The 55318-nt window shown below is 64.2% G+C and carries 59 protein-coding genes and 3 pseudogenes (2 of these 62 running past the window's edge); 38 read left to right on the plus strand and 24 right to left on the minus strand.

The annotated features are described in order from the left end of the window. Positions 1-32 carry the beginning of a sugar porter family MFS transporter gene (locus AC5Y5C_RS07305; RefSeq protein ID WP_499970463.1) on the minus strand. The gene continues 1372 nt to the left of window position 1, outside the view, so only the first 32 of its 1404 coding nucleotides appear in the window; the start codon lies at positions 30-32; its stop codon lies off the left edge, out of view. Between the two features lie 67 nt (positions 33-99). Between AC5Y5C_RS07305 and AC5Y5C_RS07310 the strand changes: the two genes are divergently transcribed. From AC5Y5C_RS07310 to AC5Y5C_RS07325, 4 genes are all read left to right on the plus strand, one after another. Next, positions 100-600: a glutathione peroxidase gene (locus AC5Y5C_RS07310; RefSeq protein WP_499970465.1), complete on the plus strand. Its 501-nt coding sequence runs from the start codon at positions 100-102 to the stop codon at positions 598-600. A gap of 72 nt (positions 601-672) precedes the next feature. Next, complete coding sequence (locus AC5Y5C_RS07315; protein ID WP_499970467.1) at positions 673-1377, plus strand: DUF2334 domain-containing protein; 705 nt, start codon at positions 673-675, stop codon at positions 1375-1377. A 17-nt stretch (positions 1378-1394) separates the two neighbouring features. Next, positions 1395-1979 carry a hypothetical protein gene (locus AC5Y5C_RS07320; RefSeq protein ID WP_499970469.1) on the plus strand — a complete coding sequence of 195 codons (585 nt, stop codon included), beginning with the start codon at positions 1395-1397 and terminating at the stop codon, positions 1977-1979. A gap of 29 nt (positions 1980-2008) precedes the next feature. Further along, the gene (locus tag AC5Y5C_RS07325) at positions 2009-3667 is read left to right on the plus strand and encodes an FAD-binding dehydrogenase (RefSeq protein WP_499970470.1); all 1659 of its coding nucleotides are present in this window, start codon (positions 2009-2011) and stop codon (positions 3665-3667) included. A gap of 90 nt (positions 3668-3757) precedes the next feature. Here AC5Y5C_RS07325 and AC5Y5C_RS07330 read toward each other — a convergent pair whose 3' ends face one another. Next, on the minus strand, positions 3758-4396 hold the full coding sequence (locus AC5Y5C_RS07330; protein ID WP_499970471.1) for an MBL fold metallo-hydrolase: 639 nt from the start codon (positions 4394-4396) through the stop codon (positions 3758-3760). 50 nt (positions 4397-4446) lie between these two features. On the opposite strand from AC5Y5C_RS07330, the gene purS reads away from it, so the two are divergent. The 3 genes from purS to AC5Y5C_RS07345 all read left to right on the plus strand — a co-directional run bounded on the left by purS (position 4447) and on the right by AC5Y5C_RS07345 (position 6215). Beyond that, positions 4447-4686 carry a phosphoribosylformylglycinamidine synthase subunit PurS gene (gene purS / locus AC5Y5C_RS07335; RefSeq protein WP_070936719.1) on the plus strand — a complete coding sequence of 80 codons (240 nt, stop codon included), beginning with the start codon at positions 4447-4449 and terminating at the stop codon, positions 4684-4686. Further along, positions 4683-5357: a phosphoribosylformylglycinamidine synthase subunit PurQ gene (gene purQ, locus AC5Y5C_RS07340; protein WP_499970473.1), complete on the plus strand. Its 675-nt coding sequence runs from the start codon at positions 4683-4685 to the stop codon at positions 5355-5357. The genes purS and purQ overlap by 4 nt, the downstream gene beginning before the upstream one ends. Before the next feature lie 255 nt (positions 5358-5612). Next, positions 5613-6215: a hypothetical protein gene (locus tag AC5Y5C_RS07345; RefSeq protein ID WP_499970475.1), complete on the plus strand. Its 603-nt coding sequence runs from the start codon at positions 5613-5615 to the stop codon at positions 6213-6215. Between the two features lie 15 nt (positions 6216-6230). On the opposite strand, the gene AC5Y5C_RS07350 is transcribed toward AC5Y5C_RS07345, so the two are convergent. After that, positions 6231-7028, minus strand: coding sequence for a family 1 encapsulin nanocompartment shell protein (locus tag AC5Y5C_RS07350; protein ID WP_499970477.1), 798 nt, complete (start codon positions 7026-7028; stop codon positions 6231-6233). Then, entirely contained in the window at positions 7025-8032 is a 1008-nt protein-coding gene (locus tag AC5Y5C_RS07355) for a Dyp-type peroxidase (protein WP_499970479.1), read from the minus strand. The genes AC5Y5C_RS07350 and AC5Y5C_RS07355 overlap by 4 nt, the downstream gene beginning before the upstream one ends. 42 nt (positions 8033-8074) lie before the next feature. Here AC5Y5C_RS07355 and AC5Y5C_RS07360 point away from each other — a divergent pair, with 42 nt between their 5' ends. Continuing rightward, positions 8075-9343 carry a M18 family aminopeptidase gene (locus AC5Y5C_RS07360; protein ID WP_499970481.1) on the plus strand — a complete coding sequence of 423 codons (1269 nt, stop codon included), beginning with the start codon at positions 8075-8077 and terminating at the stop codon, positions 9341-9343. Here AC5Y5C_RS07360 and AC5Y5C_RS07365 read toward each other — a convergent pair. Next, entirely contained in the window at positions 9333-10151 is an 819-nt protein-coding gene (locus tag AC5Y5C_RS07365; protein ID WP_499970483.1) for a maleylpyruvate isomerase family mycothiol-dependent enzyme, read from the minus strand. The genes AC5Y5C_RS07360 and AC5Y5C_RS07365 overlap by 11 nt on opposite strands. A gap of 108 nt (positions 10152-10259) precedes the next feature. Between AC5Y5C_RS07365 and AC5Y5C_RS07370 the strand changes: the two genes are divergently transcribed. Beyond that, positions 10260-10661 (plus strand): DoxX family protein, encoded by a 402-nt coding sequence (locus tag AC5Y5C_RS07370; protein WP_499970485.1) that lies wholly within the window; start codon positions 10260-10262, stop codon positions 10659-10661. Here the strand turns inward: AC5Y5C_RS07370 and AC5Y5C_RS07375 are convergent. Continuing rightward, positions 10658-11678, minus strand: a pseudogene (locus tag AC5Y5C_RS07375) (hypothetical protein); the annotation flags it as partial. The gene AC5Y5C_RS07370 and the pseudogene AC5Y5C_RS07375 overlap by 4 nt on opposite strands. An 8-nt stretch (positions 11679-11686) precedes the next feature. Here AC5Y5C_RS07375 and AC5Y5C_RS07380 point away from each other — a divergent pair. The 6 genes from AC5Y5C_RS07380 (at position 11687) to AC5Y5C_RS07405 (ending at position 17652) form a co-directional block, all read left to right on the plus strand. Next, on the plus strand, positions 11687-11818 hold the full coding sequence (locus AC5Y5C_RS07380; protein ID WP_499970487.1) for a hypothetical protein: 132 nt from the start codon (positions 11687-11689) through the stop codon (positions 11816-11818). 35 nt (positions 11819-11853) lie between these two features. Further along, positions 11854-14139 (plus strand): phosphoribosylformylglycinamidine synthase subunit PurL, encoded by a 2286-nt coding sequence (purL, locus tag AC5Y5C_RS07385; protein WP_499970490.1) that lies wholly within the window; start codon positions 11854-11856, stop codon positions 14137-14139. After that, entirely contained in the window at positions 14136-15938 is a 1803-nt protein-coding gene (locus AC5Y5C_RS07390) for an alpha/beta hydrolase (RefSeq protein ID WP_499970491.1), read from the plus strand. The genes purL and AC5Y5C_RS07390 overlap by 4 nt, the downstream gene beginning before the upstream one ends. After that, positions 15938-16561 carry an Rv0804 family intramembrane glutamic endopeptidase gene (locus AC5Y5C_RS07395; RefSeq protein WP_499970686.1) on the plus strand — a complete coding sequence of 208 codons (624 nt, stop codon included), beginning with the start codon at positions 15938-15940 and terminating at the stop codon, positions 16559-16561. The genes AC5Y5C_RS07390 and AC5Y5C_RS07395 overlap by 1 nt, the downstream gene beginning before the upstream one ends. 67 nt (positions 16562-16628) lie before the next feature. Next, a complete protein-coding gene (locus AC5Y5C_RS07400) occupies positions 16629-17231 on the plus strand; it encodes a hypothetical protein (protein WP_499970492.1) in 603 nt (200 codons plus the stop codon). Positions 17232-17265: 34 nt separating this feature from the next. After that, a complete protein-coding gene (locus tag AC5Y5C_RS07405) occupies positions 17266-17652 on the plus strand; it encodes a sterol carrier family protein (RefSeq protein WP_499970493.1) in 387 nt (128 codons plus the stop codon). On the opposite strand, the gene AC5Y5C_RS07410 is transcribed toward AC5Y5C_RS07405, so the two are convergent. Beyond that, the gene (locus AC5Y5C_RS07410; protein WP_499970495.1) at positions 17649-18974 is read right to left on the minus strand and encodes a DoxX family protein; all 1326 of its coding nucleotides are present in this window, start codon (positions 18972-18974) and stop codon (positions 17649-17651) included. The two genes, AC5Y5C_RS07405 and AC5Y5C_RS07410, sit on opposite strands and share 4 nt — an antisense overlap. Before the next feature lie 122 nt (positions 18975-19096). Here AC5Y5C_RS07410 and purF point away from each other — a divergent pair, with 122 nt between their 5' ends. Continuing rightward, a complete protein-coding gene (gene purF / locus AC5Y5C_RS07415) occupies positions 19097-20611 on the plus strand; it encodes an amidophosphoribosyltransferase (protein ID WP_499970497.1) in 1515 nt (504 codons plus the stop codon). Here the strand turns inward: purF and AC5Y5C_RS07420 are convergent. From AC5Y5C_RS07420 to AC5Y5C_RS07430, 3 genes and pseudogenes are all read right to left on the minus strand, one after another. Beyond that, positions 20608-21135 carry a hypothetical protein gene (locus AC5Y5C_RS07420; protein WP_499970499.1) on the minus strand — a complete coding sequence of 176 codons (528 nt, stop codon included), beginning with the start codon at positions 21133-21135 and terminating at the stop codon, positions 20608-20610. The genes purF and AC5Y5C_RS07420 overlap by 4 nt on opposite strands. A gap of 74 nt (positions 21136-21209) precedes the next feature. Continuing rightward, the gene (locus tag AC5Y5C_RS07425; RefSeq protein ID WP_499970501.1) at positions 21210-22223 is read right to left on the minus strand and encodes an AraC family transcriptional regulator; all 1014 of its coding nucleotides are present in this window, start codon (positions 22221-22223) and stop codon (positions 21210-21212) included. A gap of 55 nt (positions 22224-22278) precedes the next feature. Next, positions 22279-22502: pseudogene (locus AC5Y5C_RS07430) on the minus strand (winged helix DNA-binding protein); the annotation flags it as partial. A 25-nt stretch (positions 22503-22527) separates the two neighbouring features. Between AC5Y5C_RS07430 and AC5Y5C_RS07435 the strand changes: the two are divergent. Continuing rightward, a pseudogene (locus tag AC5Y5C_RS07435) lies at positions 22528-22932 on the plus strand (dehydrogenase); the annotation flags it as partial. Here AC5Y5C_RS07435 and AC5Y5C_RS07440 read toward each other — a convergent pair. Continuing rightward, the gene (locus AC5Y5C_RS07440; RefSeq protein WP_499970503.1) at positions 22918-23898 is read right to left on the minus strand and encodes an NAD-dependent epimerase/dehydratase family protein; all 981 of its coding nucleotides are present in this window, start codon (positions 23896-23898) and stop codon (positions 22918-22920) included. The pseudogene AC5Y5C_RS07435 and the gene AC5Y5C_RS07440 sit on opposite strands and share 15 nt — an antisense overlap. 206 nt (positions 23899-24104) lie before the next feature. Between AC5Y5C_RS07440 and AC5Y5C_RS07445 the strand changes: the two genes are divergently transcribed. The 4 genes from AC5Y5C_RS07445 to AC5Y5C_RS07460 are packed head-to-tail and all read left to right on the plus strand — an operon-like array spanning position 24105 to position 29249. Beyond that, positions 24105-25631 carry an ABC transporter substrate-binding protein gene (locus tag AC5Y5C_RS07445; RefSeq protein ID WP_499970688.1) on the plus strand — a complete coding sequence of 509 codons (1527 nt, stop codon included), beginning with the start codon at positions 24105-24107 and terminating at the stop codon, positions 25629-25631. Then, the gene (locus AC5Y5C_RS07450; protein WP_499970505.1) at positions 25628-26653 is read left to right on the plus strand and encodes an ABC transporter permease; all 1026 of its coding nucleotides are present in this window, start codon (positions 25628-25630) and stop codon (positions 26651-26653) included. Before AC5Y5C_RS07445 ends, AC5Y5C_RS07450 begins: the two co-directional genes overlap by 4 nt. Continuing rightward, complete coding sequence (locus AC5Y5C_RS07455) at positions 26653-27594, plus strand: ABC transporter permease (protein WP_499970507.1); 942 nt, start codon at positions 26653-26655, stop codon at positions 27592-27594. Before AC5Y5C_RS07450 ends, AC5Y5C_RS07455 begins: the two co-directional genes overlap by 1 nt. Next, positions 27591-29249, plus strand: coding sequence for an ABC transporter ATP-binding protein (locus tag AC5Y5C_RS07460; protein WP_499970509.1), 1659 nt, complete (start codon positions 27591-27593; stop codon positions 29247-29249). The genes AC5Y5C_RS07455 and AC5Y5C_RS07460 overlap by 4 nt, the downstream gene beginning before the upstream one ends. Here AC5Y5C_RS07460 and AC5Y5C_RS07465 read toward each other — a convergent pair. The 3 genes from AC5Y5C_RS07465 to AC5Y5C_RS07475 form a co-directional block, all read right to left on the minus strand. Continuing rightward, positions 29246-31207 (minus strand): esterase/lipase family protein, encoded by a 1962-nt coding sequence (locus tag AC5Y5C_RS07465; RefSeq protein WP_499970511.1) that lies wholly within the window; start codon positions 31205-31207, stop codon positions 29246-29248. The genes AC5Y5C_RS07460 and AC5Y5C_RS07465 overlap by 4 nt on opposite strands. Before the next feature lie 117 nt (positions 31208-31324). Next, positions 31325-32749, minus strand: coding sequence for an amidase (locus tag AC5Y5C_RS07470; RefSeq protein ID WP_499970512.1), 1425 nt, complete (start codon positions 32747-32749; stop codon positions 31325-31327). After that, positions 32750-33307: a TetR/AcrR family transcriptional regulator gene (locus AC5Y5C_RS07475; protein WP_499970690.1), complete on the minus strand. Its 558-nt coding sequence runs from the start codon at positions 33305-33307 to the stop codon at positions 32750-32752. A 154-nt stretch (positions 33308-33461) separates the two neighbouring features. On the opposite strand from AC5Y5C_RS07475, the gene AC5Y5C_RS07480 reads away from it, so the two are divergent. From AC5Y5C_RS07480 to purM, 3 genes are read left to right on the plus strand one after another with little or no spacing between them, the layout of a single operon-like run. Further along, positions 33462-34469 (plus strand): 3-ketosteroid-9-alpha-monooxygenase, oxygenase component, encoded by a 1008-nt coding sequence (locus AC5Y5C_RS07480; RefSeq protein WP_499970513.1) that lies wholly within the window; start codon positions 33462-33464, stop codon positions 34467-34469. Positions 34470-34477: 8 nt separating this feature from the next. Beyond that, complete coding sequence (locus AC5Y5C_RS07485) at positions 34478-35551, plus strand: NAD(P)H-dependent amine dehydrogenase family protein (RefSeq protein ID WP_499970514.1); 1074 nt, start codon at positions 34478-34480, stop codon at positions 35549-35551. A 49-nt stretch (positions 35552-35600) separates the two neighbouring features. Beyond that, positions 35601-36680, plus strand: coding sequence for a phosphoribosylformylglycinamidine cyclo-ligase (gene purM, locus AC5Y5C_RS07490; protein ID WP_078291721.1), 1080 nt, complete (start codon positions 35601-35603; stop codon positions 36678-36680). Positions 36681-36705: 25 nt separating this feature from the next. Here purM and AC5Y5C_RS07495 read toward each other — a convergent pair whose 3' ends face one another. Continuing rightward, entirely contained in the window at positions 36706-36885 is a 180-nt protein-coding gene (locus tag AC5Y5C_RS07495; protein WP_078291719.1) for a DUF3073 domain-containing protein, read from the minus strand. A gap of 115 nt (positions 36886-37000) precedes the next feature. After that, positions 37001-38095: a CAF17-like 4Fe-4S cluster assembly/insertion protein YgfZ gene (gene ygfZ, locus AC5Y5C_RS07500; RefSeq protein ID WP_499970516.1), complete on the minus strand. Its 1095-nt coding sequence runs from the start codon at positions 38093-38095 to the stop codon at positions 37001-37003. 70 nt (positions 38096-38165) lie between these two features. On the opposite strand from ygfZ, the gene AC5Y5C_RS07505 reads away from it, so the two are divergent. Then, entirely contained in the window at positions 38166-39020 is an 855-nt protein-coding gene (locus tag AC5Y5C_RS07505) for an aminodeoxychorismate lyase (protein WP_499970518.1), read from the plus strand. Positions 39021-39321: 301 nt separating this feature from the next. Here AC5Y5C_RS07505 and AC5Y5C_RS07510 read toward each other — a convergent pair whose 3' ends face one another. Next, the gene (locus AC5Y5C_RS07510) at positions 39322-39939 is read right to left on the minus strand and encodes a heme-binding beta-barrel domain-containing protein (RefSeq protein ID WP_499970520.1); all 618 of its coding nucleotides are present in this window, start codon (positions 39937-39939) and stop codon (positions 39322-39324) included. A 347-nt stretch (positions 39940-40286) separates the two neighbouring features. Between AC5Y5C_RS07510 and AC5Y5C_RS07515 the strand changes: the two genes are divergently transcribed. Both AC5Y5C_RS07515 and AC5Y5C_RS07520 read left to right on the plus strand, forming a co-directional pair. Then, the gene (locus AC5Y5C_RS07515; RefSeq protein ID WP_499970692.1) at positions 40287-40673 is read left to right on the plus strand and encodes a hypothetical protein; all 387 of its coding nucleotides are present in this window, start codon (positions 40287-40289) and stop codon (positions 40671-40673) included. 155 nt (positions 40674-40828) lie between these two features. Next, positions 40829-41176, plus strand: coding sequence for a hypothetical protein (locus tag AC5Y5C_RS07520; RefSeq protein ID WP_499970522.1), 348 nt, complete (start codon positions 40829-40831; stop codon positions 41174-41176). A gap of 23 nt (positions 41177-41199) precedes the next feature. On the opposite strand, the gene AC5Y5C_RS07525 is transcribed toward AC5Y5C_RS07520, so the two are convergent. Beyond that, a complete protein-coding gene (locus AC5Y5C_RS07525; RefSeq protein WP_499970524.1) occupies positions 41200-41853 on the minus strand; it encodes a response regulator in 654 nt (217 codons plus the stop codon). Positions 41854-41982: 129 nt separating this feature from the next. Here AC5Y5C_RS07525 and AC5Y5C_RS07530 point away from each other — a divergent pair, with 129 nt between their 5' ends. The 4 genes from AC5Y5C_RS07530 (at position 41983) to AC5Y5C_RS07545 (ending at position 45651) form a co-directional block, all read left to right on the plus strand. Then, complete coding sequence (locus tag AC5Y5C_RS07530) at positions 41983-43443, plus strand: ATP-binding protein (protein ID WP_499970694.1); 1461 nt, start codon at positions 41983-41985, stop codon at positions 43441-43443. Positions 43444-43813: 370 nt separating this feature from the next. After that, positions 43814-44470 carry an MspA family porin gene (locus AC5Y5C_RS07535; protein WP_499970526.1) on the plus strand — a complete coding sequence of 219 codons (657 nt, stop codon included), beginning with the start codon at positions 43814-43816 and terminating at the stop codon, positions 44468-44470. 15 nt (positions 44471-44485) lie between these two features. Then, entirely contained in the window at positions 44486-45049 is a 564-nt protein-coding gene (locus tag AC5Y5C_RS07540; protein WP_499970528.1) for a hypothetical protein, read from the plus strand. A 32-nt stretch (positions 45050-45081) separates the two neighbouring features. Next, complete coding sequence (locus AC5Y5C_RS07545; protein ID WP_499970530.1) at positions 45082-45651, plus strand: hypothetical protein; 570 nt, start codon at positions 45082-45084, stop codon at positions 45649-45651. A gap of 106 nt (positions 45652-45757) precedes the next feature. Here AC5Y5C_RS07545 and AC5Y5C_RS07550 read toward each other — a convergent pair whose 3' ends face one another. From AC5Y5C_RS07550 to lmeA, 6 genes are all read right to left on the minus strand, one after another. Beyond that, complete coding sequence (locus tag AC5Y5C_RS07550; protein ID WP_005064245.1) at positions 45758-46063, minus strand: DUF1416 domain-containing protein; 306 nt, start codon at positions 46061-46063, stop codon at positions 45758-45760. Between the two features lie 2 nt (positions 46064-46065). Beyond that, positions 46066-46899, minus strand: coding sequence for a sulfurtransferase (locus AC5Y5C_RS07555; protein ID WP_499970533.1), 834 nt, complete (start codon positions 46897-46899; stop codon positions 46066-46068). A 53-nt stretch (positions 46900-46952) separates the two neighbouring features. Next, positions 46953-47426, minus strand: a complete 474-nt coding sequence (locus tag AC5Y5C_RS07560) for a DUF4395 domain-containing protein (RefSeq protein WP_499970535.1) — start codon at positions 47424-47426, stop codon at positions 46953-46955. Positions 47427-47505: 79 nt separating this feature from the next. Then, a complete protein-coding gene (locus tag AC5Y5C_RS07565) occupies positions 47506-47694 on the minus strand; it encodes an Ms5788A family Cys-rich leader peptide (protein ID WP_499970536.1) in 189 nt (62 codons plus the stop codon). Continuing rightward, entirely contained in the window at positions 47603-48022 is a 420-nt protein-coding gene (locus tag AC5Y5C_RS07570) for a thioredoxin family protein (protein ID WP_499970696.1), read from the minus strand. The genes AC5Y5C_RS07565 and AC5Y5C_RS07570 overlap by 92 nt, the downstream gene beginning before the upstream one ends. A gap of 44 nt (positions 48023-48066) precedes the next feature. Next, a complete protein-coding gene (lmeA, locus tag AC5Y5C_RS07575) occupies positions 48067-48864 on the minus strand; it encodes a mannan chain length control protein LmeA (RefSeq protein WP_499970538.1) in 798 nt (265 codons plus the stop codon). 116 nt (positions 48865-48980) lie between these two features. Here lmeA and AC5Y5C_RS07580 point away from each other — a divergent pair, with 116 nt between their 5' ends. From AC5Y5C_RS07580 to AC5Y5C_RS07610, 7 genes are all read left to right on the plus strand, one after another. Beyond that, positions 48981-49805 (plus strand): winged helix-turn-helix transcriptional regulator, encoded by an 825-nt coding sequence (locus AC5Y5C_RS07580; RefSeq protein ID WP_499970541.1) that lies wholly within the window; start codon positions 48981-48983, stop codon positions 49803-49805. 20 nt (positions 49806-49825) lie between these two features. Continuing rightward, positions 49826-50731 (plus strand): mycothiol synthase, encoded by a 906-nt coding sequence (mshD, locus tag AC5Y5C_RS07585; protein WP_499970543.1) that lies wholly within the window; start codon positions 49826-49828, stop codon positions 50729-50731. Positions 50732-50898: 167 nt separating this feature from the next. After that, complete coding sequence (gene pstS / locus AC5Y5C_RS07590; protein WP_499970545.1) at positions 50899-52038, plus strand: phosphate ABC transporter substrate-binding protein PstS; 1140 nt, start codon at positions 50899-50901, stop codon at positions 52036-52038. Between the two features lie 78 nt (positions 52039-52116). After that, a complete protein-coding gene (gene pstC / locus AC5Y5C_RS07595; RefSeq protein WP_499970547.1) occupies positions 52117-53181 on the plus strand; it encodes a phosphate ABC transporter permease subunit PstC in 1065 nt (354 codons plus the stop codon). Continuing rightward, entirely contained in the window at positions 53178-54086 is a 909-nt protein-coding gene (gene pstA, locus AC5Y5C_RS07600; RefSeq protein ID WP_499970549.1) for a phosphate ABC transporter permease PstA, read from the plus strand. Before pstC ends, pstA begins: the two co-directional genes overlap by 4 nt. A 10-nt stretch (positions 54087-54096) precedes the next feature. Continuing rightward, entirely contained in the window at positions 54097-54873 is a 777-nt protein-coding gene (gene pstB / locus AC5Y5C_RS07605; RefSeq protein ID WP_078324788.1) for a phosphate ABC transporter ATP-binding protein PstB, read from the plus strand. Between the two features lie 114 nt (positions 54874-54987). Continuing rightward, on the plus strand, positions 54988-55318 hold the 5' end (the start) of the coding sequence (locus AC5Y5C_RS07610; RefSeq protein WP_499970553.1) for an NADP-dependent oxidoreductase. It continues 596 nt past the right edge of the window; 331 of the gene's 927 nt are visible here — the first part of the coding sequence; the start codon lies at positions 54988-54990; its stop codon lies off the right edge, out of view.

Here is a 55318-nt window from a genome sequence, read left to right on the forward strand (position 1 = left end):
CGGCCAGAGGAGAATTCGTTCTCCTCGCTCATATGTCCTCCCGCAACGTTGCGTAATGTGCGAACAGTCAACCATCGCGACACCGGTAACGTGGTGAGCATGACCGATCTCGCCGCTATCCCGTTGACCGCACTCGACGGCTCCGCGCTGTCATTCGCCGATTTCGGTGATAACGCCGTGCTGGTCGTCAACGTCGCGTCCAAATGTGGTCTCACCCCGCAGTACGCGGTGCTGGAGAAGTTGGCCACCGACTACGCCGACCGTGGCCTGACGGTGCTCGGTGTGCCCTGTAACCAGTTCATGGGACAGGAGCCCGGGACGGCGGAGGAGATCCAGACGTTCTGCTCCACCACGTACGGAGTGACCTTTCCGCTGCTGGAGAAGGTCGATGTCAACGGTGAGAACCGGCATCCGCTGTACGTCGAGCTCACCAAGACCGTGGACTCCGAAGGCGCGGCCGGGGACGTGCAGTGGAACTTCGAGAAGTTTCTGATCGCACGCGACGGTTCGGGATCTCTCCGGCCGGTCGGCCGGTTTCGGCCGACGACGGTGCCGGATGCTCCCGAGGTGATTGCGGCCATCGAAAAGGAGCTGGGGTAGCGCGCCGGAGCGTTCTTTTCGATGCGGGGTGTCTGACACCTTGCGTACATCTGAAGTTGCCACACTGGCGGCATGGCAGGACAGCTGCTGGTATCGGTATCGGGAATCTGCGACCGCACTCTCGACGAGATCGCTGTATTCACTGAGGAAATGGATAAGCGGTCGATTCCGCTGTCGTTCCTGGTGTCTCCCCGCTTGAAGGCCAAGTACCGCCTGGTGGAGGATCAGCCGACCGTCGACTGGTTGGCCGCGCGCCGGTCACGGGGTGATGCCATCGTGCTGCATGGGTACGACCAGGCCGCGACCAAGAAGCGTCGCGAGGAGTTTGCCGCGTTGCCAGCGCACGAGGCTAACCTGCGTCTGATGGCCGCTGACCGCGTGATGGAGCAGACCGGGTTGCGTACGCGTCTCTTCGCGGCACCGGGTTGGATGGCCTCGGCGGGAGCAATAGAGATGTTGCCGCGCAACGGTTTCCGTCTGAATATCGGACTTTCCGAGATTACTGACCTGGTCCGCGGCACCTCCGTGCGCGCACGGGTGCTGGGCATCGGTGAGGGATTCCTTTCGGAGCCGTGGTGGTGCCGGATGTTGGTGCTGTCAGCGGCGCGCACTGCCCGTCGGGACGGGGTGGTGCGGGTCGCCATCTCAGCCAAGCACCTTCGGAAGCCGGGTCCGCGACAGGCCATGATCGACGCCATCGATCTGTCGCTGTTGCACGGTTCGGTGCCAGGCGTCTACGAATGGTTGCCCAAGCAGGTCTTGCACAGCGTGGCCTAGTCGGTACAGTTTGCTCCATGCTTCGAGCATGGCTCTGTGTGATAGCCGGTTCGCTGACCCTGCTGTCGTGTGGGAATGGTTCCGGCTCTTTGTCGCAGACCACCTCACATTCGGCTGTGGTTTCGTCTGCGTCGTCGTCCGTGCCGCCTCGCTACGTGGATCTGACGGGGTACCGCGAGGTTGGGATGAAGGCCGATACCAACGGTTATCACGAGGGCGAGGTCAAGTCCTACTCCGGTGGCTTCAGCACGCCCGACGGATTGAGCTGCCGTTTCGCGGCCTGGAACAGCGGTAAGGGCGGGCCGCCCGGATTCGCGCGATGTTGGGGACGCTTGCCGGGTGCACCCGCGTGGGCTCGGGCCGTGAGTGCCACCAATCGCGACGTCGGGCAGTTCCTGCGCGAGGCGCCAGAGCCGGAGGACCGCGAACTCCTGCCGCTACCGCCAAAGTCGATGATTACCGTGCTGGCATTCGAGGGAGACAAAGTGTCGTGCGCCGTCGGTGATGCGGGACTGACCGCATGTCGTCTCCACATCGGAACCACTGACGGCCAATACGATCATGGCTTTGTGCTTTCACCACAAGGTAGTTGGACCTTTTAATCGTCAATCGTCCCCGCTACGGTGAACCGGTGAGTGACGCGAGTACCGATGTCATTGTCGTGGGCGCAGGTCTTGCAGGGTTGGTGGCTACCTGTGAATTGGTGGACCGCGGCAAGAGTGTCGTCGTCATCGAGCAGGAGAATGCCGCCAATCTGGGCGGGCAGGCCTATTGGTCATTCGGTGGGCTGCTCTTCGTCAACAGTCCCGAACAGCGCCGCCTGGGAATCAGGGACTCCCACGAGCTGGCCCTGCAGGACTGGCTCGGTACCGCCGGATTCGACCGTCCGGAGGACCATTGGCCCCGTCAATGGGCACACGCGTACGTTGACTTCGCGGCGGGAGAGAAGCGAAGCTGGTTGCGAGCGAGAGGTTTACAGATATTTCCGGTGGTAGCGTGGGCCGAGCGCGGCGGCAAGGATGCGCTCGGGCCCGGTAACTCGGTACCGCGATTTCACATCACCTGGGGTACTGGCCCAGGTCTGGTGGAGATCTTCGCCCGGCGCGTGCTCGCCGCTGTGGACCGCGGTCAGGTACGCATCGCCTACCGGCACCAGGTCGACGATCTGATCCTTGAACAGGGCGCCGCCGTGGGTGTTCGCGGCACTGTGCTGGAGCCGTCGACCGCGGCGCGCGGTATCCCGTCTTCGCGAACAGCTTTGGGAGAGTTCGAATTCCGTGCGCAAGCCGTCATCGTGACCAGCGGCGGTATCGGAGGTAACCACGATCTGGTCCGGGAGAACTGGCCCGAACGCATGGGGCGTGTTCCGTCCCAGCTGTTGACCGGGGTGCCCGCTCACGTCGACGGTCGCATGCTCGGGATCTCGGTGGATGCCGGCGCCCACCTGATCAATCGCGACCGCATGTGGCATTACACCGAGGGCATTACCAACCACGGCCCGATCTGGCCCGGCCACGGGATCCGCATCCTCCCCGGGCCGTCATCACTCTGGCTGGACGCCAATGGATCTCGAATACCGGCACCGCTGTTCCCAGGATTCGACACCCTGGGCACGCTGGAACATATCTGCCGCAGCGGGCACGACTACTCCTGGTTCATCCTCAATGCGCGGATCATCGCCAAGGAGTTCGCACTCTCGGGACAGGAGCAGAACCCCGACCTCACGGGCAAGGATGTGCGCGGGGTGCTGCGGCGCGGCAAGGCAGGTGCACCGGCGCCGGTACAGGCGTTCATCGACAAGGGCGTCGACTTCGTCAGTGCATCGAACCTGCCCGACCTGGTCGCGAAGATGAATGCGCTGCCGGACGTCACACCGCTGGACTACGCGACCATCGCCCAACAGGTAACGGCACGCGATCGCGAGGTGGCCAACCCCTTCGGCAAGGATCCGCAGATCGCCGCGATCCGTGCCGCACGTGCTTACCTGGCGGATCGGTTCACTCGGGTGGTGGCGCCGCACCGGCTCACCGATCCGAAGGCGGGGCCGCTGATCGCGGTGAAGCTGCATATCTTGACGCGAAAGACGTTGGGCGGTTTGGAGACCGACCTCGACTCGCGGGTGTTGCGCGCCGACGGAAGCTGCTTCGAAGGCCTCTACGCCGCCGGCGAGGTTGCCGGGTTCGGTGGCGGTGGCGTGCACGGGTATCGCGCATTGGAGGGCACGTTCCTGGGTGGCTGCATCTTCAGCGGACGGGCCGCGGGCCGGGGCGCTGCCGAGGACATTGGCTGACGACCCACTCGTCGAAACCGAGGTTGTGGCGAGAATGAGCGAGACGATCCCGCCACAACCTCGGTCTCGGCGTCAAGGGCGCTGGAGCGCTTAGAACAACACCGCGTCCTCGTGGGGTAACACCTGGAAGTCGGCGTCGGACATCTCGCGAAATCGCGTGTAGAAGAACGGGTATGCGGCCTCTTGCAGGATGCCCTGGTGAATGGGCACCGCCCGGGCCGGGTTCACCGCACGCAGGTACTCGATTGCCTCGGACACCTTCATCCACGGCGCCGCCGCCGGTAGGGCCAGCACGTCGACCTCCTCACCGGGCGCGAAGAGCGCGTCGCCGGGATGCATGAGCCGTGCGGGATGGTCGCCGTCGCCGATCAGATACGAGGTGTTGTCGATGAGCGGGATCTCCGGGTGGATGACCGCATGCTGGCCTCCCACCCCGCGCACACTCAGTTCCGCAACGGTGAAGCGGTCGCCGGCGTGCACCGCCTGCCATGGCTCGCCCAGCTGCGCCGCGGTCATCGGATCGGCGTACAGCGCGGCCCCGGGGTTGGCGTCGACCAGCGCGGGTAGCCGCTCCAGATCCACGTGGTCGGGATGCTGATGGGTGATCAGGATGGCCGACAGGCCGGTGATGCCCTCGAATCCGTGCGAGAAGTTGCCGGGATCGAACAGCAGAGTGGTGCCGCCAAAATCAGCCAGTAGGCACGAATGCCCGAAGTGGGTCAAGCGCATGAGGGGAGTCTAGGCGGGATGTGTTCCGGCCCACACGGTAAAGTCAGCGCGTGGCCCGAGTCGTCGTAAACGTCATGCCGAAACCCGAGATCCTGGACCCGCAGGGACAAGCCATTGTGGGCGCTCTCGCGCGCCTTGGCTATGCCGGCGTGGCAGACGTGCGGCAGGGCAAGCGCTTTGAGTTGGAGTTTGACGGAGAGATAGGTGACTCCGATCTCGAATCGATCGCCGAGGCGTTGCTCGCCAACACCGTCATCGAGGACTGGGAAATCGTGCGGGAGTCCGAATGACCCCACGCATCGGCGTCATCACCTTCCCCGGCACCCTCGATGATGTCGACGCCGCGCGGGCGGCCCGGCTCTCCGGTGCCGAGGCGGTCTCGCTGTGGCACGACGATGCCGACCTGAAGTCCGTCGACGCGGTGATCGTGCCCGGCGGTTTCTCCTACGGTGACTACCTGCGTGCCGGGGCCATTGCACGCTTTGCCCCCGTGATGCGCTCGGTGGTCGATGCCGCCGCACACGGCCTGCCAATCCTGGGCATTTGCAATGGTTTCCAGGTGCTGTGCGAAGCCGGGCTGCTGCCCGGAGCCTTGACCCGCAATGCCGGTCTGCACTTTGTATGCCGCGATGTCTGGCTGGGCGTCGACGCCAACAACACGGCGTGGTCCTCTCGGTACGAGCAGGGAGCCGACATCCTGGTGCCGCTCAAATCCGGCGAAGGCCGCTACGTGGCTTCCGGCGAGGTGCTCGACGAGCTGGAGGGCGAGGGCCGGGTGGTCTTCCGCTACCGCGACAACCCCAACGGCTCGATGCGCGATATCGCCGGAATCTCCTCGCCCAACGGCCGCGTGGTGGGGCTCATGCCGCACCCGGAGCACGCGACTGAGCCGCTGACCGGACCCAGCGATGATGGCCTCGGCATTTTCTACTCGGCGCTCGACGCCGTGCTTACCGCTTGAGCTGCGCCTCCAGTAGGCATTTGCTGGCGATTCGGCATATCTGCCGCATGCGCTAGCCCTGCCCGGCGGTGGGACCTATCACCAACTACAGCAGTGTTGGCTGGCTCTTCGATAGTGGAAAGCAAAGCCGAATTCAGCTGGTATGAGCATCAAGGCCTCAGCTGTTATGCAGTTTGCTGATCTCCCAGCTATGCTCCCACCAACTTAGGGAGGAGCATGTTCATGGGGTGGTCAACCAGGCGTAAAAGGCGAGGTATGGCAGCGGCCATATCGCTTGTGATCGCGGTTATCGGGTTCGCGAGCCCGGCGAGGGCAGACGGGAGTCTGGCGGACAGGCCCAGCTCACAATTGATGTTGCTGCTTCCTGACGACGCCCTTCCGGCAGACTGGAAGGTGGAGAAGGACGATCTCGCCGGCGCAACCAGCAGTGGTGACCAGTTGTGTCACCAGGCTGGCGACGCGAATGGGGCCAAGGTTAACTTTCTGGTTCGTTTGCAAGCGTTGTCGCGCTGTACGGAATTTGTCGATGTTCTTTACGGCAAAGAGAACCCCGGGGCCGATATGATCGCCTGGGCCAAGTCCATCGCGCCCGCGCAGGGGTTCAACACCCTGGAGACGGGCACCGCGTCGGTCCAGGTTTCGTCCGCGCCCGGCCCGGGCACCGCGCCGTATCCGTCGGTCACGGCGCTGATGCGGCCGGCCGACATGGACCAGGAGATTCCGGGGCAGCTGGTGACGTGGGTCCGGGTCCGTGGGCTGCTCGTTGTCGTGCGATCGTTCGCGTGGGATGCGGGTGAGGGGCGGGCGAGGCTCGACCAGGTGGTGCACTCGGCGATCGGGAAACTCCAGGGCGCCTGAGCGCGCCCGGATTACCTAGGGCAGCAGCGCGACCGACGCCTCGGCGGTGTAGCTCAGGAACGTCAGGGTCTCCTGCAGGTACAGCTGCACACTCTCGGCGTCATGGGACAGGTAGCCGATGGTGACGTCGGTGCCCAGCTGCAGATCGAAGTCGCCGCCGCGGCAGCTCAGCACGAACGCACCGTCGATCGCCGGCGCCCAGAGGATCTCCCCGGTGACCAACCGGCGGAGGTGCTCGCGGATCGGGTATCCGCGATCGGAGGCCTCGCTGACCTTCGTGTACTCCTCAGCCGACAACAGCACCGAGTACGGGCCGTCGACACCGGCCAGCCGCAGTTCCGAGAGTGCCTGCGCGACGATGTCGGGGTACTGGCGGACATCATCGGGCAACGTGAGTTCGGGATTGGAGCTGGATTCGCGGATCCCGACGATCGAGGCGGCGGGATAGCCCTCGAAGATCGCGCGGTCCTCGGCGAACGCCAGCTTTTTGGCGGCCTCCTTGACCGGGTCCCAGTCGGAGTCCTGGGAGCCGCGCTCCACGTCATCGATGGCCGATCGGGTAATGGTGAATGGGACTCGCAGCCGCACAAGAGGTTTGCTTTCCCGTAGGTGGGCTTGCACGCCGTCTGCGGGTGCCGCCACGTCGAGTAGATGTCCGGTGCTCACGGCCGCGCTGGAGGGGCCGCCCGGCTCGCTGACGTCAACCACCCGGCGTCCGGCGATATGGCGTTTGAAGGTGCGGCTGGCCTCCGTTTCGATCTCCGCCCACGCCTCGTTCGTGATGGGAGCGAGTTCGCGATACAGATTGTTCATGCCGACGTTCCTTTCAGGCTGCCGATGGATAAGGACCCTTGGTAATCAACAGATTTCGTGGCTGCCTGGATGGGCAGCGGCGGAGGAGCGTCGAGGAAGCCGGCGGATGGTGCGAAGAACAGCCCGCCGGTGACTGCGGTAGAGAAGTCCAGAATGCGGTCGGTGTTCCCCGGTGGATCCCCGACAAACATGTTGTGCAACATGCGTTCGGTGACATCCGGGGTACGTGAGTAGGCGATGTAGTACGTCCCGAACTCGGCCTTTCCGAGCTCCCCGAAGGGCATGTTGCGCCGCAGGATCTGCAGCTCGTTACCCTCGTGGTCTTCGATGACATTCAGGGCCACATGTGAATTCGACGGTTTCACGGCATCGTCGAACTCGATGTCATCGAGTTTGGTGCGTCCGATCACCTTCTCCTGCTCGTCGACGGGCAGCGCGCTCCAGGAGGCCATATCGTGCAGGTACTTCTGGATGTGCACGTAGCTGCCGGCGGCAAACTCGGCGTCCTCGGCGCCCACGAGAGCGGCCGAGGCGGCTTCGTCCCCATCGGGATTCTCGGTGCCGTCCACAAATCCCAGCAGGTCCCGGTTGTCGAAGTACTGAAATCCGTGTGTCTCGTCCACCACGGTGACGGCGCCCGCCAGGGTGGTGGTGATACGCGCGGCCAGTTCAAAGCAGCGGTCCATGGTGCTCGCGCGAATGTGGAACAGCAGGTCCCCGGGTGTGGACGGGGCGGTGTGCCGCTCACCGCGCACCTCCTGGAACGGCCACAGCTGAGCGGGCCGCGGACCGGAAAAGAGCCGGTCCCAGGCATCCGACCCGATCGCGGTGACCAGAGATAGTCGCCGCGCCGGGTCGCGGAACCCGATAGCTCTGGCTAGGCCGGACACGTCGGGCAACGCGTCGCGAACTGCTTGTTCGGCACCCTCATCGATGGTCACCACCAGGAAAATGGCCGACGAGGACAGCGGTTCCAGAACAGGCTGTGGCACGGGATCGGTCACGCCTCGACCCTAGACCCAATCCAGTCAGCCATCATGGGAAGCGTGACCGCGACCGCAACAGGACTGTGCCAATTCATCGACGCCTCGCCGTCGCCGTTTCACGCCGTGGACACGGTGGCGCAGCGCCTCCGTCAGGAAGGCTTCACCGAGCTGTTCGAGGCGCAGCGTTGGCCGGGGCACTCGGGTGACTACTTCACGGTGCGCTCGGGATCTATCGTGGCTTGGCGCGGTGTCGACATGGGAGATGAGAGTGCCTCCTTCCGGGTAATCGGTGCTCACACCGACAGCCCGAACCTGCGGGTGAAGGCCAATGCTGATCGCGTGCAAGCGGGTTGGCCCATGGTCGCTCTGGAGCCCTACGGCGGCGCATGGGTGCAGACCTGGCTGGACCGCGATCTGGGGCTGTCCGGGCGGGTGCTGGTGCGCGATGGGGATACGGTGCGGTCCACGCTGATTCGCATCCAGCAGCCAATCTTGCGGGTGCCCAATCTGGCGATCCACATGGTCAGCGCCGAGGAGCGCAAAAAATGGGTGATCGACCCGCAATGGCATGTGAACTCCGTGTGGAGCGGTGAGCGCAGCTTCGACGAGTTCATCGCCCAACAGCTGGGGGTCGCCCCGGCCGATATTTTAGGGCGCGACCTGATGGCACATGACCTGACCGCGGCCGCACTCGTCGGCCCCGATGAGAGCCTGGTCAGCGCGTCCCGTTTGGACAACCAGGCCAGCTGTTACGCCGGGCTGGAGGCATTCCTGGCTGCCGAATCGAGCTCGACGCTCGTGCTCGCGCTCTTCGACCACGAGGAGGTTGGTTCGGTCTCTGATCACGGCGCCCACTCGGACCTGTTGTCGACGGTTCTGGAACGGATCGTGCTGTCCAGCAACGGCATTCGAGAGGACTTCCTGCGACGTGCGGCTTCATCGTTGATGGTGTCGGCCGACATGGCCCATGCCACGCATCCCAACTATCCGGATCGGCATGAACCTGGCCATCAGATTGCCGTCAATGCCGGACCGGTGATCAAGATTCATCCGAATGTCCGCTATGCCACCGATGGTCGGGGTGCTGCGGCCTTTTCCCTGGCCTGCGAGCGGGCCGGGGTTCCGTTCCAGCGCTACGAGCATCGCGCGGATATGCAATGCGGTTCGACCATCGGTCCGTTCGCGGCATCACACACCGGCATGGTCACCGTGGACGTGGGGGCCGCGACGCTGGCCATGCATTCGGTGCGTGAGCTGATGGGCGCACACGACGTGCCGATGTACTCCGATGCCCTGCAGGCATTTCTGGAGCTGCCCGCTACATCGTGAAGCGCAGGTTGGTGATGATCTTCCAACCCAGGTCGGGATCGCCGTCGAGCGTGAAGCCATTGCGGTTCGCGCTGGCCCGGCCACCCAGATGCCGGGCGAACTCGCAGGTGTCTGCGGTGAGCGTCACGTGGGGGGCGCCGGAGAGTGCCGACACGATGCGCGCCCGATCGGGAATTTCGATGTCGACCTTCTGTGCACCAATCCCGTTGAGTACAAAGCGGACCCGGCTGCCATGGGGTGCGCCCGCCCGCTTCCCGATGAGGAATGGCAGCGCATTGATCAGCTCGGTGAGCGCGGGCGTCGCCGCTACCGGGTCGGCCGGTGCGGGCAATCCGAGGCTGTCGCGTACGTCTAATTCGTGCATCCAGCAGTCGAAATCACGGATCTGCATGAACCGGCCATAGCTTTCCGGTCCCACCGGGGTCACCGTCTCGGCGTTGAACTGCTCCTGGGACAGACCCTCAAGGATGGCCAGGCGCGCGCTGGTCACGGTGCGCAAGTCGTTCAACACCGCCGCAGGCGGCAGCTTGCGGTAGTAGGTCAGCCACCGTTCGTTGAGGACACCGACGGGATTGTGCACGTGCGAAAGACCGGCGACGGCCTCATCGGTGCTGGGGATCGGATCCCCCGACAGTAGACGTTCGGTGCTCACCACGTGCGCGATGACGTCCTTGACGGTCCACCCCGGCAGGACGGATGGCGCGGCCCATTGGTCGTCGCTGAGGGTGGCGCCCAACTCGTCCAGCGCGGTCCACTCGGCACCCAGCGCGGCGACGACGGGATCTTTGGCGACGATCGTGACGGTCATGGCCCTGAGACTACGAGAGCCGGCGAAGGCCTGAGCGATGAATTTGGTCGATTGTGTCGGTCCGTCTCTCTAGAGTTGTTTCATCGGGGATTTCGAGAAAGGAATCTCATGCCCGTCACATCCACATTCAGTGAGAAAACGACGCCGGAGAAGATCGGTATCGCGCTGAGCGGCATCATCCTGCTGTTCCTCTTGGGTGACGCCATACCCAAGATCTTTGGCGCAGAGTTCGCCCAGAAGGCCACCGAGCAGCTGGGTTTCCCGCCGTATCAGACCGCCCTCATCGGGTGGGTGCTGTTGGCGTGCACCATCGTGTGGGCCATTCCGCGTACCTCCGTGCTCGGCGCGGTGGGGTTGACGGCCTACTTGGGCGGTGCGGTCACGATCGATATGCACGAGGAAGTGTGGTTTGCGGTGGTCTTCGCGGTCGGCTTCGGACTGCTGATCTGGGCCGCCATGATCCTGCGCAGGCGTGACCTGCTGACTGTCCTGATCGGTGCAGATCGCTAGGAGCAGGTCTCGAACCACTGGCGAAGCTCGTTCTGCAACGTGGACCCGGTATCGAACTCCGGTGAGCAGCCGCCGACAATGACCGTTAGCGTCTCCTTGCCATATGTCGCCTCGTATTTGACTCGATGCTGGTACGCCTTGAGTAGCATCAGCTGACTCAGTGCCGCGCGTCGCCAGGCGTTCTCGCCGGCACCCGGGAGCGTGACGGTAACCAATGACTTCTCGTCGCTAGTTCCTGAGTCCCTGACGAGGCTCATCTTCACCGGGGTAATGGCGGAGAGCGCTTCCCAGAGACCGAACTCGGCGTCGGTGGGTAATCCCCGCGAGGTACCGAGTTCCAGATTGTTCACGTTTGCCGGTATCTGTCTACCGGTGGCGGTCGCGGTCCACGCTGCCTCGCGCAGGCCCGGGAAGTCGGTGGCGAGGCGACGGAAGAGAGACGAGAAGTCCTGTGTGTGGGCTTCTCTCGGCTTCCCATCGGCCGATGGGGCTAACGTCACCGTGATCTGTTTGTGGGACCGACCCTTCACGTGACTGGTATTCACGCGGATGTCGCTTCCGTAGTGCCCCCGGGTGAGCGCCCGCCACTCTTGCCAGTCGGGCACGGGTTCGGCACTTTCCATGTCGGTAGTCGCGGAGATCCCACCGCAGTAGCGATCCGGCTGAGCGACGGTGGACGGGCAGTCGCTGACGGTCAGCCGGACATTGAAATGTGCGTGGCCGGCCCCGGCTTTCGTCACCTGTTGAGTGAAGGCCTCCCAGATTGCGGTGAGCTGTTCTGGCGTGATGTCAGGCCGGACGTTGGCGTCCAGATACACCGTGAATGTGTCGTACCAGTCAATTGAGAAATTGTGAGTGGTGCTCTCGACACCGGGCAGGCCGTTGATCGCCTGTGCGATCGAACGGGACGGACTGACCTCCCGCACATCCGCCCGCGGCCAGCAAGGATGAACCCGTCAGGATCCCCACCGCGACCAGCAAAACTGCACGGAGCACGTTCCGAGTATGACGGACATGCTCGGAACGTGCGGTCCGACTGGCGCGGACAGGTCTCGAACCCGGCGGGACACACCCCTGCGGCGAGCATGATCGCGAACACGACCAGCATGATCCCGCCGACCGATATGGCCGCCCGATACGGCCAGCATGGCGCGTAGCGAGGGCAAGGCGGGTTCGACGTTAGAATCTGTTCGTGACTTCACGGGTTGATACGGTCGATAACGCAACAGCCACCCCCGATCACCCGCAGCCATTCGCTGAGCTAGGGCTCAAGGACGACGAGTACGCGCGTATCCGCGAGATCCTCGGTCGCCGCCCCACCGATGCCGAGCTGGCGATGTACTCGGTGATGTGGAGCGAACACTGCTCGTACAAGTCTTCCAAGGTGCACCTGCGTTACTTCGGAGAGACCACCACCGAGGAGATGCGTTCGGCGATGCTCGCCGGAATCGGTGAGAACGCCGGAGTGGTGGACATCGGTGACGGGTGGGCGGTCACCTTCAAGGTCGAGTCGCATAACCACCCGTCGTACGTCGAGCCCTACCAGGGTGCCGCCACGGGTGTGGGCGGCATTGTTCGCGACATCATGGCCATGGGTGCGCGGCCGATCGCCGTCATGGATCAGCTGCGTTTCGGTGCTGCCGACGCCCCCGATACCCGTCGCGTCTTCGACGGCGTGGTGCGGGGTGTCGGCGGCTACGGCAACTCGCTGGGCCTACCGAATATCGGCGGTGAGACGGTGTTCGACGCCTCGTACGCGGGCAACCCGTTGGTGAACGCGCTGTGCGCGGGGGTGCTGCGCAAGGAAGACCTCCATCTGGCCTTCGCTTCCGGCACCGGCAACAAGATCATCCTGTTCGGTGCGCGCACCGGGCTCGACGGCATCGGTGGCGTGTCGGTGCTGGCTTCCGAGACGTTCGGCGGCGACGAGTCCGAAGGAGCCTCGCGTAAGAAGCTGCCCAGTGTTCAGGTCGGCGACCCATTCACCGAGAAGGTGCTCATCGAATGCTGCCTGGAGCTGTACGCGGCGCATTTGGTGGTCGGCATCCAGGATCTTGGTGGTGCTGGATTATCGTGCGCCACATCGGAACTGGCTTCGGCCGGGGACGGCGGCATGCACATCGACCTGGACAAGGTGCCGCTGCGCGCGACCGGAATGACTCCGGCGGAGGTGCTCTCCAGCGAGTCCCAGGAGCGCATGTGCGCCGTGGTGACCCCGGAGAACGTCGACGCCTTCATGGCGGTGTGCCGTAAATGGGACGTGTTGGCCACTGTCATCGGTGAGGTCACCGAAGGCGACCGGCTGCGAATCACCTGGCATGGCGACACCGTCGTGGATGTGCCGCCGCGGACCGTCGCGCATGAGGGCCCTGTCTATCAGCGCCCGGTGGCGCGGCCCGACACCCAGGATGCATTGATCGCCGACAGCGCAGCGAGTTTGGCGCGTCCGGCCACCGGTGACGAGCTACGGCAGACGCTTCTGGATATGATCGGCAGCCCGCACCTGTGCAGCCGTGCTTTCATCACCGAGCAGTACGACCGGTACGTCCGCGGCAACACCGTGCTCGCCGAACATGCCGACTCCGGTGTGATTCGGGTGGACGAGCAGACGGGGCGCGGAATCGCCTTGGCCACCGATGCTTCGGGTCGATACACGGTCCTTGATCCTTATAACGGCGCCCGGCTGGCGCTCGCCGAGGCGTACCGCAATGTGGCGTCTTCCGGTGCCACCCCCGTCGCGGTAACCAACTGCCTGAACTTCGGCTCGCCGGAGGACCCGGGTGTCATGTGGCAGTTCTCCGAGGCTGTCCGCGGGCTCGCCGATGGCTGCGTGGAGCTGGGCATCCCGGTCACCGGGGGCAACGTCAGCTTTTACAACCAGACCGGAACCACCCCCATCCTGCCCACTCCGGTGGTTGGGGTGCTGGGTGTCATCGACGACGTGAACCGTCGCATCCCCACGGGATTCGGCACCGAGCCCGGCGAAACATTGATCCTGCTGGGTGACACCGCCGATGAGTTCGACGGTTCCATTTGGGCGCAGGTGGCACACGATCACCTGGGTGGCACCCCGCCGAAGGTCGACCTTGCCCGTGAGCAGCTGATCGCGCAGGTTCTCACCGCCGCGTCGCGAGACGGGCTGGTGTCCGCCGCTCACGACCTGTCCGAGGGTGGGCTCATCCAGGCGGTCATCGAGTCGGCGCTGGCCGGTGAAACAGGTTGTCGCATACTGCTTCCCGAAGGAGCTGACCCCTTTGTGGCGTTGTTCTCCGAGTCTGCCGGGCGGGTGCTGGTCGCCGTCCCGCGCACCGAGGAGAGCAGATTCATCGCGATGTGCGAGGCGCGGCAGCTGCCCGCGGTTCGCATCGGTGTTGTCGACCAGGGCTCGGATTCCGTTGAGGTGCAGGGGCAATTCACGGTCACCTTGGCCGAGCTGCGCGAGATCCACGAAGGTGTGCTGCCCGGATTGTTCGGATGAGCGAGACTCCTGGAGTCCCCGTCACGACAAGCACCGTCGATCCCGATGACTGGATCGGCCGCAGCTGGCTGGCGTTCCAGGAGCTCGAGGAGCAGCTAGAGAACCGGCACCCCTTGGTGGCCTGGGCATGGAATCTGCTGCGGCTGGATTTCTGCGGAATAGCGTTCGGTGCTTTGTTCTTCTGCCTGTCGTTGACCCCCTCGCTGATGCCGCGCACCTGGCTGTTCCAGGGGCTGATCGGCGGTGCCACCGCGACTATCGGCTACGGGATCGGTGTCGCTGTCTCCAAACTGGTACTGCGCTTTTGGCTCCGGCATCAGAAATGGTGGCCGCTACGTGACCGGGTGATGGTGACCGCCAAACTCGGGGTGGTAGTGCTCTCGGCGGTGTGCTCGCTGGCGATGATCGTGCCCGCTGCCCGCTGGCAACGGCAGATCGCGACCCTCATGGATACACAGGGGCCATCCACCCTCGAGTACTCCAAGTCCTTTGTTGTTTCGATTGCTTTTGGGGCACTGCTGATCTCGGTGGCGCGAGTACTGCGAGATCTGGTTCGGCTGCTGGCCCGCTTCTTCATTCGCCGCATGCATCTCAGCCGCGAAGTGTCGCTGCTCATCGGTACCGCCATCGTGGCGGTGTTGACCATCATGCTGTTCAACGGTGTGCTGGTGCGCGGCTTCTTCTCTGCCGCCAACGCGTCGTTCGGCCCGCATAACGACACCACCCGCGCCGGGGTGGAACAACCCGCCCAGCCGGAGCGTTCCGGAAGCCCGGCATCACTGGCCTCCTGGGAGAGCCTCGGCTACGAGGGACGCAACTTCGTCTCCGGCGGTTTGCATGCCGACGAACTGACCAAGGTGAACCATCGCCAGGCCAAGGAACCCATCCGGGTATACGCCGGACTCGAGACCGCCGACACCGCGGAGGAACGCGCCGACATCCTGGTACGGGAACTGGAGCGCACCAAGGCCTTCGAGCGCAAGGTGCTGATCATCGTCCCGACCACCGGCACCGGATGGGTGACGCCCGCGGCCGCGCGCGGCATCGAGCTCATGTACAACGGCGATACCGCGATCGTCGCCACCCAGTACTCGTTCCTGCCCAGCTGGATCTCTTTCCTGGCCGACAAGAAGAAGGCACTGGCCTCGGGCAGGCTATTGGTCGGCACCGTTCAGAAGCGGTGGGCGCAGCAGCCCGAAGGGCATCGGCCGAAGCTGCTCATTTATGGGGAGAGCTTGGGATCGTTTGCGGGACAAGGTGCATTCGATGGCCTTGGCGATATCCGTGCAGCGGGCGTCGACGGTGTGTTGTGGACCGGTCCGCCGAACTTCAGCCAGATCTGGAACGAACTGGTGTCCAAGCGAGACCGGGGAACGCTGGAAGCAATCCCGGTGTATGACAGTGGGTTCACCGCGCGTTTCGCGATGGGTCCCGATATCGACGCCCTTGCCAGACCGCCCTGGCAGAACCCACGGGTGCTTTTTGTGCAACATCCGTCCGATCCGGTGACGTGGTGGTCCACGGATCTCTTGTTCGGTGAACCGGATTGGCTCAAGGAGGCGCCAGTGGGCGATCGGTCTGCCGCCATGCGCTGGTATCCCATCGTCACCTTCTGGCAGGTGGCGGCCGACCTGGCCAACGCTGTCGGCGTGCCCGACGGGCATGGCCACAACTACGGCATCTCGTCGGTCAACGGCTGGGCCGCCATCGCTCCGCCGGAGGGCTGGACCGCGCAGGACACCGAACGCATCCGGAAGGCTCTCGTCGACACCGCGTCGCTCGACGGCCCCGACACGTGATCTCTCGCGCCCTAACCTGGGTCCTGGCTGGTGCGCTCGTAGCCTGGCCGGCGCTGTTGGCACGGTTCCCGCAACACTGGCGCCCACTGATCGGGGCGGGCGCCAGCACCGCCCTCGCGGTCATGGCGGGGACACCGCTCGGGCTGCAGCACCCCCAGCGGGGGGCGGGCCTGCGTCTGGGTGGAGTCGCCGCATCGGCCGTCGCGGTCGCCGTCGGTGTTTCACCGGCGCTGAGGCCGGTGCGCGCGTCGATGCGGGCGCGCGCTATCGGTCTTCATCCGGCGGCCTGGCTGGGGTTGCACATCCCGGTGGGCACGGTGTTGCCGGAGGAGCTCGCGTTCCGCGGGGTGTTGCAGCCGCTGGCAGCCGAGGCATGCGGCCCGCGAACGGGTGGTGTGGTTCAGGCCGTGGTGTTCGGGCTCGCTCATATTGGACCGGCCCGCGCCGCGGGAGATTCCGTGCCGGCGACGGTGCTGGTCACCGGCTTGTTCGGCTGGCTGTTGGGCTGGCTGCGCGAGCGATCGGGCAGCGTGGCCGCACCAATGCTGGCCCACCTGGCCCTCAACGAGGCCGGTGCGCTGGCCGCAATGGCCGTGCAACGGACAAAACGCGGACCGCTGTGACCATGGATGTAGTGCGGTTTTTCCCCGAACCCCGGACTCCTGCGTGTTGGCTGTAGATAATCGGCGGATGGCCTCGAACTGGAGAAGCAGGGCCGGTGCAGCGCTGGCAGGTATGACGATCGCCGCCGGAGTAGCGCTGGCCGCACCCGCCGGCGCGGACCCCGGGCAGGGCGCCTCGCTGCCCGTGTTTGTTCCGTACCCGTCGGACTGGTCGCCGGACACCTCGGTGTTTCCGTACAACATGTGGCAGAACCGGGCGACCGACGAGCAGTTCACGGCGCTGCGTGAATCCTGCCAGTGGTTCAACGCCCAGTACGACACCCTGATGGGATCGGTGTACGGATTCCAGAATTACCTGCGCGATCACCGCGATGCCTGGGCCGCCTCGGGATCGGACACCGTAGGCAATGTGGTGACCGCGAACCTGGATCAGGTGGCCGGATTCCTGGATCCGCGGGTGCACACCCTGTACATCACCAATTACCCGGATCAGAGCCAGTACTCGCCGCTCTACAACGGCGACTCCTTTTACCACCTATGGTTCCAGTTCACCCAGATCAGCGACAAGATGAAGCAGCAGCTGCCGTCCGGCGTGATCAACGCCAATATCGCCACCGCCACGGTCTACGGCAACACCATTCGAGACTCGGGAATCTGCAACGGGGCGTAGGCTCCCCGGACCTCCCCCGGATAGGCTGGCGGACATGCCTGCTCGTGCGCCGGATGCTGCCTCCACCCGCGCGGCCGTGCTCGCCGTGGCCGATTGGCTGCATGACCCGCAGGTGCCCGAACCGGCGCGCGCCGCCCTCGCTGACGCAGTCCGGTTCACCGCTCGTACCCTTGCCGCCGATGCTCCCGGTTCGTCTGTGGAAGTGCGGGTACCGCCGTTCGTTGCGGTGCAATGCATCTCGGGTCTCCGTCACACCCGGGGAACCCCTCCCAACGTCGTGGAGACCACCCCGAGGACCTGGCTGCTGCTGGCGACGGGGCTGCTGCGGTTGGATCAGGCCACCGCCGGCCGCGCCGTCACCGTGTCCGGGTCACGGGCTGCCGAGATAGCCGACTGGCTGCCGCTGGTGCCGCTCGACTAGCGGAAGAACGGATACTCCTGCACCCAGTGGAATCCGCGGCTGCGCAACGGGAAGCTGTTCGGGTCAAACCGTCTCAACATGATCGTCACCGGCCGCTCGAGCAGTGTTCCGCCGAACAGCAGCGTGTCGACATTCGGCCGGCTGTACGTCAGATCGGCGAAGGGCGGCTGCGCTCCGACCTTCCCGCTGGCGTTATCCGAGGTGTTCGTGAGCCGCACATGGCCATCGCGGAACTCGGCCAAGACCGGCACGAGCTCGCCATTCATGCGCTGATATGTGGCTGCCCCGGGCTGATCGAAAACGATGTTCTGCCAACGATTTCTGTCGGTGGCGTACGGAGGGACGAACGTACCGTCGACGAAGAATCCCTGTACTGACCAGATGCCGTACAGCTCGGACTTGGGGCCGCCGCCACCATATTCGTGCCAAGTCACCCAGCCGTCATAGGCACCGCCCAGCGCCACCCAGATGCCGACGACCACCTGGACCCAGGCCGCGAGGCGATTTCTGTGGTTGTCGGTGAACAGCGACGGTTGCGTCAACGGGTCGCAGGAGCGTTGACGCACAAAAACATTGACAAGTCTTCCCAGATACGGGCTCAGGAGTACCAGGCTCAGCAGGAGCAGATGAAGGGACAGTAGTTTGACGGGCACATCAAAGGTCATGTTCATCAGGAAGACCTGCGCCATGCTGGCCAGGCTCAGCACCGCCCCAAGGACGGCCGTTCGTGGCACGAACAGCAGCAGGCCGGCGATGACCTCTGCCGCGCCCAGCGCCATCTCGTACGGGTAGGAGCTGCCGACCTGCAGCCACAACACGGAGGCCGGACTCAGCGTGCCGTACGGCTGCAGCAGCTGTGCCAGCGTCGGGCCCGGCATCTGGGTGGGAATGAGCTTCGCGAAGCCGTAGAAGAGCATCTGTCCGCCCAGGCATATCCGCAGGAACACGGTGAACCAGGCCAGTAACCGGGGGTAGTAGGTGCGGCGGTCCAGAGCCGTCCACAGCACCGTGGCCACGACCGCGGTGATCAGAATGCAGAACGCCAGCACCCAGATGGCGGCCTGGTCCCCGCTTCCGGAGTCTTCGTGCAGCACCGCGTCAACGCCGAAGAGGTTCCTGCCCACCCACTCCGTGATGGGGTTCATCAGCGACATTGCCGCCAGCGCGGCCTGCCCGCCGATTATCCGGCCCACGACACCGAGCAGCGCGAAGGGGATCTGTGTCAACAGCATGCAGAAGAGGCCGAAGTAGACGACACAAAACCGGAACGCGATTCGCGTCAGTGGGCGCCACGTTGGGGGCGTTGCAGTGGCCTCGGTCACTTTTGCGATGGTACCGACGGGCCGTTTTACCGGATTCGGCCAGCCGATTCTGCGTTCAGCAACGTTCCCCGTAAACTGAAGTAGTCACCACCCCACGCAGGACTCAGCCAGGGAGCCGCACCGTGACCGCACAGCCAATCGAGCTGGAAAATGATCCTCGTGAAGAATGCGGCGTATTCGGGGTCTGGGCACCCGGCGAAGAGGTAGCAAAACTCACCTATTACGGCCTGTATGCGCTGCAGCACCGTGGCCAGGAGGCCGCCGGTATTGCCGTCGCGGACGGCTCGCAGGTGGTGGTGTTCAAGGATCTCGGTCTGGTCAGCCAGGTATTCGACGAGCAGACCCTGGCCGCCATGCGGGGACATGTGGCGGTCGGGCACTGCCGTTACTCCACCACGGGGTCGGTGACCTGGGAAAACGCCCAGCCGGTGTTCCGGACGACTGCTGCGGGCACGGGAATCGCGTTGGGCCACAACGGGAACCTGGTCAACACCGCCGAGCTCACCGAGCGGGCGCGCGATGCGGGGCTGATCAATTCGAAGACCCCGGGTCTGGCTACCACCGACTCGGACATCATGGGTGCACTGCTGGCGCACGGAGCTGCGGACACGACTATCGAGCAAGCGGCCATGTCGCTATTGCCCACCGTTCGTGGCGCGTTCTGCCTGGTGTTCATGGACGAGAACACGCTGTACGCGGCCCGCGATCCGTACGGGGTCAGGCCGCTGTGCCTGGGCCGCCTCGACACCGGCTGGGTGGTCGCCTCCGAAACCGCGGCCCTGGACATCGTGGGTGCCTCCTTCGTTCGGGATATCGAACCGGGCGAACTGCTCGCCATCGACGCCGATGGGGTGCGCTCCAGCCGGTTCGCCAACGCGACGCCCAAGACCTGTGTCTTCGAATACGTGTACCTGGCCCGGCCCGACAGCATGCTCGACGGCCGTTCCGTGCATTCCACCCGCGTCGACATCGGGCGCCGGCTGGCCGCGGAACACTCCGTGGATGCCGACCTGGTGATCGGTGTTCCCGAGTCCGGTATCCCGGCGGCCGTCGGATACGCACAGGGCTCGGGCATCCCGTACGGACAAGGACTGATGAAGAACGCCTATGTGGGCCGCACCTTCATTCAGCCGTCGCAGACAATCCGTCAGCTTGGTATCCGCTTGAAGCTCAACCCTCTTCGTGAAGTCATTCGTGGCAAGCGGCTTGTGGTGGTGGACGACTCTATCGTCCGCGGCAACACCCAGCGGGCGTTGGTGCGGATGCTGCGCGAGGCCGGGGCGGCCGAGGTGCATGTGCGCATCGCTTCTCCGCCGGTGCGCTGGCCATGCTTCTACGGCATTGACTTTGCTTCTCCCGCAGAACTTATCGCCAACGCGGTGGAATCGGACGACGAGATGCTCGACGGCGTCCGCACCGCGATCGGTGCCGACAGCCTGGGCTATATCTCGGCCGAAGGAATGGTCGCGGCCACCACGGAACCCCGGTCCCGGTTGTGCTGCGCGTGCTTCGACGGCAACTATCCGATCGAGCTGCCCAAGGAAACGGCTCTCGGCAAGAACGTGGTCGAAAACATGCTCGCGGCGACCGCTCGGGAGAGAGCAAGCGACAGTGCGGATTCCGTTCAGGCGCGTTAAGTGTCGCGTCCCCGCGGTGGGTACTCCTCGACGACGGTGACGTCCCGAAGCACCTCGGAACTCTTCTTGAAGAGCTCAACCTGGGCGTCGATCATTCCGTCGAGTGCTGTCATGAACGAATGCTGAAGGTCGCCGGTCAAGATTACTTCGTCGATCAGCACGAACAGCTCCGCCATGACTGACGGCGTTTGCTCGTAGACGTTGAGCACGACAGTGGCGGTCGCCCCTTGCAGTCTTTTCGAGACAACGTGGTAGCGGCCCCGACGAGCGGCGAGAAGTTGTGCCGTGTGAGTGATTTCGACGATTTCCCATTCGATGGGCGTCATGAGCCCGGCGATTCCGGTCTGGGTGGTGAACTCGTCGCCGACGGCGAGGTCGCCGAGTCGACGAGCCCTATCGGCAAAGGCCAGCGGCGCGTGATTGCCGGGTTCGATATCGGCGGCGGACGGTAGCTCGAAATCGGCCACCGAAGAGATTTCCTCAAGGCTGCGAGAGAACTCGAATCGCCGTTCAGCCGATAGCAAACTTTCCCCCTCGGATCTCCTTGGCCCGAGGTTATGTGATGGGGCGGGAGTGTGCGATGACCGAATTGGGCGAATTACTTGACCGAACGTGCGACGTTTCGGTACTGGGCCGGGGATGCGCCCGTCCAGCGCCGGAAGGCGCGAGTGAAAGCGCTCAACTCCGAAAAGCCAAGGCGGATCGATAGATTGCTAAGAGATTCCCTGCCGGCCTCGAGGCTTCTGATGGCTTCCTGCCGGAGCGCTGCATCCCTGATTTCACGCACCGAGGTGCTGAACTCGCTTCGGAGCGACCGCTGGAGCGCGGAGGGCGTCATGTTTAGCGCCGTCGCGATATCGCCCACGGTGGGAATTCCCCGCCCGATACTCGATGTGACGATTCGCCCGACACGCTCGGGCAGCTGCTGGTGCTCACGACGGGCGTCGAACCAGATCTGCTCCGGGTTCTCGAGGATGGAGGTGATTTCCTCTTCGGTGCGCAGAACCGGAGCATCGAGGAGCTTGGCATCCAGAATTATTGCGGCCGAACCACTGTCGAACTCTATTGGCGCCTTGAGTATGTTGCTGCGGTCGGATCGCCCGGCCGGGCGAGCCTGAGGAAGGCGAACGCGGTCCAGGTGTATCGACCGCATGGTCAGCCAGCTCCACATCCGGACCATGCCGGCGAGAACCCATTCCGTGACCGTGGCGTCGGGCAATCTGAGTGCCAATGCCTCTATGGCCACGGTCGCGAGGTCGCCGGATCTGGCCACCGTCATGTTCGGTACCAGTGGCATAGCATCCCGGAACACCACCCAGCGGGCAAAGGCCGCACCGACCGTCTCCGACGTCGCGAGACTGAACATGAGAATCTGGAGTGTCTCGGGTGGGATCGGCTCCGGGCTGCTGCCAAAAGACAGGTCTGCCGTGCGGGCGAGAGTCTCACGTATCACGGTGCGAACCTGCTCGGGACCGAACATGGCAGGTTCGCCGGCGAGGAACCGGGGCGAAACCTGCACATTCATCAGCATTTTGGCCGCGTCCATGCCCTGCCGCTGTGCCAACTCCGCCACCAGGGTGCCCCAACGCGGCGGGATGGACAGCTGCTCCACGTCACCTCCTGAATCAAGATCCGAGAGGTGATCTTGGTATAGATTGTTGCCGGTTTCAACTACCCCGGTACTGTGGCACATCAATTCCGCGCGCGCGCAGGGCCTCTGCCACCTTGGTCAGTAGACGTAGCAGTTCCTGACGGTGAGGTCGTCGAATAGCGCCGCAGAGGCCAGTTCCGAAGGGCCGAGTTCAGTCTTGGCGATTTTCCTTCCTGCATTCGTGATTTCGACGCAGGTGACCCTTCGGTCGTGCTCGTGGGGTACCAGCGTCAGGGAATTCGTAGAGAACGTCAAACGAGAACTTGGCAAAGTTCTGTGCAACCTGATGACTGCGGGGTCCTTCGCCGTGTTGGACGAGGCCGCACGCCGGCAGATCGATGTCGTCGCCTGAAACCCCGGACTGACCCTGGGTACGAACCTGGCGGGGGAGTCGATGTCGGGACGTGCGATCACGGGGGCGTTGCGGCCGGTGTTGCGTCTGCTCTCTACGGTGCGGCCCGCGTTCTATCCAGGGCGCGTCGAAACGGCGGGAAAGGCGCTGGCGGATCTTTCGATAGGCACAGTGAAACCGCCGCAGGGCCGTCTCTATGCGTCACTTGTCAAGGGGGAAATGACTTTCCCGGACCCGGCACCGCTGGCGCAGGACAACCGGATCGCGGATCAGCTGTGGCGCGAAAGGGCCGCCATGGTGGGGCTACAGCCTGCCTGAACTGACAAAGAAGTCAACGAGTTCGGTGACCGTTTTCTCGATCGAGCGTGGGTCGTAGCCCAGCTCGGTGCGGGCCTTGGTGATGTCAGCGGTCGGCGAGACGGTCAGCTTGTTGAACGCCGCGCGGCTCAGCGCGTCGTTCTTCAGCAGTTTCCCGATCGGCTCGATGATCGGAACGGAGGCGTTGAGCAGACCCATCGGCAGCGCGAACAGCGGACCGCGCTTGCCGACATGGCGTGCGGCCAGGCGGCACACCTCCAAGAGGCTGCCCATATGTCCGCCGAGTAGATAGTTCTCGCCGGTGCGCCCCTTCTCGCCGGCCAGGTACAGCCCGGCCGCGACATCGCGTGCATCGACGAGGTCGTACTTGCTGTTCACCATGGCTGGCAGTCGGCCACGGGCACTGTCGAGCAGCAGCTTGTTGATGCGTGACAGTGGCAATGGAGCAGGCAGATCCACCGGGCCGTAGACGCCGGTCGGGTTGCCGATGACGGCATCCAACCCGGACTCGATGACCTCGCGCACGGCTACCTCGCCACCCCACTTGGAGCGCTGGTAGACGGGTAGGTCGGCACCTGTCGAGCGTGGCGATTTCTCATCGAGGGTGGACACGCTGTTGGAGTAGGAGTCAATGGAGCTGCAATGCACCATGCGGCGGGCACCGACAGCAAGGGCCGCCTGGGCGACGGTGCGTGCGCCCTCGGTGTTGATGCGCCAGCACAGCTCGTCTTCGTGCTTGAGCGTGATGACTGCCACCAGGTGGTAGACGACCTCGACACCTTCGAGGGCCTTCGTCATCGAGCCCAGGTCGAGAACATCGCCGGAGACCCAGGTCACGGCCTCGCGAATCTCCGGTGAGCCGGGCACGGCGCGGTCGATGGCGACCACATCATGCCCGTTTTCCACTAGGAGATTGACTAGGTTGGTACCAATGAAGCCGGCGGCTCCGGTGACGGCAGTCTTCATCTTTGTCCCTCGTATGGCTCGGGTGTCGTGACCGCCGGACGCTGGCGCGGACGGCGGGATCGCCACCAACCTACCTAACGCTCGCTTGGTCGGTCTTGTGACATGTATTGCACCGCACCCCAGCAGGTTGGGGCAAGTGTTGCGATACTCGTCGGATGCGCAAACTGGTGGTGGCCGCATCCGTGCTGCTCGTTGCCGGATGTGGAGTGGGCCGGCCACCGGGAGCCGTCGACGGCGAGTACCTCACGGTCGGCACCACGGACCGTGTTTCCACGCTCGATCCGGCGGGGGCATATGACAACGGCTCCTTTCAGGTCGAGAACCAGGTCTACCCGTTCTTGATGAACTTCACCCCGGGGACCGGCGAGCTCAAGCCCGACTTGGCGGCGTCGTGCGGATTCAAGAACCCCACGCTGTATAGCTGCACGCTCAAGCCCAACACGGTATTCGCCAACGGGCACAAACTGACCTCATCGGACGTGAAGTACTCGTACGACCGCGAGCGCGTGATCAATGATCCCAATGGGCCGCAGTCGTTGCTTGCCAATCTCGATCGCATCGAGGCGCCTGATGACCTGACCGTCGACTTCCGGCTCAAACTCCCCAACGACCAGACCTTTCCTCAGGTGCTGGCCACCAATGCCGGGCCCATTATCGACGAAGAAGTATTTCCGCCCGACCGGCTGCTCGATGACGACGCCATTGCGCGCGCCGAACCCTTCGCGGGTCCGTACACCATCACTTCGCACAGCAAGAACCAGCTGATCGGCCTGCGGGCCAATCCCACATACGTTGGCGGGCTGGGAAAGCCGCAATGGGAGCTGGTCGGTATCAAGTACTACACCGGTGGCGAGAACCTCAAGATCGACATCGAGAACCGTGCCATCGACATCGCCTACCGAAGTCTGTCGCCCAACGACATCGAAACGTTGCGGGTCAATCCCCGCCTTGCCGTGCACGAGGGGCCTGGTGGCGAGCTCAGATACATCGTCTTCAATCTCAAGACCATGCCGGGCGGCACGGATGCGCAGAAGCTGGCCATCCGCAAGGCCGTCTCATCGCTGGTAGACCGCGAAGCGTTATCCCGCAACGTGTACAAGGGCGTCTACACCCCGGTCTATTCGGTGGTGCCCGACTCGATGTCGGGCGCCGTGGAATCGTTCAAGACGCTCTACGGAGCAAAACCCAATGTGGAGCTGGCGCGAAAGTTTTTGTCCGATGCGAAGATTGCAGTCCCGGTGTTGATAAACCTGCAGTACAACCCGGATCACTACGGGAGCAATTCATCGGAGGAGTACGCGGCGGTCAAGGGGCAACTCGAATCGTCCGGACTATTCCGGGTGGATTTGCAGTCCACCGAGTGGGTCGCCTACCAGGAGCGGCGGTCGACGGACTCGTACCCCGTGTACCAGTTCGGTTGGTTCCCCGATTTCCCCGATCCCGACAACTATCTGACGCCATTCTTCATGCCGGACAACATGTTGGTGAACCACTTCGAGAATGACACCATCACGCGACTCATCACCGCCGAGGTCACCGAGCCGAACCGGGCCAAGCGCCTGAGCATCATCGAACAGATCCAGGATCTGATGGCGCGTGACTACATTTCAACGCTGCCGCTGCTCACCGGGAAACAGATCGCGGTATCGGTGAAGAATGTCGAGGGGATCAAGCTCGGTCCTTCGTTCAAGTTCCAGTTCACTCCGCTGAAGAAAACGGGCAGCGCCGCATGAGCACTACGCTGCTGCGCTATCTCGGAGTGCGCCTGGCGCTGATCATTCCCACGGCCTGGATCCTGATGACGCTGGTATTCGTGCTGATGCGCGGCATCGGCGATCCCATCACCGCTCAGGCCGGCGGCCGGCTCACCCCTGCCGAGATCGCCAAACGCAAGGCCGAGGCGGGATTTGACCGACCGATCTGGACCCAATACTGGGAGTACCTCACTGGCGTGCTGCGCGGGGACTTCGGACGTACGTTGACCGACAAGCGCTCGATCACCGATATCATCGTGGTCAACGGCGCGGCCACCCTGGAGCTCGCGGTCGGCGCCATCCTGCTGGCATTGCTGGTCGGGATTCCTCTGGGGCGCCTGGCCGCAACTCGCCGCGACAAGATCACCGACGTGGCGTTGCGGCTGGCGGCAGTGTTCTTCTACGCCGCCCCGGTGTTCTTCGTCGCGATCCTGCTCAAGCTGTTCTTCTCGGTGAAACTGGGATGGTTGCCGGCCTCGGGGCGCAGCACCGTGGGGACTGAGATCGCGCTGGACGCCATGCCGCACCGCACGCACCTCTTGTTGGTGGACACCGTGTTGTACGGCAACAGTGGATATTTCGTGGATGCGCTCAAACATCTGGTACTTCCGGTGCTGGCGCTCGGACTGTTGACCGCCGGGGTGTTCCTGCGGTTGGTGCGCGTCAACCTTCTGCAGACGCTGCGTGCGGGGTATGTGGACGCCGCCCGGGCCCGCGGGCTTTCGGAGCGAGTCGTCGTGGGGCGGCACGCCTTCCGGAACTCGCTGGTGCCGGTGGTCACGGTGATGGGCATGCAGATCGCCATGCTGCTTGCCGGTGCCGTGCTCACTGAGACGGCCTTCGAGTGGAATGGGTTGGGTTCACAGCTGGCGCATTATCTTTCGGCGCGCGACTTCGTAGCGGTGCAGGGCATCGTCACCGTGATCGCGATCATCGTCGCGGTGATGAGCTTCGTCATCGACGTGGTGGTTGCCTTTATCGACCCGAGGGTGAGGTTCTGATGACGGCATTGACCGGCGACCCGCTCGGGCGCCGGCTGCACAGGCTGCAGGGGATGGGTCTGCTGCGTTCCACGCATGGCCTGCAGCGGTTCACCCTGGTAGCGGGCCTGGTTCTCGTCGTGGGATTTGTTCTCATCGCGATATTGGCGCCGTTGTTGGCGCCGTACGGTTTCTCGCAAACCAGCGATGACGGTGTTGATTTCGTGCGACAGCAGGCTCCGTCCTGGCAGCACTGGTGCGGTACTTCGGTGCGGGGCGAGGACGTCTTCTCGCGTGTGCTGTTCGGTGCTCGCACCGCGTTGCTGGTCATCGTGACCTCGTTGGTGGTCTCCTTGCCGGTGGGCGTAGCGCTGGGTCTGACCTCTGGGTACCTGGGTGGCTGGCTGGACCGCGCGCTCGTGCTGGTGATGGACGCGCTGTACGCCATGCCTTCGCTACTGCTGGCCATCGTGGTGTCGATCGCGGTGACCGGAGGGCAATCCAGTACCGGCGGAGGCATTATCGCCGCGGCCATCGCCATCATGGCCGTGTTCGTGCCGCAGTACTTTCGGGTGGTGCGTAATGCCACCGTCGGAATCAAACAGGAGCCATTCGTGGACGCCGCGCGGGTCACCGGGGCCAGCACTTCACGAATCTTGTTTCGGCACATCCTGTCCAATGTCACCTCGTCGCTGCCGGTGATCATCACTCTCAACGGCGCCGAGGCCATCCTCACCCTGGCGGGCCTCGGCTTCCTCGGCTTCGGCATCGAACCCACCCAAGCCGCGGAATGGGGATACGACCTGAACAAGGCACTATCGGATGTGGCGAACGGTATTTGGTGGACTGGAGTCTTCCCCGGTACCGCCATCGTTTTGGTGGTGCTCGGGATGACGCTCGTGGGCGAGAGCCTCAACGAGGTCATCAACCCACTACTGCGGACACGGCGGGGGGACGCATGAGTGAGAAGGAAGTGTCGGCTGCTCTGTCGTTCCAGTCGCTATCGGTGACCTTCAGCACCGACAGCGGCCCTGTGGCCGCAGTCGAAGATGTGTCATTCGACGTCAAGCCGGGGGAGGTGCTGGCCGTCGTCGGGGAGTCAGGTTCGGGCAAGTCAGTGTCCTCGCGCACCGCCATCCGGCTGCTCCCCGACACCGCCCGCATCAGCGGTTCGGTCCTGCTCGACGGTCGCGATGTCACGACACTGTCGGGCCGGGAGCTGACGGCCATGCGCGGCAAGGACATCGCGATGGTTTTTCAGGAGCCCGGTGCGGCACTGGATCCGTTGTTCACCATCGGATTCCAAGTGAGTGAGGCCGTTCGTGCGCATTCGGACATGAGCCGTGCCCAGGCCCGCGCGCGCGTCATCGAACTGCTCACACTCGTGCAGCTCCCCGATCCGGAGCGCCGTTACGACTGCTATCCGCACCAGCTCTCGGGTGGCCAGAAACAACGCGTGGTTATCGCGATTGCCATCGCATGCGACCCCACGGTCATCATCGCCGACGAGCCGACCACCGCTCTGGACGTGACGGTACAAGCCGAAATCCTGGAGCTTCTCCGGGATCTACGCGACAGGATCGGCAGCGCCATCGTGCTCATCACCCACAACATGGGGGTGGTGGCCGATATCGCGGATCGAGTGGTTGTCATGAAGCAAGGCAAGGTTGTCGAAATAGCCACGGTGGAAAAGCTTTTCGCCGAGCCTGCCGAGCCGTACACCCGTGCGTTGCTGGCAGCGGTCCCGCACCTGGGGCAGGGCGACCCCGAGCATGCACCCGCGCAGAGTCGGGAATCGGCCGAGCCCGTGCTTGAGGTGTCCAACCTTGTCGTGGAATTCCCTGGCCTATTGGGCCGTTCATCCTTCCGGGCGGTAGACGATGTGAGCTTCAGCATCGGGCGGGGGAAGACCCTTGGACTGGTGGGGGAGTCGGGGTCCGGGAAGTCGACCATCGGCCGATGCGTGGCCGCGCTTCAGCAGCCCGCCTCGGGATCGGTGCGGATGCTCGGGCAGGAGCTTGTCGGCATGAGTCAACGCAAGCTGCGCCCACTGCGCGCCAAATTCGGCTTCGTGTTTCAGGATCCGGCGACCTCACTGAATCCGAAAATGCGCGTGGGTGACTGCATCGCCGAACCCATGCGGGTGCACCGATACGGCGATCAGCGCAAGATCCTCGGTCGCGTTGCCGAGCTGATCGATGCCGTGCAACTTCCGGCTGGCACCGAAAACCGTTATCCGCACGAACTTTCGGGAGGCCAACGGCAGCGCGCCAACCTGGCCCGGGCGCTGGCTTTGGGGCCCGACCTACTGGTCGCGGACGAGCCGACCAGTGCGCTTGACGTGTCTGTGCAGGCGGCAGTGCTGGACCTGTTCGAGGAGCTGCAGCGCCAATGGCAGTTCGCCTGCCTCTTCATCAGTCACGATCTCGCTGTGGTGGATCGACTGGCCGACGAGGTCGCGGTGCTACGTCATGGGGTTCTGGAGGAGCTGGGTCCGCGCAGCGAGATCCTGCACAATCCGTCGACCGAGTACACCCGAGCATTGGTCGCCGCAGTGCCTGTGCCGGATCCCGTAGAGCAACGGGCGCGGCAGCGCAATCGCGAGCATAGCCGCTAGGAGTCCCCTGTGGTGTGCTCATGAGATGGCCCGGTGGCGGACATCTTGTGGTCACCGGATCCCGAGCTGGAACTGGAGGCGCCCGTACTTCCCTTGGCCGCGGAAGACTGTTGTCCACCAAGACTACTCGATGATCCAGGGCGCCCGGGAGAGCCGTTGGGTGTGTGCGCTTCGGCCCCGGTATTCGTGGGAGCCGTGCCGTTCTTCTCGGTCGTCGTCGGCGACTTCGCTGACTGTGCCGTTTTCGACGACTCCGATTCGGTTGAAGTGCCGGCGCTACGGTAGTCGGCGGGTTTGCCGCCCGTCGTTGTCCCACTGCGGCCAGCTATCCCATTGGCGCCGATACCGATTTTCGGCGTGACGCTCGTGGACCCATGTGCTGACGGCTTCTTGTCGCCATCCGGCTTGCCCGGTGACTCGCTGACTTTCGTCTCACCCCCCGCCGGGGCGGCGGTGATGCCCTGATGGGCCTTGGCGGTATGAGCCGGCCGTGGGGAGTCCTGGGTGCTCGATGACTGTTCGGCGGGGCTATTGGCCACCGTCACACCGTGACTTTCGCTGATGGAGACCGATTGGCCATTGCGCTTCAGCGTGACATCGCGCCCCGCAACCTCAAGGGTCGCACCCGAAGGTGTGGTGACTGTGGTACCGGGCTTGCCCGCTGACTCGCGAGATTGCTTGCCGGTGCTCTGCTGTGCAGATCCGGATCGGTCGTCGACTGTCGCGATGACCTTGCCGCCCTCGGACACGGTTGTGGTGTCGCCGTCCCTGGTAAGAGTGGTGCCGGGATTGGCCTTGACCTGGTCGGCGGAGTGCTGAACGGTCTGACTGGATTTCAGATAGTTGGTCACCGCGGAGATGACGTCTCCGGTGTTCAGGCCATGGTCGACCACACCGTCGCGCGGCACACCGGGCAACGAATGCGCTTCGATATTGACCGCAGTGGAACCCGGTGCAGCGGTGATGAATTGAGACTTGTACGGCGTGGCCACCACATCGTCCTTGGTGCTCACGACCAGGTAGTCGACGCCGGGCTTGGTGTCCGGCAGTTTGTCGAGCTTTTCGAGAAAGCGGCTACCCACGGTTTGTTGCGATAGGGACGGCCAGGCCAGTGTGCCGGCAGCCGAGTAGATCGCGTCTTTGACGGGTTTCCAGCCGTTGATATCGACCGAATTGCCCACCGGGCCAATGAAATCGGCAAGACCGCTGAAGGTGGTGCCGTGGGTTGACGGAGCAAGCTGAACGACGTTGGCCACTCTGTCGGATTTGTCCTGTGCCACGAAATTCTTGATCAGCAGGCCGCCCTGGGAATGACCCACGAGGTCGACCTTGCCCGCCCCGGTTTGGTCCAAGACCGTCGCGACTTCGGTGGCGAGCTGCTGGGTGGATACCTCGACATCACCGAAGCCGCGCAGCCCGATCTTCTGTCCGATCGACCCGACGAGGCCCTGAAATCCAGTCTGGCCGTACTCGAAGGTGAAGGCCTTCATCCCGGCATCGTGCAGGCTCATCTTCATCGCATCCCAATACTTCTGATTCTCGGCGGTCCCGTGTACCAGGACGACCGGGATGCTCTCCGGTGTGGGTTTGTCGGCTGGGGAGGTCAGGGATTCGGACGTGATGGCCGCGCCGAGCCTCTGGCCGTTCACGCCCGGGTTCAGCGACACCGTGGCCCGTCTGGTGATCGTCAAGGTAGGTGAGGAATCGGCGGCGCCATGCTCCGGGCCGAGTGGTGTCGAGCTGGAGGCCAGGGAAATGAACCCGGACTCCACCGTCAGCGTCATCGGAGCGGACAACGGATTGACCGGGGTCGCGTGGAGGGCGGCAGGCGCCCCGTCCGTGAGAACCAATGATGCGGCGAGGGCCGTGGCCAGCAGGACCCGCAGCCCGTCTGCGCGTGGGTGTTGTGAAAGGGGATTCCGGAAGACACCGCTCGCTCGGTGCGACGCCGTCGGCATGACCAAACGGTAGGTGTTCAGCCGGTAGATCGCATGTCGAGCGTCCCAATTCTGTTGCAACACGGTCAATTTGTGACTGGCGTCACGGTTGCGTGTTGGTTGTGGTCGTGCCGGCCACTAGCCCAGCATCGAGAAGGGCCGCGCCTCCTCGATCTCCAGCGCCAGCTCAAGCAGCGTCCGCTCGCTGCCCCGGCAGCCGCTGAACATCACTCCGATGGGTAGACCGTCTGGATCCTGGCCGAGAGGAAGCGATATAGCCGGAGCGCCGGAGGCGTTGTGCACCGGCGTGAATCCCACATATGAGCTGAGCTTGTTCAGCAGCACCTCGGGATCCTGGTCCGGGGTGAGGTAACCGATTCGCGGGGTGGTGTGGGTGAGCACCGGTGTGAGCACGGCATCGATACCGGTGTTGAATCCGCTCTCGTATACCCGGGCGGATGCGGCCAGCCGGGCCAGGAACAGCGGCGTGCGATACGACCGCCTGACAAACCTGCGGCTGAGTCCGAGTGTGAGCGGATCTAACCGGGAGGCGTCGAATCCGTCGAACAACCTGGAACCGCCCTTCGTGACGGCGAAGGCCAAGAAGGACCAGTAGTCCTCGAAGTCGGTCTTGAACGAGGGCAGCACCGCGGGCGTGTATGGCTCGACGTTGTGCCCAAGGGACTCAAGCGTTTCCGCGACGGAGTTCACCGCTTGTCGCGTCGCGGTATCTGTGGCCGGAGTGAAGGGGGAATCCATGCACAGACCGATGCGCAGCCGGCGCTGCACCGGGCGGTCCACGCGGCCGATCGGGGTGAGTTTCGGATTGCGGTAATGCAGTTCGGCCGCTTCGAAGAACTGCGCGCAGTCCCGGACGCTGCGCACCAGCACCCCGTCGGCGACGATCTTCACGGGCGCCGAGCTGCTCGACGGATCACCTAAAAGTCTTCCGCGACTGGGCTTGAGGCCGACCAGTCCGCAGGCCGCCGCCGGAATCCGGATGGAGCCGCCACCGTCGTTGCCGTGCGCTATGGGCACCACGCCGGCGGCCACCAGGGCGGCCGAGCCGCCTGAGGACCCGCCTGCGGAGAAGTCCGTGTGCCACGGGTTGCGGGTGACCGAGCCTCCCGAACGTTCCGTGCTGGCAGACCAGCCGTATTCCGGCATGGTCGTCGACGCGATGGGTACGACCCCGGTGCTGAGGAACTGTTGCGTGAACGGTCCGTCCACGGTCTGCAGTGTCGGCGCGATCGACGCCGAGCCTTCTGTCAGCGGCATGCCCGCCACGTGGATATTGCATTTGGTCGCGGTAGGCACACCCCGAAAGGCAATGAGCCTCTCGGAGGTGGCATCCGCGGCTTCTGCGCGCTCGCGCGCCCGCGGAAAGTCCTTGAACTCCACCGCGTTGAGAGCCGGATTGACCCGTTCCAGACGGACGATGGCGGCCTCGGCGCATTCGGCCGCGGTAACCTCGCCGGAGGCAATACGCTCGGCGACCCCGGTGGCATCCAGGTCGCCGAGAGCGTCCTCGGTGAATGCCGAAACGACGTGCGTGCGCGTCACTTAATTTCCTCCTAGGTAGGCGACGATGGCGTTGGTGAGCCCTCGACGGGCCTCCTCCAGATCCGAGTAGGTTCCCAGCTGCTTTTCCGATACAAGCCCACGCATGGCGCCGGGGATGAAGGCCGCCACCTCACGCACCCGGACGGGATCCACATCCAGGCCGTCGAACGCCTGCTGGCACGCTCGCGCCCAACGATGCTTCCATGAAGCCAGCTCGGCGGCGGTGTGGGGGTACAGCCTTTCCAGCTCCGCGGATTCATGGGGCAGTGCACGGCGCAGGTTCTCGATGGCCCGGGAGTCCGGTGACGTCAAACCCCGATAGAGGGTTTCGACGATCGCGCTGACCCGGCGATCCAGTGGGCCGTCCGGATCGGACCGCCAGGGCTGGTCGCCGCGGCGCTCGGCGGTGCGTTGCAACACCGCTGCCCACAGGCCGTCGATATCGCCGAACTGGTACTTCACCGCACCCCAGGTGGCGCCGCACTCCTTGGCGATCCTGTTCGCCGACACCGCAGCCGGATCGCCCGAGGCAAGCACGCGCAGCGCGGCATCGAGCATGCTCTCGCGGGTCGCCAGACCGCGACGATTAGCTCGTCGTCCGGTGGCCACCGCGTCGCTCATTTCAGTGATGGTAGCGGCCGGAGGTTTTTTCATAGAAGTGTCTGTGAAAAGTGGACGGATTGGATTACTGTCACCGCGTAAGGAGGTTGCGATGCCGAAGCCGCCGTTGTCGATGAAGCCCACGGGGTGGTTCCAGGTCGCCTGGTCCGCGGAGATCGCGGTCGGCGCCGTCCATCGGATGACCTATTTCGGGCGCGAGATGGTGGCCTGGCGCGCACAGTCGGGCGGACTCGCCGTGATGGATGCGTACTGCGAGCATCTCGGCGCGCACCTCGGGCACGGCGGCCATGTCGAGGGTGACCGCATCGTCTGCCCCTTTCACGGCTGGGAATGGAACCGTGACGGCAAGAACGTGTGCATCCCCTACGAGAAGCGGCCAAATCCGTTGCGGCGCATTCGGAGTTATCCGGTGGTGGAACGCAATGAGGCGGTGTACATCTGGCATGATGTCGATGGCCGCGAGCCATACTTCGACGTCCCGGACGTCTTTACCGGGTTCGGCGACGGGAGCAGCGCCCACGACTACTACCCGGGATATCCGTCCGGCACCCTGTATCGGGAACGGCTGCAACTGCATCCGCAGTACGTGCTCGAAAACGGGGTCGATTTCGCGCATTTCAAGTACGTGCATAAGACGCCGTTCATCCCGAGGTTCACCCGGCAGGAGTTCGAGGAGCCCATCTCCTATGTCGACTTCACCATCGCCTTCGATGAGATACCGGGCATGTCCGCCGAGGATATGAAGAGCGGAGTGCAGGCCATCAACGGCGGCTTGGGTGTGGCCGTCACCAAGAGCTGGGGGATGATCGACAACCGCACCGTCTCTGCGGTGACCCCGGTGGATGAGCAGACCTGCGATGTCAGATTCACCGTCTTCATCGGACGGCAGTCGGGGGCCGGCGCCGGTAGGTCCGAAGAACTGTCGCGGACCGCAAAGACATTCGCGCAGAACATCATCGACCAGTTCCTTGCCGACGTCCATATCTGGTCGCATCAACGGTACTCGGACCCGCCCGCTTTGGTGCGCGCCGAATACGACGGCTTCATCGCCCTACGAAAATGGGCGACCCAGTTCTACCCGGAGGAAGTCCGAACATGATCCGAGCGATGAGTGGAATCAGGGTGTTTCAGGTGGCGACCGGAAATGTCGGTGCCGAGATGATCAAGCGTATCGCCCGACATCCCGATCTGGAGCTGGCCGGATTGCATTGCTATTCAAGGGAAAAGATCGGCCGGGACGCCGGCGAACTCGTGGGGCTGGAGCCCAACGGGGTCATCGCCACCGGCACCGTCGAGGAAATCATCGCTGCCAAACCCGATGTGCTGACCTTCCACGGCGTGTTCCCCGACGAGGACCTCTATGTGAAGGTGCTCGAGGCGGGCATCGACATCGTCACCACCGCCGACTGGATCACCGGACACCACCGCAACCAGAACCACCCGCATTCCTCGGGGCGATCCACCACGGAGATTCTGCAGGAAGCATGCGAACGGGGCGGATCCACCTTCTACGGCACCGGGATGAATCCGGGTCTGACGCAGATCCTGGGCGTCATCCACTCCTGCGATGTCGCCGAGATCGAGAATGTGACCGTCATCGAATCGGTGGACGTGTCCTGCCATCATTCGGTGGACTCCTGGGAGATGGTCGGATACGGGCGCTCCGTAGCGGACCCCGAGATTCCGGCGCTCCTGGAGAAGGGCACCCGTGTCTTCGCCGACGGGGTGTATCTGATGGCCGACTGTTTCGGCCTCGAGCTCGATGACGTCACATTCTCCTATGAGCTGGGGGCCTGCACCGAGGACGTCGACCTCGGCTGGTACCGGCTACCCAAGGGCTCCCTGGGTGCTAATTACCTGAAGTACCAAGGCATCGTCGATGGGATACCCAGGGTGGAGGTGCATGTCGAATGGCAGATGACCCCGAAGACTCAGCCGCACTGGAACGTCAAGGGCTGTTACATCACGAAGATCCAGGGCGATCCCTGCATCTACAGCAAGCACATGGTCATTCCCAAGCCCGGCACCGACTTCTCCGACCCTGCAGCCTTCGCATCCGTCGGGATGACCGTCACGGGTCTGCCCGCGCTCAACGCCATTCGGAGCGTCATCGACGCCCCGCCGGGCATCCTCACCTCGGCCGACCTGCCACTGCGCGGATTCGCGGGGCGGTTCAAGTAGGGCTGTGCGGGCACCGATGCCAGCTGGGACGGGTAGCCTAAGGCCCGATATGAGCGAGCGAGCCGACAAACCCAGTAATTCGTACGCCGCGGCCGGGGTGGATATCGAAGCCGGCGACCGGGCGGTCGAGCTGTTCAAGAAATCCGTCGCCAAGACGCATCGTCCCGAGGTACTGGGCGGCATCGGCGGCTTCGCCGGGCTGTTCGCGCTCAAGGGCGGATACCGCGAGCCGGTGCTCGCGGCCTCCACCGACGGCGTCGGCACCAAGATCGCCGTCGCACAGGCCATGGACAAACGCGACACCGTCGGCCTGGACCTGGTGGCCATGGTCGTCGACGACCTGGTCGTGTGCGGTGCCGAGCCGCTCTTCCTGCAGGACTACATCGCCGTCGGCAAGGTGGTGCCCGAGCGCGTCAGCGAGCTGGTCGCCGGAATCGCCGAGGGATGCGCCATCGCCGGCTGCGCATTGCTCGGCGGCGAAACCGCCGAACATCCGGGCCTGATGGCTCCCGATGACTTCGATCTGTCCGCCACCGGTGTCGGCATCGTAGAAGCAGACCGGGTATTGGGACCGGACCGGGTGCGCCCAGGCGATGTCGTGATCGCGATGCGATCCTCGGGCCTGCATTCCAACGGGTACTCGCTGGCCCGGCACGTACTGCTGGAAATCGACCGGATGGACCTGTTCGGACAGGTCGAGGAGTTCGGCCGCACTCTTGGCGAGGAGCTGCTCGAACCCACCCGTATCTACGCCAAGGACTGCCTCGCGCTGGCCGCAGAGACCGAGGTACGGACCTTCTGCCACGTCACCGGTGGCGGGCTCGCAGGAAACCTCGCCCGCGTCATCCCCGACGGATTGGTTGCCGAGCTGGACCGCAGTAGTTGGACCCCCGGTCCGATCTTCGCGATGATCGCCCAGCGCGGCCGCATCGAGCGCGCTGAGATGGAAAAGACCTTCAACATGGGCGTCGGCATGGTCGCCGTCGTCGCACCCGAAGACGTTGACAGGGCGCTCGCGGTCCTGACCGCACGGCACATCGACTGCTGGACCCTTGGCGCCATCAAGAAATCAGGCAAGGATTCGGGCAGCGAGAATGCCGTGCTGGTAGGCCAGCACCCGAGATTCTAAGGAGAGGTGCTGCGCCTGGCCGCCGTCACCGGCGCCAGGCGTCCTCATCTTCAGTCCAGCGGTCGCTGGTGCGGTCGTCATCCGGCTGAGATGACGGAGCTCCGGAGAGTTCACGGCGGAGCTGCTCGAGATCCGTGTTAGGAGAGCTGTATTTCAGCTCGCGAGCAACCTTGGTCTGCTTTGCCTTTGCCCGGCCGCGGCCCATGGGGGAACCCCCTCGCGCAATAGCGGAGCGGCCCAATTTCAGGGCGGCTCCGGTGGAGTGTTTGTATCGATCCTGACGATAGTTTAGCGTGCCGATCCACCAACTGCTGCACGCCCTAACTACCCGGTTGGCCCGGCCCCTGTCGCAGGCGGTTGATCGCTTCGCGTCCACGCTGCTCACCGTGCAGGTCGGGCAGGAGATCGAGGTCTATGGCGGCTGCTGACGGCCCTGCGGTGAGCGGTGTCGGATCGCCGCCCGAGAGGGCCTCGACGACCGAGCGTTTGAGCAGAGCCAGGGCTATGGGACCCAGGTCAACATGGTCGACTACCGAACCCACCCGGCCGACGGAACGGCCGCCTGCCGCCACCTCGTCGCCGGTGGACGGCCGATCGGCAGAGCCGTCCAGATGTAGCAACACCAGCACCCGTGGGGGCTTGCCGAGATTGTGTACCCGCGCCACCGTCTCCTGCCCGCGATAGCAGCCCTTTTCCAGATGAACGGCTCGTGGATCGCCGTCGACCCCGATCCAGGACACCTCATGCGGGATGGTCCGCTCATCGGTATCCAGGGCCAGCCTCGGGTGCGCCGTAGCGATCCGGAGCGCCTCGTACGCCCACAGACCGGCCGGGCGTACCCCCAGCCGGTCGCCGAGGCCATGTTCCGGCGGCACCAGGAGGTCGAATGTCGCATCGGGCAGCGGCCACGGCATCCGCCTGATCAGGCCGCCGCCGGGTAGGGCGACCGCGCGGTCGAGTTCGGGGAGCGCCGCGATCCCCAGCTTGTCGGCGAGGTCGACGGTGTCCGGCCCCAGCAGGGTGAAGAGCTTCAGATCGGACGACGAGACCTCCACCTTTGCCCAGAACACCATCTTGGCGAGAAAGTCCTTCAGGGCCTGGCCCCGCCATGGCTCGGTGTCCAGATAGGTGATGCCGTCCAGATCGGTTTGTACCCAGTGGTCCTCGACACGTCCCTGTCCATCGAGGCTGAGGTTTTCCCGGGTTTCGCCGTCTCGCAGGTCGGCGACGTGCTGGCTGGAGATGGTGTGCAGCCAGCTCAGCCGCTCGGTGCCGGACAGGGCTATGACGGGGCGTGTCGACCGATCGACGAGGGCGGCACTGGTCAGGGCCGTGCGCTGCTCACCGAGCGGGTCGCCGTAGTGCCACACAGCACCGGCGTCGGGGCTACCTTCAGGTACGTAGATGGCCGTCATCGGTGCCTAATGTTCTTCACGCAAGCGGCTCATCACATGTCCAACTGTACGACCGCTAATCTCATTGCCCATGGCGGTAGCGGTGCTGGTCACACTCGACGGCGAAGTGCACGACCCCTCGGTGCCGCTGTTGCACGCCGACGAGCTTGCCGCTGTTCGTGGAGACGGCGCGTTCGAGACGCTGCTGGTGCGCGGCGGCATGGTCTGCAAGCTGGACGCGCACCTGAATCGGATGGCCGTATCTGCCGCGTCGATGGATCTGGCCGAGCCGGACCGGCCTGCCTGGCGTGCGGCCGTCGAGGTCGGAGTGCGGCAATGGAACTCGATATCGACCGACGATGCGATGCTACGGCTTGTCTACACCCGCGGTCGTGAAAGCGGCGGGGGCGCAACGGCATATCTGACCATCGCGCCGGTTCCGGAACGCTCGCTGGTGGCGCGCCGTGACGGCATCTCGGTGATCACCCTGGATCGCGGACTGCCCGCGCGGCCCGCCGAACCGCTGCCGTGGCTGTTATCGGGGGCCAAGACACTGTCCTACGCGATCAACATGTCCGCCCTGCGATATGCCGAAAATCAAGGGGCCCAAGACGTCATCTTCATCAGTTCGGATGGGTTCGTGCTGGAGGGGCCGCGATCGACGGTCATCATCGATACCGGCGATGCATTGGTCACCCCGTTCCCGGAGCACGGGATCTTGCACGGAACCACTCAGCGGGCACTGTTCGAGGTGGCCGTGGCAGCGGGCATCCCGTGCCGGTACGAGGCTGTGAAGCCTGCTGATCTGGTTGCTGCCCAGGATGTTTGGATGTTGGCAAGTATTACTCTCGCAGCCCGGGTGCGCACGCTCGACGGTGTCAGCCGTCCCGCAGGGCCGCTGGCGGCGCGGTTGCCCGAGCTGGTCGATAAGGCCATCGCGCTCTAGTTCCGCCCGCTAGTTCTGCTCGCCGCAGAATAAATCGGTTGTCGCGCACTCTCTTGCGTCGTACCGTCGTCGGTACACAAGGAAGGAGGTGGTCCGACACTTTGATTGCTTATTGGACATGTGAGGTGGCTGCTCGCTAGGTGCAGCCATGCGCTGCAGTGGGCAAATCCACCGCAGCCACCCGGCCCCCGAACCCTCGATGAGTCCGATCGAGCCGAACGGTTCGGGGGCCGCCCCCTTTCTGGGGACGGCCGGAAAGACGCGTCGAAGTGCCCGGCTACGAGCGACAGGCGCGGGAGGTCTAGCCCGCGAACCGTGACAACCGCGCCGACAGATGCGGCGTGAGGCCGCCGTCGGCACCCACCCGCTCCTCGACATAGGCCAGGTCGCCGCCGTCGATGATGCCGTACAGACGTTTCGCCCCGCCGATCAGCGCACCGGACTTGCTCCGGGCCAGCGCATCGGTGACCAACTCCCAGGATGAGGCGTTGCGGGGATGGCCGTAGAACAGCTCGACGAATCCCGCGGCATGCGCCAGCACCAGCTCAATGGCCTGCTCTTCGTCGGGATCGTCCGGATCGGGCGCGAACCGCCAGAACCCGCTCTCGCGCAGGGTCAGCCGTTCGAACTGCCCGTCGGCATCCAGCCGCCACGACCGTGAATCCCACGTGAGGTAGTCGCTGCCGTCGTGCGCGACGATGATCTGCTGTCCGAATCGGTAGTCGCCGTCGGCATCCCGGCCCTCGCCCTCGCCGCGCCACACTCCTACCAGGGGCAGCAGCGCGAGCATGGCCTCATGCAGGTCTGCGCCTTCGCGCAGGTTCGCGGTATCGGCGGGGACGGGGAGGTCTTGAAAGGTGGGTAGGTTCCGGCCCACCGATGGCCGCTGCTCGGCGGCGGTCGGATCTGGTTCCGTCACGACTCGTCGGTGATCAGCCGGTACAGCGCGTACAGCGCGAACCAGGTGATGACAAGCACCGCGGCCACCAACATGATCTCGAAGAAGAGCACCACGGAATGGGAGCTTACCTGGGATAACGGTGTGACCCACAACTCGCCGGGTAACGTCGGATCTAGCTACCGCGATGGAAGGGTGTGACGATCTTGCCAAGACGATTGTTATCTGCGTTTTTCACACCCTTTGTGCTGTCTGTTGGGCTTGTTGTGACGCCCACAGCGAATGCGCAACCGCCCACGTTTCCGGACGTTGACTCCTATCCGGCGGTCGATCTGGAGGAGTACCGGGTGATCGGTGCGCACCCGAGCATGTCGGGTTGGGTGTTCAGCACGCCCGGCGGCCTCAGATGCCAGAGCAACATGATCGCGGATCTGGGCGTCTCGTGTACCGGACGGATCGTGGGTGCCGGCGAGGGCATGAACTCGGTGACGGTGTCCCTGACCAAGCCGGGGCTCATCGCGCAGTACGACCAGACACCCGACGATCACCCGTATCCGCTGTTGCCCACCGGATCCAAGATCGCGCCCGGCAATGGCGTGGTCTGTGCGGTCCTCACCGAGGAGGCGCTGGCCTGCCGCGCCAAGAAGCCCGACTCCTGGGCCAAGGACACCCCCGATCCGCCGGATCGGCACTACGGCGAGCACGGGTTCGTCGTGCAGCCCAGTTCGTCGGGCACGGGCAGCTGGTCCTACTAGCGCGAGCTTCCGACCTTTTGGGGGTAGGCCCCCATGAACTTTGGGTGTCCGTATGGATGCCAGTGGTTGGCGCATACGGGACGATTGCCGAGTGGGGCGTCGTGGATAGGAAAACACCTGTGTGGCAATCAAAGTCAGTACTTCGGGGAATCAGTGTGGGTCTCGTCAGCATCGCGCTCGTGGTGGCGACACCGGGCCTCGCGGATGCGGCGCCCGACAAGCCCACGCCGGTGCCGTCGCCGAACCACGACGGTGAGTGGCTGGACGGCGGCATGGCGCCCACCGAGGCGCAGCAGCCGCGCGACAGTGCCGGTGGATGGGTTGATCACCCCGATGGCACCGGGCCGCAGTGCATGGACAGGGGCGTCGTCTGTCGTACCGGAATCTGGTACCCCGATCAGGTTCAAAGTCAGCGCGGTCAACCCGAGTGGGTGCAGTTACCCGATACCACCGGCCCCGAATGTGAGAATCCCGGCGTGGTCTGCGGCAACACGGCGTCGTAGTCGCCAAGAAGATCGAGCGCGGATCAAGTACCCGCCAGGAAGGTGATCACCGCGAGCACCCGGCGGTGGTACTCATCGGTTTCGGTCAGATTCAGCTTCGTCATCACATTGTGGACGTGTTTTTCGACCGTGCTCTCGGTGATCCACAGCCTGCGGGCGATGCCGGCATTCGACAAACCCTCGGCCATCACCCCCAACACCTCGCGTTCCCGCTGACTCAGGGCGTCCATCGGATGGTCGTTGCGGCGCGTCACCACCAGCTCTCTGACAAGTGCCGGGTCCAATACCGCGGCCCCTCCGGCGATCCGGTTCAGCGCGTCGACGAACTCCGCGACATCGCCGATACGGCTCTTGAGGAGGTAGCCCCGTCCGCCTCCCGTTGACACGAGCTCGATCGCGTACTCCACTTCCACATGTGCGGAAAGGACCAGCACTCCGATTTCTGGGAACTCCTTGTGTATTGCCCGGGCAGCCTCAAGTCCTTCGGTGGCGTGCGTCGGCGGCATCCGGATATCCGTGACGACGAGGTCAGGCCGTTGGGCCCTGACTAAACCCATCAGGTCGACGGCGTCGCCCACCTGGCCGACAACCTCGAAATTCGAATGATCGAGCAGGCTGGCGATCCCTGCACGAAGGAGTACGTCGTCGTCGGCGATTACCACGCGCAAGGCGGCCACAGCGCCAGAGTAGCCGCGCAGCCTGCGTGGCTATATTCGAAGAGGCGGGACGCATCTGAGTCCCGGAGGTAAGGAAGTTTTCGAGACGTGACCCCCACCATCTCAACGCTGCCGCCGGGGCCGTCGACGATGGCCGGCGAGTCGGCCAACAACGGCCGCGGCACATCGTCACTCAGATTGTGGGGATGGCTGACGTTGCCCTTCCAGCCGGGCACACCACCCTCGGCCACACTGGGAATCCTGGTGGCCGCGGGCTTTCTCGTTTCCGAAACCGTTGCGGCGCTGCTACTGCGGCAGATCGCGCCGACCGAACGGATGGGCACCATCTATCTTCTCGGCATTTTGGTCGTGTCGGCGATCTGGGGGCTGCGGCTCGCGGTGCTCACCTCCATCGCCAGCGCCATCACGTTCGACTACGTACGCGATTGGCCTAACGGCCATGTGTTATCGGTCGAGCTGCAGAACGGCGTGGTCCACGTGATTTTCCTGGTAGCCGCGCTGGTCGCCAACGGGCTGGCAAGCCTGGCCCGTGCCCGCACCAACGAGGTCGAGGCGCGCCGTCGGGAGGCGGCCGCGATCGCCGAGCAACAGGCGGGGCTGCGCCGGATAGCGACCCTGGTCGCGCGGGAGGTACCGCCGTCGGACGTGTTCGCGGCGCTGGTCGACGAGATGGTCGATTGTCTGCACGCCGATACGGCGATTTTGTTGCGGTACGAGGCCGGCAACACCGTCACCATCGTCGCGGCATCCGGTGATGTGGGAACGGGCCACATGCCGGGAACCCAGCTCGTGTTGGTCGACGGCGTGCCGCCCGGAGAGGCGCTGGGATTCGATGCCAGCGTGTGCACTCCCATCCGTGTCGGTGGGAGCACCTGGGGAGCGGCAGTTCTGCGCGTGGAAGGCCTCGAGGTTGCGCCCATGAACGATTTCGCCGACCTGGCCGCCACCGCGATCGCGAACGCCCATACCCGGGAAGAGCTCACCGCTTCCCGAGCCCGGATCGTGACGGCGGCAGACGAGGCACGTCGCCGTCTGGAGCGCGATCTGCACGACGGCGTGCAACAGCGCCTAGCATCGCTGCGCCTGCGGCTCGGCATGGTGACAGCCGAATTGCCCTTGGGTTTACCGGATCTGGCCGACCAACTCGCGGAGCTGAGCGCCGGGTTGCTCGGTGTTACCGAAGACCTTCAGGAATTCTCGCGCGGTGTTCACCCGGCGATCCTGTCCAGTGGCTTGCGGCCCGCGCTGTGCACGCTGGCGCGGCGTTCGGCCGTTCCCGTCACCATCGAGGTGAACGTCGATGGCACGATCGCCGAGTCGGTCGAGATGGCCGCGTACTACGTGCTGGCGGAGGCGCTTGCCAACGCCGCCAAGCACTCCGCGGCAACTCGGGTGCAGGTTTCGGTGCGATGTAGCGGGCCGGATCTCTGTATGGCTATCCGCGATGACGGCGTGGGCGGGGCCAATCCTCATAAGGGTTCGGGACTCGTGGGGTTGACCGACAGAGTCGAGGCGCTGGGCGGGAAGTTGAGTGTGTCCAGCCCCGTCGGGCGCGGCACCGCTCTGGACGTTTCCATTCCGATTCTCTGACGAGATCGCCGCCACGGCCCCTCTTTCACAGGTAATTCCCGGGTAGATCTGTCTATATGGGGGGAAACCACACCTGCTTAATGGTGGCAAACCATACCAAATTCCGCGTTTAGTCCCCGTTCACCGAGATTCGAGGCGGCGTTAACGGATCTCTAGCTAGATGAGCTCCGTTCGGTTGCGAAGAGCTTTATCGGGAATGAGCGACGGCTGGAGAAATTGTTGCGGTAGAGCGCAATTCGCAGAAATTCTGGCGTTGTTGCCTGGTCAAGAGTGATGTTGTCGATATCAGTCGATAAATGCCCATAAAAGGCAAGCGGCGCCATTCCGTAAGACGGAACGGCGATATTCAAAGACCATTCGAAAGGCTCACATGGCGGGAATGCTTGATCGATTTACGCGCGCCGCATGCGTTGTGGCGGTGCTCTGCGGTATGGCAGTGACGGAAGCGCCCGCGGCATTCGCGGAACCGGTGACCATGCTGCCGGAGGACCTGGATCAGGTGACACCGGACGGCTGGCACATCCATCTGAACAGCTACAACGAGGTAGTCAACTCGATTCCCAACCTCGCCAATGCGACAAACTCGCGCGAGGCCTTTGTGTCCCTGTATGCCTCGGCGAGGGTCGAGGGCGGGCAAGGGGAAATCATGGACAGCTTGTTCATCATGGGCTATCAGCTCGGATGCCAATCTGACGTATCCAGCGGCCTCCAGTTCGGCGGTGCGGCGTCCGGCGGCGTGAGCGGAACCGGAAGTCTCGGGTCGAGCAGCTCCGTCGGCGGATCAGTAGGTGGCGGTCTCACCGGGTACGCACAGACGGTTCTCGAACCCGGTGTGATCGTTGATCTCCCGATGTCCAACATGGGGCTCGACAAGTCGGGGCGCGCAACACTCGACGTCACGAATCTGCATGTCAAGGCGGACGCCTGCGGTGGCGACGTCACCATCCGGTCGTACGCGTACTTGCGGATCTCGACTACAGGGGCGCATTCGTCCTACGCCATCTACGGCGAACCCACCAAGATCTGAGCAAGGAGAAAAGCCATGGCATCACGCATGATCGCGGGAGCGCTCGCGATTCTCTGCGGCACGGGGATCTTCTTGGCGCCGAACGCATCCGCAGACCCTGTTCCTCCCGGCCCACCTCCTGGCTACGACGGTCTTCCGTACCACAACATGCCGGGACGGATCGGCCATCAACCCGGTGCGTACACCTGGATCCTGGGTTTCTGGATGCGGCCCCGGCGCGTCCTCGACACGGCAGGCGTGGCGGCGATGACCAATACCGACTCCCACTCGGCCGCGTTCGGGCTGCCCGGCTCGCAACTCGGTGTCGAACCGCAGCGGCGTTCGATGGTGGGGAACGCCTTCGGCGTGCGGCCGGAGTCGCAGATGGAGGCGACGGGTGCACCCGACCCTGCCGGTGGCGTCACGCCCGGATACACGATGCCGGCGGGCAGTCCGGGGGGTGGCCTCGAAGACCCCTACGCCGGAACCGCGAGACAGCTGCCCCTCGGCGGTGAATCCAGCCAGCCGGCCGCCAACGGGACCGTCGGGCCAAGCTCTGTGAACAGCGGCCCCGACACCGGTCCCACCGTGTCGAAGTGAACCACCGCACCCATAGGCAGAGGATCCACACCATGAGAGCACACCTCACATGCGCGGCGACGATCGTCACGCTGCTACCTGCGGCACTGCTGGGGGCGCCGAGCGCAGCGGCCGACCCTTCAGTCCCGGGCGACCCGACAGGGCAGATCTACACTCCGCCCGGCTATATCGGCTACTTCCCCGGCGCGTACGGGTTTCAGACCGTCTTCTCCCTAACCCCGCCGCCCCGGGTCCTGGACGCGGGTGGTGTCGGGGCAATGACCAACGCGGACCCCGAGTCGTCCCGTATCGGCCTGCCCGACGACCGGCTCGGAGTTCAGTCGAAGCATGTCGTCGTGAAGCCGCAAGAGGCCGGTCCGCGTGGGCAGGTGTTCGGTGTGCGCACCGGTTCGCCGATGCAGGAGACTGCGGCGCCCGATGTGGCCGGCGGTGTTATGCCGGGTGCGACCTCCGCGATCGGTCGGCAAAACCCCGCCACCGGGCAGTCGGTCGGCCTGGAGGATCCGTCGCCTGTCGGGGGTGGACCCGAGCAGCCCATGCCGGGGCTGGAGGCCAGGCAGCCGGTGCGCAGTTCCGTCGCCGCACCGGATACGGCGAACTGAAGTTCTCAGGTCGGCACCACCTAGTGACGCGAAAAGGCACCCAGGTACGTGATTCGGGCTGAATACGTACCTGAGTGCCTTCTCGAGATAGAGCGAAAGGCCCCGCTCAGCTTTCAATCTTGATGTCGACCTCGTGGATGCCGGCGCCGGTGGGGCTGACCGTGGCCGTGCCGTTCCCGGCCGAGGACAACGCCCGCAGCGTCCAGTCGCCCGGTGCGGCGAAGAACCGGAAGTCGCCGGTCGCAGACGCCACCACCTCGGCGGTGAACTCATCGGAGGAATCCAGCAGGCGCACAAAGGCGCCGCCCACTGTCTGACCGTTGCCATCGACCACGCGGCCGGTGATCACGGTTTCCTTTTCCACGTCAACACCCGCCGGAATGGCCAGGCCCTGCTTCGGTGCACTGCACATAACTAGCTTCCCAACTCGATCGGGGCTCCCACCAGAGAGCCGTATTCGGTCCAACTGCCGTCGTAGTTCTTCACGTTCTGGTGTCCCAGGAGCTCCTGCAACACGAACCAGGTGTGCGAGGAACGCTCACCGATGCGGCAGTACGCGATGGTTTCCTTTTCACCATCCAGCCCCGCGTCGGCGTAGAGCTTGGCCAGCTCGTCATCCGACTTGAAGGTGCCGTCTTCGTTGGCCGCTTTGCTCCACGGGACGTTGATGGCGCCGGGGACATGTCCGGGACGCTGGCTCTGTTCCTGCGGCAGGTGCGCGGGAGCCAGGATCTTGCCGGAGAACTCATCGGGCGAACGCACGTCCACCAGGTTCTTGGCACCGATGGCGGCGATCACCTCGTCGCGGAAGGCGCGGATAGCGTTGTCCGGTGCGGCAGCCTGGTAGGACGTTGCGGGCCGCGACACGGTGTCGGTGGACAGCGAGCGGCCGTCCAGCTCCCACTTCTTGCGGCCACCGTCGAGCAGCTTCACGTCAGCGTGCCCGTACAGCTTGAAGTACCAGTAGGCGTATGCGGCGAACCAGTTGTTGTTGCCGCCGTACAAGACCACGGTGTCGTCGTTGCCAATGCCCTTGTCGGAGAGCAGCTTCGAGAACTGCTGCTGGTCAACGAAGTCACGCTTGACCGCGTCCTGCAGATCGGTTTTCCAGTCCAGCTTGACGGCGCCCTCGATGTGGCCGACGTCGTACGCGCTGGTGTCCTCGTCCACCTCCACGAACACCGTGTTGGGAGTGGAAAGGTTGTCTTGCGCCCATTGGGCGGAGACCAGTACGTCAGAGCGTGCCATGCAGGGTTCCTTCCGGGGGTAACTAAATGGGGTAACTAAATGGTTGTGCCGGGCTACTGAGCCGACGGTTGTGTGCGGCGAAAACGGTTAACGAGGGGGTACAACTGGCAACCCAGGCAGATGCCGAAGGCGGCGTTCAGGAAGGCGGCGCCCAATGCGAACGCCGTCGCGATCTGGCCGAGCAAGGTGACGCCCGTGGCGAACCCGATGGTTCCGACCGCAGCGAAGGTGAAGCCGAGCAGCTGGGCGAACTGCAGCGGCGGGATGGGCTCGCGTTCGGTCACCGGGCTAAGCCTGGGCTGGATCAGAGTCCGGAAGATCGTTCCGAAGGGGCCACGGTGCGGCCCCAGCAGCGCGCCGATCGCGAACACCGCTGCTTGAAGTCCCAGGATCACTGCCGCTGCCGCCGGCGATACGGCGGACACCGCGAGGGTGATGATGAGAACTGTGGTGGTGACCCAGGCGACAAAGCGGGGACCGCGGACGTCAACCTGACTGATTACGGGCGGTGTGTTGGCAGTGGTCATGGTTTGTTGTGCTCCTCAGGGTGGCGGATATGGCTACACCAGGTACGGCACACACTCAGTGGGGTGGGAGGTGCCGCTATCAGCAGCAACAACAGCAGCAGCCCGCGACGCGGCACAGATCGACGGCGCGTCGTTTGGTGAGCATCGGCTCAAGGCGGGCTAGCACGGCGACGAGTTTACCCCGGCTGCGCCATGCCCTGCAGGGCAGTGCGCAGGTCGGCGGCCTTGGGCACTCCGGAAACTCGATACGCCTGCCGTCCGGTGGCATCGAAGATGAAGGTTGTCGGCAGTGACAGCACCGAGAGGGCCCGCGCGGCGTCGGGGTTTGCATCGATGTCGACCTCTACATGGGCCACCTCGGGCTGGTCAGCAGATACCTGGTCTACGACTCGGCGGACCGACGCACACGGACCACACCACACCGCACTGAAATGCACAATTGTCGGTCCGGTCGCGGAGAGCTCGATGCCGGGAGGGGCGTGGACCTCGTCCGCCCCGCCTGGCCCTTCGCGCAACTTGCCGGCCTTGCTCTTGATGGCGACCGCGATGAGGCTCGAGGCCAGCAGTGCGACCGCGATCACGATGACCGCGGTCACAAAGGGCGATGAGCCGCTCTCCTCGAGAGCCGACAAACCTGATGTCATGACTGTTTGAACGCGTCCAGGGAGATCGTTACTCCCTTGGCGATACCTTCGATGATCACATCTGATCCACGTGCGCCGACCGTGGTTGGTTCGATGGCGAAGGGGAGCTTCTGCCGCGGGACCACCTTGGTGAACGCGGCGAAGACGTCGGCCTGCTGATCCTCGGGCACATCACGGTCGGCCGTGCCCGGGCCGGTCACCACGGACGTGGCGACGAACTGCAGATCTGTCTTGTCCGGTCCGCCGACGGAGACGTCGACGGAGACGGTCACCTTCTGGTGGAATTCTCCCGTCTTCGGCGTTCCCGTGAACAGCAGGCCGGTTCCCGTGGAGATTCCGGATTCGGTGGTGCCGCCGGTGGCGTCGTTCTGTTCCTTCGGAGGGGGTTCGACGGCAAGGTCGTTGACTCCCATGAATCGCCCCAGGTGGTTGGAGTCGATGATGATTCGGCTTTCCACCCTGTCCACGCGCAATGGCGAGTCCGGATGGATCAGCCAGGACGCCTTGGATATGTCGATGCCGTGCAAGGTGCCTTCCAGCGTTGCCTTGCCCGTCTCCGCGTGGTCCACCCCGTGCGCCTTGATCTCGACTTCCTTGTATCTGTGCGCCAGAGCCTGGGGAATGAACGGGAAAACCAGGATTGCCACGGACGGATCGGAGCTCAGGTTTGCCTCGGCGCGCAGGGTCCGGGACAGCCGGTATTCGGCGTAGATCGCACATCCGAAATCGGTGCCGGTGACCGCGATTGCCAGTGCACATACCGCCGCAATGGTGGCGATCAGGGGTTTGCGCATCTGCACATTCTCGCGTACTACTGCGCGTCCGCCGCTCTCGGCCGGGCTTACCAGCAGGTGGCGGGGTACATTATGGAACACCTGGAGACCGAAGCACCCGGGTGTTGGAGGGCTCGTTGGACCTGTTGCTGCTGACCGCTGACCCGAATCCCGATGCGGTGCTGCCTTCTCTATCGCTGCTCGCCCATACCGTGCGACCGGTGCCCAGCGAGGTGTCGTCGCTGCTGGAGGCGGGCTCTGCCGATGTGGCGATCGTCGATGCGCGCACCGATCTGGCTTCCGCGCGTGGACTGTGCCGACTGCTGGGAGCTGCCGGATCTTCGGTCCCGGTGGTCGCCGTGGTCAACGAGGGCAGCCTGGTGGCGGTCAACGTCGACTGGGGGCTGGACGACATCCTGCTACCCGGAACGGGCCCCGCCGAGATCGACGCACGGCTGCGTCTGCTGGTGGGGCGCCGTGCGGGCGCGGTCAACGTGGAGAACGCCAGCAAGGTCGTGCTCGGTGAACTGGTCATCGACGAGGGCACCTATACCGCGCGGCTGCGCGGTCGCCCGCTTGACCTCACCTACAAGGAGTTCGAGCTGCTCAAGTATTTGGCGCAGCACGCCGGCCGGGTGTTCACCAGGGCTCAGCTGCTCCAAGAGGTATGGGGATACGACTTCTTCGGCGGCACCCGCACCGTGGACGTTCACGTGCGGCGGCTGCGCGCGAAGCTGGGCGGCGAATACGAATCGCTCATCGGCACCGTGCGCAACGTCGGTTACAAGGCGGTCCGGCCGCCGCGGGCGAAGAGCGACTCCGGCACATCCGAGAGTGCGGGCGCCGTGGCTCCTGACGTCGATGACGATGTGGACCCCGGCGACATCCACGAAGACATCGCCGATGAAGACGTCACCGATGAAGACGCCATCGCCGAACCAGGGGCACGCAACGCCGGCTGAATCACGACTAGCGTGACGGTATGACCGAATGGGTCCGGCTTCTCGATGATCAGCGTCAATTACAGATACGCGAGTTGATCGTCGGGGCCACCCGCGCCGACGGTATCGCTCCGGTGGGGGAGCAGGTATTGCGTGAGTTGCGCGGAACCGGCGCCAAGCACCTGATCGCCGAGGATGGGGACGACGTGGTGGCATACCTCAACCTGGTGTTGCCGGATGACAGTGCCACCGACGGGGATGCTCGCGAGAATGCCACGGCGATGGCCGAATTGGTGGTCGCGCCGGCGGTGCGCCGCCGCGGAATCGGTTCGGCGATGATTCGGCAAGCCCTCGGCGAGGGCGGCGAAGGCACCCGCATATGGGCTCACGGCGACCTGCCGGAGGCCAGGGCGCTGGCGGCCAAGCTGGGGCTGGTTGCGTTGCGGCGGCTCCATCAGATGCGTCGCCCCCTGGCCGATCTGCCTGCCGTCTCGGCCGACCCCAGTGTGGTGATAACGAATTATACTGGTCCGCAAGCTGATTCGGATCTGCTTCGCGTCAACAACGCTGCGTTCGCTTGGCATCCGGAACAGGGGGGCTGGACGCAGGACGATCTGTCCGGCCGGTTCGCCGAACCTTGGTTCGATCCACGTGGGCTGTTCCTCGCGCATGATGTGCAGACTGGCGAACTTCTCGGATTCCACTGGACCAAAAGGCATTTGGATAAGGCGGGAGTAGGCGAGGTGTATGTGGTGGGCATCGCCCCTGCCGCCCAAGGCCGGGGATTGGGGCACCTCCTGACGTTGGTGGGGCTGCACCACCTGGCCGATACCGGTTTGGACACCGTGTTGCTGTACGTCGAGTCGGACAACGGCGCGGCCCTGCGGACATATGAGCGGTTGGGATTCCGGATTTCTCTCACCGATGCCGCCTACGGTCGGGCCTGATGGGCGTTTACCTGCGATAACGACCGGACTGTCAAGTCTGTGAGTTCACTTTCCGTTTACCTGCGGTCGGGTGCCCGTCCATCGACTGCCTTTAGTTTCCGGGGTGCGCGTAGAAGATCCATTCCCGTCACCTGTCTTCCGACCACTCATGCGAGAAAGCGAGAGCCGTGAACCTCAAGGCCGTGAATCTTAAAAGCACCGGCACCACGATCTTCGCGGCGGCTGCCGCGGTCGCTCTGACCGCCGGCCTCGCCGCCTGCGGTAGCGACAACAACACGGGGGCCTCCTCCTCCAGTGCGTCCGGCGCTGCTTCCGGCTCGGGCGACTGTGCAGGCAAGGCCAAGCTGAGCGCCGAGGGCTCGTCGGCCCAGAAGAACGCCTTCGACATCTTCGCCAACGAGTATTCGACCGCGTGCTCCGGAAAGTCGATCAACTACAACCCCACTGGCTCGGGCAAGGGACGCGACAACTTCATCGCCGGACAGGTCGACATCGGCGGCTCCGACTCGGCGCTGTCCGAGGAAGAAGCAGGCAAGGCCAAGGAGCGCTGCGCGGGCAACGAGGCATGGAATCTGCCCGTGGTCTTCGGGCCGATTGCGTTGGCGTACAACATTCCCGGTGTTGACAAGCTGGTCCTCAACGCGGACGCTGCGGCCAAGATCTTCACCGGGGCCATCACCACCTGGAACGACCCGGCCATCGCCGCGCTCAACCCGGGCGCCACGCTGCCGGACACCAAGGTCACCCCGGTGTACCGCAAGGACAAGTCCGGCACCAGTGAGAACTTTGGCAAGTACCTGACCACCGCAGCCCCGGAGAGCTGGACCAAGGGCAGCAGCGGCAGCTGGGAGGGCGGCGCCGGTGAGAGCGCCGAGAAGTCCTCGGGTGTGGCAGAGAAGGTCAAGGCTCTGCCCGGTGCCATCACCTACGTGGAGAAGGGCTACGCCGACGACCTCAAGATGCCGTATGCCCAGATCGACAGTGGCGCTGGCGCGGTTGCGCTGACCCCGGAGACCGCCGCCGCCTCGGTGGAGACCGCCAAGTTCGCCGGCGAGGGTAACGACCTCAAGCTGGACCTGGCCTCGATCTACGGCACCAAGACCGCCGGTGCCTACCCGATCGTGCTGGCCACCTACGAGATCGTCTGCTCCAAGGGTTACAAGGACGCCGAAGTGGCCGCCGCGGTGAAGTCGTTCCTGACGGTCGCGGTGAACCAGGGACAGAAGGGTCTGGCCGATGTCGGCTACGCCCCGCTGCCCACGCAGTTCAAGTCTCGTCTGGAGACGGCCATCAAGGCCCTCGCCTAGCAGCTGATTCGTCCCCACCCGGTGAGCTCGGGTGACCCGGGTGGGGACGTACCATCAACGACATAGACAGCGAGTTCAATGAGCAGCCAGACCAGCGGGATCGATCCCGTGGGGGTAGCCCGTCCGGCGGATCTTGACGGATCGGTCTTCGAGGAGAAGTCACAACCCATGAGCGACGAGGGCGACCATCAGCTACCCGCTACGTCCACCAAGACGGTCAGCCGTCCGGGCGACCGTATCTTCTCCGGACTCGCGACGGGGTCGGGTGTGTTCGTTGTCGCGCTCATCGGGCTGGTGGCCGTATTCCTGATCCTGCGCGCTGTTCCGGCGCTGAACAACAATGACGCGAACTTCTTCCTCTACAACGGTTCGTGGCGCACCGACGACACGTCGCACATGCAATTCGGCGTTCTCGATCTGTTCCAGGTCACCGTTTTCGTCTCGGTCTTCGCGCTCCTGCTCGCCATGCCGGTTGCTCTTGGTATCGCGATTTACCTCACCGAGTACGCACCGGCGCGGGTTCGTGGGCCACTGGCTTACGTCATTGACCTGCTGGCCGCGGTGCCGTCCATCGTCTACGGCCTGTGGGGCATCTATGTACTGGCGCCGGCCATCTCGCCGGTTGCCCTGTGGCTCAACAGAAACCTCGGTTTCATACCACTTTTTGCCGACAGCCCCGTAAACATCGGAGGCGGCGGCAACCTGTTTACCGGCGGCATTGTGCTGGCGGTGATGATCCTGCCGATCATCGCGGCTGTCACCCGAGAGGTCTTCATTCAGACTCCGAAGGGCCAGATCGAGGCCGCGCTCGCGTTGGGTGCCACCAAATGGGAAGTGGTGCGCACCACCATCATTCCGTTCGGAACTTCTGGGTATATCAGTGGTTCCATGTTGGGGCTCGGCCGCGCACTGGGCGAGACCATCGCGCTGATGTTGATCTTGTCGGGTACCTCGGTGGCGTTCGGCTGGTCACTCTTCGACAGTGGGAGCACCTTTGCGACCCATATTGCTTCCAACGCATCGGAATTCAATAACGAGCTGGAGGCCGGAGCCTACATTGCGGCCGGGCTGGTGCTCTTTGTGCTGACATTCCTGGTGAACTCGATGGCGCGTGCCGTCGTCGGCGGAAAGGGCCGGGCATGACCGCGACTCTTGACAGGCCCGTGAAGGAACCTGCCTTCCATCCGCTCTCAGGTAGGCGCAACGCCACCAACGCCCTTGCCACGGTGCTGGTCTCGGCCGCAGTGCTGGTCGCCCTGATTCCGCTGGTATGGGTGCTGTACACCGTGTTCGATCGCGGATTCAGTGCCATCCTCAGTGAGGACTGGTGGTTCAGATCGCAGAACATGATGACCAACCGGATTGCGGGCGGCGGCGCCTATCACGCCATCGTCGGCACGCTGTTCCAAGGCTTGTTCTGCGCGATCATCTCGGTGCCCATCGGTATCTTCGTGGCCATCTACCTCGTCGAGTACGGTGCCAATTCCCGGCTGGCCAAGCTCACCACCTTCATGGTCGACATCCTGACCGGCGTGCCGTCCATTGTCGCCGCGCTCTTCATCTATGCCCTGTGGGTGGCCACACTCGGGCTGCCGAGGTCGGGCCTCGCGGTATCGCTTGCTTTGGTGCTGTTGATGATTCCGGTGGTGGTGCGTTCCTCGGAGGAAATGCTCAAGATCGTCCCGAACGATCTGCGCGAGGCCTCTTTTGCGCTGGGCGTGCCCAAGTGGAAAACCATCGCGCGCATCGTGCTGCCCACCGCACTCTCTGGTGTGGTGACCGGCGTGATGCTGGCGCTGGCCCGTGTCATGGGCGAAACCGCACCGCTGCTGGTGCTCGTCGGCTACAGCAAGCTGATCAACTACGACATGTTCGGCGGGGAGATGGCGTCGTTGCCGGGCATGATGCTGGACCAGCGCAGCGGTTCTGTGGTGGGGCTCGCCGAGTCCCGCCTGTGGGGCGCCGCCCTCACCCTCATTTTGTTGGTTGCGATTCTCAACGTAATCGCCAAGCTCATTTCGCGTTTCTTCGCACCGAAAAAGGTCTAGGAAGGTACTCATGGCCAAGCGCCTCGATCTCAAGGACGTCAACATCTTTTACGGCAAGTTCCACGCCGTTCAGGATGTCGCGCTGTCGGTTCCACCACGCAGCGTGACGGCCTTCATCGGACCGTCGGGTTGCGGTAAGTCGACCGTGTTGCGCACCCTCAACCGGATGCATGAGGTGACGCCCGGCGCCCGTGTCGAGGGTTCGGTGCTGCTCGACGGCGCCGACATCTACGGTGCCGGGGTAGACCCGGTGTCGGTGCGTAAGACCATCGGCATGGTGTTCCAGCGGCCAAACCCATTTCCCACCATGTCGATTCGCGACAATGTGGTGGCCGGCCTGCGGTTGCAGGGTGTGCGTAGCAAGAAGACCCTTGACGAGGTCGCCGAGCGCTCGCTGCAGGGTGCCAACCTGTGGAACGAGGTCAAGGACCGTCTCGACCGGCCGGGCGGCGGGCTCTCCGGCGGACAGCAGCAGCGTCTGTGCATCGCCAGAGCCATCGCGGTGCAGCCGGACGTGCTGCTCATGGACGAGCCGTGCTCGGCCTTGGACCCCATCTCCACGCTGGCTATCGAGGATTTGATCTCCGAGCTCAAGCAGGAGTTCACCATCGTCATCGTCACGCACAACATGCAGCAGGCCGCGCGCGTCAGCGATCAGACCGCGTTCTTCAATCTGGAGGCCGCCGGTAAGCCGGGCATGCTGGTGGAGATCGACGACACGGAGAGAATCTTCTCCAACCCCAGCCAGAAGGCCACCGAGGACTACATATCCGGCCGCTTCGGCTGATCCAGATCTCAAGATTGCCGCCGAGTCTGCGTCTCACGACGGTTTTGTCCGGTAAAACGTCGTGAGACGCAGACTCGGCGGAATACCTCGGGTCGCGCAGCTGTATTAGTCGGCATGACAAAGGCAGTGCAGTTCGACCAGTACGGCGATATCGACGTCCTGCAGGTGCGTGACGTGCCACGTCCGTCCCCGGGGCCCGGCGAGGTGCTGGTGCAGGTGCGTGCCGCCGGGATCAACCCCGGCGAGGCGAAGATCCGCACCGGGGTGCTGCACGACAGGTTCCCCGCGGCCTTCCCCTCCGGGCAGGGCAGCGACCTGGCCGGAGTGGTGGTGGAGGTGGGCCACAGCGTGGCTCGTTTTGCGCCAGGGGACGAGGTGTTCGGCTATACCGATGATCGGGCCAGTCACGCGGAGTTCGTCGTCGTTCCGGCCAGCCAGCTAGTCA

The sequence above is a fragment of the Mycobacterium sp. NGS15 genome, assembly GCF_059813245.1.

What these genes read in the sequence shown, in the direction of transcription:
- AC5Y5C_RS07310 (WP_499970465.1), top strand. Translation starts at nt 100, where the DNA reads ATGACCGATCTCGCCGCTATCCCGTTGACCGCACTCGACGGCTCCGCG.
- AC5Y5C_RS07315 (WP_499970467.1), top strand. Translation starts at nt 673, where the DNA reads ATGGCAGGACAGCTGCTGGTATCGGTATCGGGAATCTGCGACCGCACT.
- AC5Y5C_RS07320 (WP_499970469.1), top strand. Translation starts at nt 1,395, where the DNA reads ATGCTTCGAGCATGGCTCTGTGTGATAGCCGGTTCGCTGACCCTGCTG.
- AC5Y5C_RS07330 (WP_499970471.1), bottom strand. Translation starts at nt 4,396, where the DNA reads ATGCGCTTGACCCACTTCGGGCATTCGTGCCTACTGGCTGATTTTGGC.
- purQ (WP_499970473.1), top strand. Translation starts at nt 4,683, where the DNA reads ATGACCCCACGCATCGGCGTCATCACCTTCCCCGGCACCCTCGATGAT.
- AC5Y5C_RS07345 (WP_499970475.1), top strand. Translation starts at nt 5,613, where the DNA reads ATGGCAGCGGCCATATCGCTTGTGATCGCGGTTATCGGGTTCGCGAGC.
- AC5Y5C_RS07350 (WP_499970477.1), bottom strand. Translation starts at nt 7,028, where the DNA reads ATGAACAATCTGTATCGCGAACTCGCTCCCATCACGAACGAGGCGTGG.
- AC5Y5C_RS07365 (WP_499970483.1), bottom strand. Translation starts at nt 10,151, where the DNA reads ATGACCGTCACGATCGTCGCCAAAGATCCCGTCGTCGCCGCGCTGGGT.
- AC5Y5C_RS07370 (WP_499970485.1), top strand. Translation starts at nt 10,260, where the DNA reads ATGCCCGTCACATCCACATTCAGTGAGAAAACGACGCCGGAGAAGATC.
- AC5Y5C_RS07390 (WP_499970491.1), top strand. Translation starts at nt 14,136, where the DNA reads ATGAGCGAGACTCCTGGAGTCCCCGTCACGACAAGCACCGTCGATCCC.
- AC5Y5C_RS07400 (WP_499970492.1), top strand. Translation starts at nt 16,629, where the DNA reads ATGGCCTCGAACTGGAGAAGCAGGGCCGGTGCAGCGCTGGCAGGTATG.
- AC5Y5C_RS07405 (WP_499970493.1), top strand. Translation starts at nt 17,266, where the DNA reads ATGCCTGCTCGTGCGCCGGATGCTGCCTCCACCCGCGCGGCCGTGCTC.
- AC5Y5C_RS07440 (WP_499970503.1), bottom strand. Translation starts at nt 23,898, where the DNA reads ATGAAGACTGCCGTCACCGGAGCCGCCGGCTTCATTGGTACCAACCTA.
- AC5Y5C_RS07450 (WP_499970505.1), top strand. Translation starts at nt 25,628, where the DNA reads ATGAGCACTACGCTGCTGCGCTATCTCGGAGTGCGCCTGGCGCTGATC.
- AC5Y5C_RS07455 (WP_499970507.1), top strand. Translation starts at nt 26,653, where the DNA reads ATGACGGCATTGACCGGCGACCCGCTCGGGCGCCGGCTGCACAGGCTG.
- AC5Y5C_RS07460 (WP_499970509.1), top strand. Translation starts at nt 27,591, where the DNA reads ATGAGTGAGAAGGAAGTGTCGGCTGCTCTGTCGTTCCAGTCGCTATCG.
- AC5Y5C_RS07465 (WP_499970511.1), bottom strand. Translation starts at nt 31,207, where the DNA reads ATGCCGACGGCGTCGCACCGAGCGAGCGGTGTCTTCCGGAATCCCCTT.
- AC5Y5C_RS07475 (WP_499970690.1), bottom strand. Translation starts at nt 33,307, where the DNA reads ATGCTCGATGCCGCGCTGCGCGTGCTTGCCTCGGGCGATCCGGCTGCG.
- AC5Y5C_RS07480 (WP_499970513.1), top strand. Translation starts at nt 33,462, where the DNA reads ATGCCGAAGCCGCCGTTGTCGATGAAGCCCACGGGGTGGTTCCAGGTC.
- AC5Y5C_RS07485 (WP_499970514.1), top strand. Translation starts at nt 34,478, where the DNA reads ATGAGTGGAATCAGGGTGTTTCAGGTGGCGACCGGAAATGTCGGTGCC.
- purM (WP_078291721.1), top strand. Translation starts at nt 35,601, where the DNA reads ATGAGCGAGCGAGCCGACAAACCCAGTAATTCGTACGCCGCGGCCGGG.
- AC5Y5C_RS07495 (WP_078291719.1), bottom strand. Translation starts at nt 36,885, where the DNA reads ATGGGCCGCGGCCGGGCAAAGGCAAAGCAGACCAAGGTTGCTCGCGAG.
- ygfZ (WP_499970516.1), bottom strand. Translation starts at nt 38,095, where the DNA reads ATGACGGCCATCTACGTACCTGAAGGTAGCCCCGACGCCGGTGCTGTG.
- AC5Y5C_RS07505 (WP_499970518.1), top strand. Translation starts at nt 38,166, where the DNA reads ATGGCGGTAGCGGTGCTGGTCACACTCGACGGCGAAGTGCACGACCCC.
- AC5Y5C_RS07515 (WP_499970692.1), top strand. Translation starts at nt 40,287, where the DNA reads ATGTCGGGTTGGGTGTTCAGCACGCCCGGCGGCCTCAGATGCCAGAGC.
- AC5Y5C_RS07530 (WP_499970694.1), top strand. Translation starts at nt 41,983, where the DNA reads ATGGCCGGCGAGTCGGCCAACAACGGCCGCGGCACATCGTCACTCAGA.
- AC5Y5C_RS07535 (WP_499970526.1), top strand. Translation starts at nt 43,814, where the DNA reads ATGGCGGGAATGCTTGATCGATTTACGCGCGCCGCATGCGTTGTGGCG.
- AC5Y5C_RS07540 (WP_499970528.1), top strand. Translation starts at nt 44,486, where the DNA reads ATGGCATCACGCATGATCGCGGGAGCGCTCGCGATTCTCTGCGGCACG.
- AC5Y5C_RS07545 (WP_499970530.1), top strand. Translation starts at nt 45,082, where the DNA reads ATGAGAGCACACCTCACATGCGCGGCGACGATCGTCACGCTGCTACCT.
- AC5Y5C_RS07550 (WP_005064245.1), bottom strand. Translation starts at nt 46,063, where the DNA reads ATGTGCAGTGCACCGAAGCAGGGCCTGGCCATTCCGGCGGGTGTTGAC.
- AC5Y5C_RS07555 (WP_499970533.1), bottom strand. Translation starts at nt 46,899, where the DNA reads ATGGCACGCTCTGACGTACTGGTCTCCGCCCAATGGGCGCAAGACAAC.
- AC5Y5C_RS07560 (WP_499970535.1), bottom strand. Translation starts at nt 47,426, where the DNA reads ATGACCACTGCCAACACACCGCCCGTAATCAGTCAGGTTGACGTCCGC.
- AC5Y5C_RS07565 (WP_499970536.1), bottom strand. Translation starts at nt 47,694, where the DNA reads ATGCCACCGGACGGCAGGCGTATCGAGTTTCCGGAGTGCCCAAGGCCG.
- lmeA (WP_499970538.1), bottom strand. Translation starts at nt 48,864, where the DNA reads ATGCGCAAACCCCTGATCGCCACCATTGCGGCGGTATGTGCACTGGCA.
- mshD (WP_499970543.1), top strand. Translation starts at nt 49,826, where the DNA reads ATGACCGAATGGGTCCGGCTTCTCGATGATCAGCGTCAATTACAGATA.
- pstC (WP_499970547.1), top strand. Translation starts at nt 52,117, where the DNA reads ATGAGCAGCCAGACCAGCGGGATCGATCCCGTGGGGGTAGCCCGTCCG.
- pstA (WP_499970549.1), top strand. Translation starts at nt 53,178, where the DNA reads ATGACCGCGACTCTTGACAGGCCCGTGAAGGAACCTGCCTTCCATCCG.
- pstB (WP_078324788.1), top strand. Translation starts at nt 54,097, where the DNA reads ATGGCCAAGCGCCTCGATCTCAAGGACGTCAACATCTTTTACGGCAAG.